Consider the following 48,379-nt stretch of genomic DNA (forward strand, 5'->3'; position numbering starts at 1 on the left):
TCACACCCAAAAACAGGGGTGAATAGCATGATAAAACATTTTTACACTTTAGAATCATGCTATTATAAAGAAATTTGGTAGTCTTTAATTAGCCTTTAACTTAACCTCAAACTTAAGGGAGATGTATAGATGAACATTGGTAGACAAATACAATATTTTCGTAAACGGGATAATATGTCCCAAGAGAAGTTAGCAGAAAAAATTCATGTTTCCAGACAATCTATTTCTAACTGGGAAAATGAAAGAAACTATCCAGATATTCATAATTTATTAATGATGAGTATTCTCTTTAACGTCTCCCTGGATGATTTAGTTAAAGGAGATGTAAAGATCATGAAAGAAGAACTTCAAAAATCAACTTTCTTTAAGTGGAGTTATATCATGTTAGCATCAATGATTATACTTCCTATTTCTATTGCACCTGTATTTTACTTTTTTGGTTATTATGGTCTTATAATACCTTTGGTACTTACGATTTTGCTTATGTTTTCATCACAGCAAGTTGAAAACATAAAAAAAGAGCATAATTTAAAAACTTATCGTCAAATAGTTGATTTTATAGAGGGAAAACCTATAAGTGAAGTAAAGCCGAATATAAAAGACAAATTAATAAAAATAGGTTTGATGCTTGCAAGTGCTTTAATTAGTTATAGTTTGATTTATTTAGGATTGAGTGTATTTGGAAGATAACTTAGAAAACTATTAAAAGTCCTCCGGGTTGTTTAACTGGAGGACTTTTATGTTTACATAATTCTCGTTATTGGAAGTTATTTTAAACTTCTCCTGATTGGAGAGATTCAATTCTCCTCTAAAAAGGCATCCACTTATTCGTTATGTGTTTTATACTTGTTTTGTTTTCTTTGCTCTTGTAAACTTCCAAAAAGCTAAAAGTAGTATGAGGAGCGGTATTCCCTGAATGAAGAGAAATCCTCCTAAAAAATAAAGCACATGACTAACTAAAGGAGGAGCTGTTGCCGAATCACCCGCAACATAAGCTCCATAATTAGCCACCACACCTGCATAATCAGCTATCCCGCCTATAAAAAAAGCCACTGGACTTATGAGTAGGTTTATCCCTAAACAGACGATTATCAATGATAGGTTTTTAGCCTTAATTTTTGATGAACTAGACAAGAAAAATAAGAATATTGCAGTGCCGAATATAAGAAACAGTAATACATAATAAATTCCCATAATATCCCTCCGAGACTTTAATTGTACCATTAATAAGGGCAATTTTGGATGAATATGATATTCGTATATAGTTAACATAACGTCCTACTATCGGTAGCAAGGACAAGGAGGAATACCTACTTTCACAAGGGAACCTCCTTTTATTGTTCTATGGGTCTGTTTATTTATATATATATTCCTATCCTGGCACAGTTTTAGAGTTCTCGTTTGTTACTGTGTTCGTCGAAAAACTGTATAAAACCTTGCATACTCTTAGCTTGTTTTTTCTATGTAATGCTGTCGATACCTTTTTAATGCATAAAGAAAAGACACCCTAAGGTGCCTTCTTGCGATTTGAACCATCGTAATATGGTATCGGATGCCAATCCAATTATTATTTTACCACGTTAAGTAATGTCGGTTATTGAGAAATAAGAAAAGCACTCGAAAGAGTGCTTCTAACTATTGATAAAATGTAAGATTTCTCATCCAAGCATAACAAATCCAGTTACAACTCTTTTGTTGTATCATGTCGACGAAAATAAAAAAAGAGAGCAATAGCTCTCACTCTCAATTAATAGCAACCAAAGATGCTTCAATGATGTATCGCTCAGGTGCATCCCCAATATAGTTAAATGGATAACATGTAGTTAGTGTTAATGTTGGTTTATCTTTTTCGATAATTACATTACGATCATTTGCATCTGTAATCCAGTGTTTTTGAATTTGATAAATGTATACTCTTTTATCATACTCAACTAATATATAATCATTTTCTTGTAAATCTCCTAATTTAGTAAATACCGTATCACGATGTCCACTTAAAACAGTATGTCCATTTCCAGAAGGAGTGGTTGTAATATCACTAACAAACATTCCTACCCCTTTTTTTAAAGTTTTAGCATCAGCACCCCAGTAAACTTGATATTTCTGCTTAGTTTTCGGTATAACCATGTAAGCGATTTGTTCTCCCATTTTATGTTGAACTTGAGAAGCTGGGATCTGTTTTGGTGATTCTGTTAATGGTTCACTAGTATTTTTAAGATTAGGTTCTTGATTTGGTAGAATATGTTGGGATTGTTCTTTGTTTGATTCATTTTTGACATCTTTTTTATCATTAGTGACAGGTTGTATACTTTTATATTGTTGAATTTCAGTACTTGTTAAGGCTTCAACAGTTTTTCTTGCGTCATACCAATCTATAAAGTAATAAACAAAAGCAAAGGAGCCTATAGTAATTAATAAAACTCCCAACCAATCAAGTTTCTTCAAACTTATCACTCCACATTAAAAACGACAGGAATATTCCTGCCGTTTTTAGGTATTAGTTTAGGCATTCGTTTTTTTACGACGGAATACAAGAACTGAACCTGCTAATACTAAAGCAGCGCTTGCAAGCATCATTGTAACACCGTTTGATGCTGTATTAGGTAATTTTTCACCTTGTTTTTTTGTTTCAGCCTTTACAGCTGTTTGCTCTTGTTTATTGTTTGTTGCTTGGTTGTTTTGTTGTGTATTTTCTTGTTTTACAGGCTCTTGTTTCGTATTTTCCTGCTTAGTTTGTTCTTGAGGCTTAATAGTCTCTTTATTGTCTATTGTAGTATTTGTGCTTGTTGGATACTTATAATCTTCACATGGAATACCATCTTTATCATTGTCTAAGCGATGTGGATCATTTCCGACACCATATCCATTTTGATCCCAGAATGCTTGAGCCTCTTGTTGACTTTTAAAGTGTTCGCAGTTTTTTGTGTCATTAGGACTCTTGGCTGCAAATGCAGCAGAGCTGTACCCAACTGTTAATAGTGTGAATGCTGTTGCTGAAGCTAATAATTTTTTCATAACTTTCTTCATCTCCCTAAATGGTATGTATTTACATTGAAAAATTTTACATTCTAAAAAGTGAAAATACAATAATAATTTGTTGATAAATGTAAGATTTCCACACAATGATAGCAAATTATTAATTTTTATATTGTTATATTTTGTCGAAAATAAATAAAAATAGAGAGTTGAATCTCTCTTTTTATCTATTAATTCCAAATACCATCATTGGCTGAAGTTTTAGCGTTATGAATTAAAAATAATATATTATTAGAAAAATATTTAAATAATACATATCTTTAAGAACGTACGTTCTTATTCGTGGTATAATATGGACATAAAAATAGGTGGCGTTGGTGTTTGTGCTTTCTGAGGAAACTCGCTTTTTCTTAATTTAAGTGAAAATTGATATATCGTGAAAAATTCATAAACTACAAAGAAGATACAGGGAGAATTTATGATGACGAAAGAACAATTAGCTAGGGAAACAGTAAAATTAAGTTTGAAATTGGGGACTTCAGTAAAAGCAGAGGAAATTTTAAAGGTATGCCTTGATGAGTCATATAAAGAAAAAGCAAGTACATAAAAAGAAGACTGCCATTGTGGGGCTGTCTTCTTTGATTAATCATTCTTTTTATTTTGCATATAAGTAACATACATCTCTAATTGTTCCCAAGCTTTCTTTCGTTCCTCTTCTGGAAGACTTTCGATTAAAGACATTATATTCTTACCTTCTTCAGTAACAATCTTATTTTCTTCTTCCTTCAGTTCAGGATCATCAGAAAGTCCTAATAAGAAATCAGTAGTACAATTTAAAACTGTAGCAATTTTTGTAATAGCTTTTCTGCCAGCATCTTTCTTATTGTTCTCTATCTCTGATATTGTTGATTTTTTTAAATCAACACGATTACCTAATTCTTCTTGTGTCCACTTCATTTCTTTCCTTAATTGTTTTACCCTATCCCCACGCATAATTAATCCACCTTTTTTTATTAAATTCAAACTTATATCTGATTAGTTAATAAATAACTTCATTAGTACCGCAGTAATACTATAGTAGTGTTACAGTAATTAAGTTCATTTTATTATAAAAGTTCGCTCAGAGCAAACTATAGTAGTGTTAATATTCTGGAAATTAAGATTAATGCATTTTAAGAAAATGAAAAGTTTTTTTAGAAAATAGTTCCCTTTTTTCGAACTTTTTGATATAGTATTACTTGTAAGCGAGGTGAACAGGAAAATGATTTTTGACAACAAAAAATTGTCGAGTTTGCTTGATGAAAATGAAATGAGGCAAATACAGCTAGCTAAAGAGATAAAACGCTCTAAAATTACGGTTTGTGAATATATTAAGGGTACTAAATCACCAGGTAAAGAGGCAGCTTTCGCTATTTCTAGAGTATTTTCAATACCTGTGGAAGACCTTTTTAAAAGGGTTGAATAAATAGAACTGGATAACTTTAAAATCAATATTTTTTTAAATATCAAGTTCGATTTTTTCGAACTATAAATAAGGAGTGAAAATATGAATCAATTAACAAAATTTAAAAATGAAATTTTTGAGGTATCAGCAAAATTCGAAAATGGCGAAGTGTTGTTTGATCTAGAACAAGTTGCTAAGAGCTTAGGGATAGTTGATATCAAAAATGGAAGGAAGTATGTGAGATGGAACAGAGTTAATTCTTATCTTCCTAAGAATTCGCCACAAGTGGCGAAAGGAGATTTAATTCCAGAGCCTTTAGTGTACAAGTTAGCCTTCAAAGCAAGTAACGAAGTAGCAGAAGCTTTTCAAGATTGGTTAGCGATTGAAGTGCTTCCTTCTATTAGAAAACACGGAGCATACATGACAGATCAAGTCCTGGAACAAGCGGTAACTAACCCAGACTTTGCAATCGGCCTTCTCACTAAATTAAAAGAAGAGAAAGAAAAGCTTGCAGCAACACAACAACAAATCGTGCAGCAACAACCACTCGTAACATTCGCTGAAGCGTGTATGCAGTCAGATCAAACATTAAAAGTCGGAGAAGTTGCAAAGTTAGCAATGAAGCAAGGTATCAAAATTGGTCAGAAACGATTATTCGATAAATTGCGTGAGTGGGGCCTAATGTTTAAGAACTCAACAGAGCCTACGCAAAAAGGTTGCGAAAGAGAATTATTTGAGGTTTCACAAGGCGTCAAGAAAAAGCCAAATGGGGAAGCATTCACATGGACAACAACATACGTAACACCAAAGGGACAAGCTTACATCATAGACCGACTGAAGAAAGAAAACGAACAGAAGGCGGTGTAAACAATGGAAGAAAGCACATTCTCACATTTAATGATATTGGTGGCAGTTATCGGGCTTGCAGGATTCATCTATCTGATGGAACGCATAGACAAACGGATTATGAAGGATGAAAAGTGATGGATAAACAGCAACGAGATGAATACGAACAAAAGAAAATCTTGTGGATCATAAAGGATTTAAGAGCTAGAGGGGTACATAACAGCGCAGATAAGGTTGAGGAAACATACAAGTATATCACTCTAGCTAAATAAGAAAAAACCCTACAGGGGATGCAGGGTAATAACTAAGGGTATTGAGTTGTCGACTCCATAAGGACTTCTTGGAATGTACAAAGTGTAACACATAATTTATAAGAACTTTATATATAGATGTTACGAAATCATGAACATAGACAAGCCTTCGCTTGTCGGAATATTCAGTAATCTAACGGTATCCCCCACCTAGCAAATGGGTTCCTGGATATTCCGATGCGTGAAAGCATCATAAAAAGCCCGTACAGAAGTACAGGCCGGTTGTTACACATATCGGTAATTAAATATTAACAGAATCATTCGTTAATTAATATTGAGAAAATAAAAAAACGCCCTACGCCTAGGACGGTTTGGAGAAACTATAAGACATAACGCACCTCTATTATACCAAATGGTTTCTCCTCAAAACAAGGAGGAAAAATAATGAAAATCAACTTTAAAGAATTACGTATTACTAATTTTAAAAATCATGACAGCCTTAATGTGGCATTTGGTGAAATAACAACGATTAGTGGCCCGAATGGCGCGGGTAAATCATCAATAGGTGAAGCAATTACATGGGTTTTATACGGTATTGATCCATACGGAACTAAAAACGAACCGAAACCAATCGGTAATGAAGATGCAGAAACGAAAGTTGAACTTTTTATCCAAGTAGACGACAAAGATATTTTAATCGGTAAAGCTCAAAAGAAAACAGCGAAATATTTTATTAATGAGGTTCCAAAGAAAGCTAAGGAGTTCGAATCATTTGTAGACGAGTTGTTTGATAAGCAAGCATTCCTATCACTATTCAATCCTGGTTACTTCAGCTCACAACACTGGCAAACGCAACGTGAACAACTACTTACATATGTGAGTGAGCCATTAAAGAAAGAAGTATTCGTTGAGTTACCAAAAATACAAGTTGAGTTATTAGAAGAAAACTTAAAGAAACTTTCAATAGAAGACTTACAGAAAGTTCATATAGAGCGCAAGAAAACACATGAGAAATCATATGAGCGTGCAAGCGAACGAGTTATCACATTAAAAGAACAGTATGAGAAGCAAAAAGTGGAAAGTACAGATGTTAATAAAGAAGAAATTGAATCACAACTATCTGAATTACAAATAAAACGTTCAGAAATCGATAAAACAATTAAGGACTCACAGAAAAAACAACAACAGTACAACCAAGCGCAGTATCAAATTGATGGCATAAAGCAGCAAGTATTAAAGCAAAGAGAATTGGTTCTTGGTATACGTGACGAGGAATTACAAGACACCTGCCACACATGTGGACAAGCCTTGCAAGATGAAGCAGTTGAACAGGTTAAACAGAACAAAATTAACCGCTTTGAAGAAGCGAAACAGATCGGTTCAAACATGGTTAAGAAACTAAAGGAACTAGAAGCTTCTATAGAAGAGATGTCACTTGAAGAAGTTGATCTCACTCAAACAGGAGAAATCGATAAAAAGATTTACGAGTTAAACGGATTACTTAGACAGTCACAACAGTTACAGCTACTACAAAAAGAAATTGATGAAGCAGCAAGTACACAAGAGAAGATTCGCAAAGAAAAGAATGAATCATTAGCAATCATTGATGCGATTAAAGATTTCCGTACGAAGCGTTCTGAGTTGATGGTAAGCAAGATTCAAAGTTTATTTACAAACATTGATGTACAGCTCTATGAAACTCTTAAAAACGGCGAAGAAAGAGCTGCATTTGAAATTTTAATGGATGGTAAGCCATACAGCAGACTTTCTACAGCAGAAAAGATTAAAGCGGGGTTAGAACTTGTTGAAGTGTTAAGCAAGCAATCTCAATTAGTAGTCCCTACTTTCGTTGACAACGCTGAAAGTATACTACATTTCACGAAGCCAGCAGGACAGCTAATCATAGCGAAGGTTGAAGATACAGAGTTCACGATAAAAGCAGAAGGAATTCAAAAGGAGGAAAAAAACAATGCATAAATACAGAGTTACTTTTTACACAGATATCGTTGTAGGTGATGATCAGCCACACTATGAAGTCGAAATGGAAGCGAAAGATGTAAATGTTATAAAGAAGATTATCAAATCGATGTTAGAAAAAGAATTCTTTGAAATCGAAAGTAAACATGCGGAATTAATTCTATTAGCAAAGAAAAACATTTCAGAAGTAATTGTGAAAATCAAGGAGGAAAAATAGATGACTAATCAAGTAACAGCAGCACCTAATACAGATAAGGTAATCGGTAACTTTACAAAATTGGAGTTAGACACAATAAAAAACACAATTGCAACTGGAACAACAAATGAACAATTTTCTTTATTCGTACAAACTTGCGTTAACTCAGAGCTTAATCCTTTCTAAAATCACATTTATTGCATCGTATACGGCGGGAAAATGAGCATTCAAGTCTCAGTAGAAGGCGTGCTACACCTTGCACGACAAAAGAATGGATATAAAGGTATTGATGTTCAAACAGTTCATGAAAATGACGAATTTGAAGCTGATCGTTCTCAAGAAGGTGAATGGATTATTAGAAAGCATCAAGTCAAATTCCCTCGTGGGAAAGTAATTGGTTGTTATGCAGTAGCTCAACGTGACGGCTTTAAAGATGTTGTGGTCATGATGGAAACAGATGAAGTAATTCACATGAAGAACGGCACAAACAAACATATGTGGAACAACTGGTTCAACGATATGTTCAAGAAACATGCAATAAAACGTGCAGCGAAATTACAGTACGGAATTGAAATTAATGAGGATGAAGCAGTTTCATCTAGTCCAGTAGATAGTGTTCCATCTTATGAACGTGAGAAACGTGTAGATATCACGCCTAACAAGCCAAGTCAGATTCAAGTAGAAGAAGGCGAGACAGTAGATCCAGAAGCTGAGTTAAAGAAAAAGCAAAGCGAAGTAATGAACAAACTTCAAGAGTACAACATGACAAATGATGACTTGCAAGAAATCGCGGTTAAACATTTCAAAGTACCAGCAGCAGAGTTGAATCTTCAACAGCTTACGGGACTTGTTAAGTTCTTGGATTTAGAGCACAAGAAACGTGTGAAAGAACAAGAGAAAAAAGAAGAAGAACCACAAACAGAAATTGACTTTGAAAACATGGAACTTAAATTCGCATGATTAACACACAAACAAGAGTTGTTCTTCCTGGCTGGTGCTTTAAAGGCACTGACCGGGAAGAAATCAAACAAAACGTACTGAAATATATAAATCCAAAACGCTACCCAGGTTATAGGGTCCTGAAAGTATCGAAAGGATTTGCGATATGCGAGAGGGCGATGTAAATGGAAACGGTATACAGAGCAAAACGATATAAGTTTTTAATTCCAAGTAAGAAGAAAGAAAATAAGTATTTATGTAATCCGAATAAAACAGCAATCGGAAAAAGAATATATCAAATGGCTAAAGATGGATATGAGTGCGTGTATCCGGTTCGTAGGGTTATTAATACAGACAGTGTTTATAGAACTGGTGAAATCGATGAATCAGATTGCTTCTATGAAACGGAAATGAAGAAGGTGAACTAAGTGAATTTTATTGATAAAAGACGCGGGTTTTTCATGATAGAGAATGACGCAATAGACAACTGTGATTTGGATGTTTACGAGTTTAAAGCTTACGCGGTAATTGTAAGGCATGCAAATCGAGATACACAATCAGCGTTCCCTTCACTAACAACATTAACTGAAAAAGTTGGATGTGGAAGAAAGAAAATTGTCCAATGTATCAAGTCGTTAGAAGAAAAAGGGTACATTCAAAAAGTTAACAGGAAAGATGAACAAGGGAATAACTTATCAAATATCTATTATGTTCTCCCTACCCCTAGTGTCTCACAGAAACTAGTAGTGTCTGACGGAAACCAGGGTAGTGTCCCAGAGAAACTGGGGGTAGTGTCTGAGGGAAACACTAACAATACTAATCTTAACAATACTAATTTAACAACAAGTAATAGTAGTAAGAATCCCTTCTCATTCTATGAAAGTAACATCGGAATATTAAATCCATACATGGCAGAGAATGTAGACCAGTGGATTAAAGATACAAGCGAAGAATTGGTTATAGCAGCTATGGAACACGCATTAAAAAAGCAAGCTAAATGGAACTATGCTGAGGGAATCTTGAAACAGTGGGCTAACAATAACATTCGTACTTTAGCAGATGTTGAAGCATCAGAAACAGAGTTTAAAAACAAAGGGGCGAAAGGTAATGGAAAAACTGGGGGATATAATGAAGGATTTAATGAAGCGGGCGGAAGTTATGCACAAAAAGGCACTGGCAGAGGAATCCAACCGACCAGTGGGAGAGGATTCGCTCAAACCATCGGTTGATTGTGAGATATGTGGTGATAAAGGGTACACATTCATTAAAGAACCATCTGAATTTCTAAAAGGAAAATATGTTGATGTTGCTATCGAATGCGAATGCTTAGAACGAAAAAGCCTAAAATCTCGTTTTAAGTACGCAATGATCGAGTATTTGAAAGTCTTTAACGAAATTAGAGATTCGAAGATGAATAGTATCGGTTTTATCGCGTCAGTGGGTGAAACGAGATTAAAAAGTTTACCTCCAGGAGAACGGAATAAAATGCGCCAGGAAAACAATTCGTACGGATTAGGGAAGACTCATTTGCAAATAGCAGCAGCTAAATATGCATTGAATAAATTTAAGGTCGTAGATGAGCGCACAGGGCGTTTACGTGGAGCTAGAGTACTATGTGTGCAGGATGTAAATATCATGGCTGAAATACAAAATGCAGCGTTCCTAAACGATAATAAAAAACGGTTGAAAGAATTACTTCATGATTTATGTACTTGCGACATTCTTGTATGGGATGACATAGCAAAATCAAAGTACAGCGAGTTCAAAGAGGACATGTATTACAAGATTATTAATGAACGTTACTTACGGAATTTACCGATTTGGTACACAAGTAATGAAGATTTAGACACATTGGAAGACAAAATCGGATTCGCGGCAGCTGATCGTTTGTACGGAATGAGCAAAAAATACTTGTACCAAGTTAAGGGAGTTAGTTATAGAACGGCATAAAAGCTGAAGCGATTGTATTTAAGGAAACATCAGATAAACGTATTGAACATTTAGGATTCTAAGGGGGAAATAAGATGTGTGCATGTAACGGAACGGGAGTAATTAGAAACGATATGGGAACGGGTATGTATCAATTCGCACCATGTATTTGCGCGGCAGGGAATCAAACACCTGAAGAAGTGGATAGAAAGCGTCATGTCGTTATGGCGAGGTTAATGGAAATTCATCGTATGCAGCAGGAAGAGAAACAAGGCGTTGTGGCATGAGAAGCGGTCAACTCTCTTTTGAGGATGTTATAGGAAGATTTGACTATACAGCAACCAGTACTTCCGAACAATTTCTGCGTAGTAATAGCCATAACGCTATAACGCCTACATTTGAAGTTCATTTTTACGATCAAGATGAGAAACAAAAAATAGATTGGTTTGAAGCGGAAAATGAAGAAGCTGCAAAGAGCGATTCCATAGCAAAGCATGGAAGAATCCAAATTATAAAAACGGTGATAAGTACAAGGACGTTAGCGGAGATCATGGATTTGGATTAGGAGGCATAGCGTTATGACGCGTAACACAAGGTTAAGGATCGTTCTTGGAACTGTGGAAAGAGCACACAGTAAATGTGTACTCATACCAATCTAAATTATTTTAAGGACCATGATATATCATCAAGAGCTTTATAAATATAACTATACATGCGGTAAAAGAGATACTTTGGATTGTATTTTTGTTTCCATTTCATAAAAATCACCTCTCATACAAATAGTTTAATTATATTATACAGTTATTAATTTGAATGTTAAGAAAACTAGATGCGAATTAAGGTAAATTTAAACAAAATATCTATAAAAAAAAAGACCTCTTACGGAAAGATAAGGGGTCATCAAAAAATGTTGTATTTGAAACTGTTCATGAAAAAAGAGCATTATCGAAAGTGCCCTTAGAAAATACATTTTATATTCTGTTTTGAGCTACTATTTTAATATTCTCTGGTGGAATGATATCTTGAATTTTTTCTTTTAAATCTACTTGGACCATTTCTTCAAGATGTTCAAGTGAAACTTCAAAGTTTATGCATTCCGCAGTTGCGATGTTTAATAAAGAATAATTTTCATTCTTTTTAACAACAAGATATTGTGATTGATCTGTTATTACTATACATCCTTGTTGAATTCCTAATTTACGATTATCTTCAAAAGTCATAAATAAATCTCCTAACATTTTTCTGATAGGAATTGTACTACATAAAAATGTTAGTGTCTAGTCGGTCTTATGTAAGAACTAAAGTCAAACAAAATCGTTATTTTAAAAACAAGAAGCCCTAGGGTTAGGGCTCTAGGGCTTCCTGTTTTGGTATATCTCACACGGTTTTATAAAAAGAAAAGAACGTACTGAAGATAACATATGAATGTTTCATAAATGTATCGAAAAAGTGAACAAAATTGCTATTGCAGAAGAAGCAGAAATGAAGTTTCTAATACGTAAGTGCGTAAAAGGTATTATTTCCAGTGAATAAAAGGCGCGTGGGGCACCTAATCATTATTTTATGGGAAGAAAAGAATGTGTTATGAACTTGGTTGAATGAAAAAATGAAAATTTTACTTTTAGAGTGAAACTGAACAAAATTCTTATTTCATAACAAGCGAAAAAGAGCACACATATAAGTATGCTCTTTGACAAGAAAGGTAGATTTCTATGATCGGAGAGTCTCCATACGATAACATATGCTTGTCCAGTTAAAAGGTGAAAAATTTTTAACAAAATCGTTATTTTGCTGAATAAAAAATAGAATCTCTCAAAGAGAGATTCCTGGGAATATTTATATTTTTAACTACTCTAAAAATCTTTTTTTGATATCCGGAGTAGGGATAAGACATTGTTTTTGTTTGCCAAACCAGTTGTATCTATTTTCTGCAATTTTTTTGTAATAAAGGTTCCGAATAGGTTTTGGGATTATTAAAAGGATGAAAAATAATTTGCAACTTCCTTTTAAGTGCCTACAAATATTCAGTATGGCATCTGATTCTGTATAAGCCTTATTATTATCAATTAATACCACGCTATCTATTGTTTCGCTAATGTTGTATTGATTTAATAACTGAATACCTATGTTACTTTGGCGTGATGCAAATTTAAAATATCCTTTAGGATCTCTTTTAATAATAAATTGAACACTTTGGTTACATAAGTTGCAGTCTCCATCAAAAAGTATAATTCGTGTCATTTATATTCCTTTCTCAAACGTTTATTTGAATGCTTTTTATTTTAACTGAAAAGAGAATATAAATACACTCATTGTGAATTATTGAATTACGAAGAGTTTTTAATAAAAACGCTATTTTAGATGAGGGAGGAATTACACACTAAAAAATAAATATGCCCTAGTACGTAAGGCTAGGGCAAAAAAGTTAGTCGGTAAATATCTTCATAATAATATTATCACATTTAATGTTTTATATGTTTGGAATTATAGATATTTAGATGGCTTTTTAAAAACTTTATAAAAATTTCATTTTGTAGTAATTTGAAACACCCAAAAGAGCACTAAATAAAGTGCTCTTTAAGGGAAAAGTGAGATATTGAAAAGTAAATTAGGGTTTTTGCCTCGAGATAATATATGAACATTTCATCATAATGTGACGATGAATCACAAAAGAGCAGCTAGCAAAAGCTAACTGCTCATGTAAGGAAAACGGAGAAAGATAACCATGTGTCTACAGTATTTACGGAATATTGAGTTTTATTCAAGGGAGGAAGAGAAAATGGGAGGAAAAATAGAGCCGAAAATGGTTCCGATGGCATCTTATGGGTGGAACAGAGAAAAACAATGTGTAGAGTTCCAACTGTTAATAAACGAAGAGATATATGTAATGCCAATTTATGAGAAGGACGTAAAAGGCATGGAGACTTGGTTTCGGTTGAAGAAACACAACTTAATAAAATAATCCTTTGAATAGAAAGTGAGGTTGGGAGAATGAAAGGTAATGTAAAGCTATTAGGTGCAGATGGAATGTGCGGAATGGAGTTTACAGGGAATAAGGTCAATGTTTATAACGATGGAGGATACGTAATGGAGAGTATGACGACAAGGGAGCATGTTCAGGAAGTTATTGGTTTTCTTGAAGAGTGCAAGAAAGAAATGGAGGAATAAAAATGGGACAAGGTAACCGTGGTATGGCTTTTGAGAAGCTTATTAATCTATCGAATGAAATGTATCAAAGAGAGGGAGTGGCGCTTATAAACAAGCGCCCGACTCCTGTGAAGGTATTAAAAATGGTTTATGGTCGTGTGAAAGATGGATATTACGAATCTAAAAGTACAGTAGACTATGACGGTGTGTATAAAGGACGAGCTATAGCGTTTGAAGCAAAGTCTACAAATGAGATAAATCGATTCGATCTAAAGAACATCGCGCAGCATCAATTGGATTATCTAGATACAGCGGAGAAGATGGGAGCGATTTGTTTCTTCCTTGTTGGGTTTAGTAAAGACCAGTCAGTATTTGCAGTACCACTATCAGTCATTCAATCTTACGTAAGAATGTCGCAACAACCAAAAGGTAAGAAGTCGATACCACGAGCAGACTTTGATATTTATGGGTACTTAGTAGAACAGACAGAACGAGCGCCAGTGGATTATTTGCAATACGTTGATGAAGCAGTAGCACCAGTTATGTTTGATGGCATGATTCAATTTGATCAGGACTATCAAAAGGTAACTAATAATATTGAAGCAGCGAAAGAGAAGATGGCCAGCAAGACACGTAAATTATTAAAGGCTTAATGGATAACGGAATAATGCGCAATAGTGTGGTGGGGGCTATGTTAATGCGCGATATTCCCTTATTCAACAATGAGATGGTAAAATTTCACGTACCTTATGTGATGTTAAAATTACAAATTCGAAATAGGGGGATTCCTTCATGGAACAATTAACTTTATTACCAGCAATCGATGACAAGAAAGTGCAAAAGGAAGTAGTCAGCATCTTAAAGGAATACCGTGCATTAAAGATGAGATTCAATAATGAAGTGGAACAAGAAGGAATCAGTTTGTTTCCAGAGATACGAAATTCAAGAAGAATAAGCGAATTAAAGGTGAAACAGATAGAGAAGACTTTGGACTATATCTTAGATAAGGAAGAAAGAGACATTATTACAATGAAGTTCTTAACGAATGAAAGAGTAAAAGATTCAGATGTTTATCATGATCTACTACTCAAAAAGACTTACTTCTATGAGAAGAAGCAAAGTGCCGTGAAATTGATTGCTACATCGTTAGGGATTATCTAAAAAACGCGAACAAACCGCGAACTTTTTGGGGGACTAAATAAAATGCGGAAAATTATAAGCTATTCCTATAAACAGTTCTTTGAAAAGAGAATACGTTTTGGGGATAGCGTTCCCATTATAATAACGTTACTCGGTGACGCGGAGGCTAGAGGGGATAAGAGCTTCCCGAAATTATTTATATTTTACTTCTCATTGAGTGTATAAACGTACCGCCTTTCGTTTGTAGGCTCATAGGTAGTAAAATCACACCTGTCATGTGAATTCTTGATTTCTATGTTAAAACTGGATCGTTTACCAAGTGGGATGATGGTTCGTTCGATTGAATGGGCCACGTTCCCGGATAGAAGGAATAACTTAATTTATTAGTAATTACTCACAATATTTACTAATGTAACGTAAGCTAGGTTCTTCTTAAACGATTAAACGAGCAGAGAGCTTCCGCTCTTTGTTTGAGCCAATACAGCTGAACCTTCCCCTCAGTCTTGTGTATTGGTTCAAACAAGGCGTAGGAAGAAACATATGCGTCTGGATATAATCACGTTGTGTAAACGTAATTGGCGAAAATGACATTAAGTAGCCGACTCTATGGAGTATAAACGAGAAGATTCTTAGTCTTCTCCCAGTCACCGAATTAACCAAATGTGAAGCGTGTAGCTAATATATAGTGTTGCGGTGACTTGGAGAAGGTTGAGAGTTATCTTGACCTTGGAAGAGGAACTTTTGCCATTTGTTTTTCTATTTCTCTCTATTAAATATGTGAACTATGGGGAGTTTTGTAAAACATAACTTTTGAATTGTGTAATAAAAGTATATATAATTATACTGATATTAATATATTAACTAGTTAAAAATGGGGAAAGAAAAATGAAGATTAAATTTGATGTAGTTAAAGATGAAAATTTTGATTTTACTTTATTAGAAACAAAATTGCTGAAAACTTTTAAAGAAGTAGATAATGTAGCAATAATTGAAAAGGTTGAAGATAAAATTTTTGAAAAAGATGATGTGCAAACCCATTTAGCGGAGATTACTATTAATGTTACAGGAAAGAATATTGGATATAGATCAGCTTCAGCTAGTATATTCATTGTTCTAGAAAGTCTATCAATAGAGCTATTCAATATTAATATTAGTATACATTAAGCATCCAAAACGGGTGCTTTTTTCTTTGTTATATAGAAATTACACATTAAAAAAGTAAAACTTTGAATGAGACAAGCATATACTAATAACTGAACACGACGTATTCATTCTTTATAATCGTATCGGACGAGCACCTTATAGGGCTCTTTTTTTATTGCACATAAGGAATTCCCAAACATACAATATCGAGTCAATGCCAACCAACTTATTCCTTTTCCGAGAGCTATATATATTCCGCTATAAAGCTCTTTTATGTTGCGCCATTAGAACGGGCTGGGCATTGTCGTATATTTAATACTCAGAAGCTTAGGGCACTTTATAGTGTTCTTTTTTTATTGAACAAAATGGATATTTGAATAGATAATGTCTTCCTTAAAATAACCTTAATTAAAACATAGTTTTGATAATATATGGAAAATAAATGGTGCAATTTTCTGGTATAACCTAAATGAAATTTATTTTAGAAAAGGGGTAGAAGGGAAATGTTCCAGAAGTTCAAGTTTTATTTAATGAGCATTTTAATTAGTTCAATGTTAGGCGGAATTATTATAGGTGCTAATTTCTTGGTCCATAACATATATAATTTAGTTGCAGGTAAAGAATATCATTTTAATATGTGGTCTTCTATTATTATATTTAGTGTTGTATTTATTTCGGGTTTCTCGTACGCGTTGAAGAAGGGGCCAGATATATTTGTTAATGATTAAACCAATAGCAATTATCGTAGGCGCTGCCGTGATCTTGGTGGCGTCTTATTTCATTTTAAAGAGGAAGTGATGGCATGACGTGGTTAATCTTCTTTATTGGATACTGTGTAGGAATGACAATTTGTTTGCTCATTATGATTCAGTCTATTAAGGCGAAGGAAGAGAATGAGTTGGATTATGACATCGACGAGTCAGTAGAGAAGGAAATGGAGCAGTTGAAGGCGTTAAGGGATGATAAGGGGTGAGAGGTTTTAGTATTTTTTTGAAAATAAAGACTTTTAACCTTTAAAATGGTATAATTTTCATAATATTGAAATTAAAAAGAAAATATATACAAATAAAGGGATGAGTTGATTTGAATGAGGGGTTCTGATCATAAAGAAACAAAGGCAATATTAAAGATATGGTTCATATATATACCACTTGCGTTTGGGGAACTCATTTTTTCGAATATTATAGGTTACTTCAGAAAAATAAAAATTAAGACGTTGCATAGGAAAAACAATTAATTTAGTTAATTGTTTTTTATTTTTTCCTAACAAAACAAACGAACACAACGAACGAAAATAGAGGAGGAGAATCATGAACTCTAACGTTACGTTTTCTATGCAAATGAATGGTGAAAGTAAGGATGCAACAGCTTATGTTAGCGGTATCGCAAATATTGCTGTTTTTCTGTTGACTAATACAGATAGACATATAGTTGATAAGTTGTTAACTCAGGTTGGTGAAGAAGAGAAGATATTTATTAAAGCTACTTTAGCTGGATTAAAACATAATTCTCAATAAGTGTAATGTCTCAAAAATATTTGATTGTGAGACGCACTTACACTTAACCAAATATCAATGATTGTAACGTATCAAAACTATGTATCAAAAACAATTGAATTTGAGACAGGTAATTGATACAATTAACCTATCAAACATAGAGGATGATGGAGAATGATATTTGGTTATGCGAGGGTATCAACTAAAAAACAAAGTTTGGATATGCAATTAGATGAGTTGAAGCGATACGGTTGTGAGGAAATCATAACTGAAAAAGAAAGTGGTGCGAAGAAGGATAGAAAAGAACTTCAACTGCTTCTTAGTAAACTTCGCAAGGACGATACTTTAGTTGTTTATAAACTTGATCGTCTAGGAAGAACAATGCATCAGCTTGTTAATTTACTTCAAGAGTTCAATGAGAAAGGCATTCACTTTGTTTCTATTAAAGATGGAATTGATACATCTACAACAATGGGAAGATTCCTATTTCATATATTTGGTGCAATGGCTGAAATGGAACGTGAAGTAATTAATGAACGTGTTATCAGTGGTGTAGCTGCTGCTAAGGCAAGAGGAAGAGAAGGCGGGAGAAAGAAAGCTCATACTCCTCAACAAATACAAGGCATGATGGAAATGCTTGCTTCTGGTAAAACAAAAGTAGAAGTATGTGAGATGTTCGATGTAGCTCGTGCAACCCTTTATAGGTATATAAAAGAACATGATTCTAAACAATCAGCTTTAAATGCTGAGGAGAGTAAAAATGAATAGTAGAGAGGAATTCGAACAGAATCGCACATATTACTTAAAGGTTTTACCTAAAGAGTGTGCAAATTGTGGAGAAACAAATAATTTAGATATACACCACATTGTTCCTTTAGCGAAAGGTGGAACAAATCGAATTAGTAATTTGGTAATGTTATGCCTTGAATGCCATGGGAAGATACATGGCGTGAATAGGGTTAAACATAAGGAATTACAAAGAATAGGGATTGAAAAAGCAAAAGAGCGCGGTGTGTATAAAGGGAAGCCTAAAAAATACATTGAGACAAATGAAAGTATGAAACAAGCTTTGGAATTATTTAAAGAGCGTAAGAATAATGGTTATACCGTAAAGAAAATATGCAATGAAACTGGAGTTAGTCGTACTGTTTTGTACGAAATAGCAAAAGAAAAAGGAATAGTTTAATTTACTTTAAAGTAGTGAATCCGCTGCTTTTTTATTTTGTATAGAAAAAGGGAACCCATAAGGATTCCTTTTTTATCATGCTGTTCTATAATCTTTGTTTTTAAGCTTCTTTCTAATATCCATAAATCCTATAATCATTATTACCATGCATATTAACTTGAGCCAACGAAACTCCTGGTAGAACATTAGCTCAGAGAAGAATTCATAAGTGTATAACAAACCGACAAGTGGGAATAGCCAAGTCATAAATTTCAAATCTTTTAGATGAAACTTATAATTATTAATCTTTTTCCACATATGTATCAACTCCTATTGTTCTGAGGTTCTGTAGTTTTTCTTGATGATATCTCGCATGTTTGAGATAAAGAATAGAAGAAAAACCGCGGCTATGATACCGTTAACCCAGTAGTATGTATGTCCCGTTGTGAATCCAGTATAGAAAGAAAGTGAACTCCAAATTAAAAGGATTGCTGAACAGATAGTAGAGATTAATAATGAACCAAAACTTCTCATGATTGTCACCTCAATCCAAAATGTTAGAACTTATTTATAATTTTACATTTAAATAATAGGATTTACAAGAAGAGGAATGAAAAAAGAACCCGCTGGAGTTCGGGTCCTTTCAGAAGTGATGATGTTTTCTCGGCTTAGGAACTGAGAAAAAATATAATACATCGAGATTTAGAGAATTTCAATACTAAATTAGGGATTACCACGAGGTGGTGAATATGGCTAGGAAACGAAGCTTAAATTGTGAAGTGAATAATTTGTTACTACATTTTAAATTTTACAAAAAATAACCATTTTCTTCAGATTTCAAGAAGGTTTTACAAAAAAATACATATAAGTATTAATATATGGTAATGAAATGAGTCGAATTTTCATCATGACTGATATCCATAATATGTTCATTTCAATTAACATGAAATACACATAGAGGAGAGCGATTATGAAAAGAAAAATCGGTACAGCAGTCGTAGGTTTATCTGTTTTAGGATTTGGAATTTTTGGTTTTACTCATGGAAATGGCGGAGGCATTGTTCAAGCGGCTTCAGTAGGGGATGGAGGAGGAGCACCATCTTATACTCATGGAGAGGGCTGGTCTCCGAGTTATGCACATGGAAATCATGGAGGCGCTCCTGCTTATAATGGAGGAGATACACCTGCACCTAAGTTAGAAGCTGATGGAGATCATGGAGGAGCACCATCTTATACTCATGGGCATTTCCCTGCACCGAAGTTAGAATCACATGGAAATACTGGGGGATCTCCAGCATATGGTCATGAACACTTCCCTGCTCCAAAGCTAGAAGCACATGGGCACACTGGAGGAGGAATTTAACTAATACTAATATGAAAGTTATAAGTTTATATATAAGAAAAAAGACTTTGTAAGTTACAAGGTCTTTTTTCTTTGTAAAAAAGTTATTCGAAGGGAGAAATGAACGAGTTACTTCCTATTATATAGAAGGTGGTGGGTGATATGGAGTGAAACAAAAACACGAGTTAGCTCAAGAAGATTACATGCAAGGTATGAAGTACAAGGAGCTGGCTGAGAAATATGAGGTCAGTATTAATACAATTAAGTCCTGGAGAAAAAGGCATGGTTGGAATCGAAAAGAGGGAACCCACTCTCCTGCCTATAATACAAATGGGTGATAACTTCGGGAGGTTATCGATGTGGAGATGAAAGTTTGTAGTAAATGTAAAATAGAGAAACCACTTACAGAAGAATTTTTTCATCGTTCAAAAACAGAAACAAAAGCAGGATTTAAAACTGCATGCAAAGAATGTCGTAATGCAGAAAAAAGAGAATGGCGAAATAAAAACAAAGATAGAGTTAATCAACAGGCTAAAGAATATCACATAAATAATCGTGAGCAAAGGTTGCAAAAAAACCGTGAATATTATTTAGAAAATCGTGATGAAATTAGAAAAAAAGGAGAAAAACATTATAGGGAAAATAAAGATAAAATCTTAAAATATCACAGGGAACATTACAATCAAAATATTGAGTATTATAGAGAAAAGGACAAGAAGTGGAAGGAAGCGAATCCTGAAAAGGTTAAAGAATACGCTAAAAAATCTCGCAAGAAAAACATTGAAGTGATTAAGATAAGAGAGAAAAAGTATAGAGAAGAAAATAGGGATAAAATTTTAGAACGAAATCGTGAAAGAAGGAAGCGACCAGAAGTACAAGCGAAAAATAGGAATTATAAACAATCTGAGCAAGGTAGACAAGTTAATAAGCGCTCTAAACACAAACGGAGAATGTTAGAAAAATCAGCAATTGCCACATTAACATTAGAACAATGGAACGCATGTTTAAATTATTTTGATAACAAATGTGCTTATTGTGGTCAAAAAGATGAAAATGAGTTGACACAAGAACATTTTATTCCGGTTATGAAAGGTGGAGAATATACAGTAAAAAACATGATTCCTGCATGTGGAAGTTGTAACTTCAGTAAATGCGATCGTGATTTTTTTGATTGGTATCCACAACAAAAATCTTATTCGTCGCAACGCAAACAAAAAATACTAAGATATTTAGAGATCGAAGATAACACTCAACAAATGGCTTTGTTCTAAAGAATCCAATTAAGGGTTCTTTTTTATTTTACTGTCATAAACGAGTGGAAGGGTGTGGTAAAATGTAAGAAAACAGTCTAAGGGGATATGGGGATGAAGAAACGACTTTCACTAATTTTAGCAGTTGCTTTAGGAATTGGTAGTCTAACAGCGTGTGGGGATGCTGAGAAAACTACAAAAAATGAAGCTAAACAAGCTAGTACGAATGAAAAGAAAACGACAGAAAACAAAGAAACACCTACAAAAAGAACAGTGGATATAACTCCAGAAAGATATCCTTGGCGGTTTGCTTCTATAGATATCATTAAAGATTGGCAATCAAAAGGCGAAACAGTTTATCTGTGGTATGATGCAAATGCGTTAGAAGAATACATTGCTAATGAAATAACAAGGGATAATAAACATAAACAAGAAGATCTGCCGAAGTCAGCTGAATATGTACAATTGTTTGTTGATGAAGTGAAGAAAACAAACCCAGAACAAAAAGAATACTTTAATAAACTTACAGAAGTGGTAAGTGATATGAAGGCAGTTAATTTAGACGGTGCAAAAACAAAAATTGAAGAAGCAAAAAAACTAAGAGAAGCTAAATAGCTTCTCTTTTTTCTATGGAGGAATGACAATATGAAGACAATTGAAGTGCATACGCAAAGTGGATTGAAGCATACCGTAAAAACTGAAGTGTACGATGCGAAAGTATTAAATGACCAATTAAACAACAACGATCTAATCACGGTACTTATCGGCGATGTGATTTGCCAGCGCATCGATATTAAACGAGTTCTTCCTCAAAATGAACCTGCAGCGGAAGGAACAACGAAAGTCATTGTGCACACGAATGGAGGAAAAACAGTAGAAATCGTAACGAATGATTACGATCCATTATTCCTAAACGAGCAGCTGAATAACAATTCCACAGTAACAGTGGTAATCGGCGACTACATCTTTTCTCGAATCGATGTAAAACAAGTTGTCCCTGTTAAAGAAGAACCGAAAGAACCGGAGGTAAAACCAGAAGAACCAAAAGAACCAGAAAAACCACCTGTAACGGAACCAGAGCAACCGACCGAACCTGTTACTCCACCGACAACTGAGGAACCAGATCCAGGAGAAATGGGTGAAGGTGGTACAACTACTGAACCTCCTACACCACCGACTGATGGAGAAGGAACACCAGAAACGCCAACTGAAAATCCAACAAAACCTACAGAGCAGCAATAAGCTGGTCTTTTTTTATTATCAAAAAGGAGATGATAGTTATGTCAGAAATAACATTAAGCATGACAGTCGGTATTAGTGAATGGGCTAAACCAGTAATTGAAGAGGTCCATAAAGTTATTCAAAAACATGAAGGTAAACACCTTGTGGATGAAGATTACAACCAATTGATGAATGAAATTATTGAAGGTATTGTTCAACACGCTGTATATGTGAAAGGAAATCATTTAGGAATTCAAATACCAAAACATAATAACAATGTCGAACTACCACCAGAAGGGGTAACTATTAAGAAACCAATCGAAGTCGATATACCATCTATGGGTAGTGGTTCAGTAAGTAGTACTCCTGCGTATTCAGGGAAAATATATTCTAGGGCATAAATAATAGATTAATCAAATGGTATTTAACAAAGAGGGACAATCGTCTCTCTTTTTATTTTGAAAGGAGCTGAACCAATGCAAGAAATTCAAGATTTAAAGCAAGAGATCCTCCAAATTAAGTCAGACCAAAAGGATATGCAGCGAGATATCCGCAATTTAGAAACGCGTACTACTGTCAATGAAAAGGACATTGTAAATATAAATAAGCTTCTTGATAAGATTAGTGCCAATACTACATGGATTCTCCGAATCATCATTGGGGCTATTGTAGCTGGATTATTAGGATTACTAATGAAAGGTGGTATGTAACATGTCAAAAGATAATATCAAAAAACGATTCCGCAACTGGAAAACATGGGTTGCGGTTTTTTCATTGCTTGGTTTTTTATTTACAAAGTTTGGTGTGCCTGAAGCGAAGAGTTTCTTAGATGAATTGGCGCCTTATTTATTGTCAGTCGGTATCGCTTTAGGGATTTGGTCAGATCATGAAGGAAATGAAAAAGGAGATGTTGAATAATGGAAATCAAAAAAATGTTAGTACCAGAAAGTCGTTATTCAGTTTTATGCCCGAATGCAATGAACCCAACGGAAATTACCTTCCACAACACTTATAATGATGCTACAGCATTAAACGAACGTAACAACGTTGCTAATAATAGTACAGGCACTTCGTTCCATATCGCTGTAGACGATAAAGAAGCTATTCAATTAATTCCGTTAAATAGAAACGTTTGGCATGCAGGTGATGGGAATAGACAAGGTAATCGTAATAGTATCGGCATAGAGATTTGTTATTCTATGTCAGGTGGGGAAAGATATCGTAAAGCCGAATTGAATGCCGTTCAAGTAATTCGTCAGTTAATGGATATGTTCAACATTCCAATTTCTAAAGTCAAAACACACCAAGAGCGAAACGGAAAGTATTGCCCTCATAGAATGATTAATGAAGGACGTGTACAATGGTTTAAACAACAATTAGTTTCTGGTTCTGGTGAAACAATTCAAATTCCAGAAACACCGCAGATTCCACAGCCGCCGATTACAAGCGGTACAGGTATTGCTTATATTACTGGTAAAAAGGTGAATTTACGTAAAGGACCGGGTACTCAATATGATTCAATTAGAAAGTTAAATGCACCTGAAAATTATAAAGTATGGGGACGTTCTGGCGGATGGCTTAATTTAGGTGGCGATCAGTGGGTTTATGAAAACTCAGAGTGGTTACATTTCGAAGCGGATGGACAACCATCAACAACTCCGCAACCTTCAAATGATGGTGTAGGGGTAGTTACTATTACAGCAGATGTATTACGCGTTCGTACTGGCCCAGGAACAAACTACGGTATTGTAAAAAACGTGTACCAAAGTGAAAAGTATCAAACGTGGGGATGTAAAGATGGTTGGTATAATGTTGGTGGCGACCAATGGGTTTCAGGTGAATACGTAAGGTTTGAAAAGTAAAACATATTACAAAATATCATGGTTAAATGCCAATGGATTTAATACAAAAGAATAGTTTGGTTAGCAAAAATAAGAGCCGTCCTGTTGGACGGCTTTTTTCAGTTTATACTCACTAATTCATTAAATCTAAACTCAGTGTTTAATCCAAAAACATTTAAGTGCACGATGGTAAGGATTAAATATGTCACGTAACAGCAAATGAAGCCTAGGTGAGCTTGCATTAATATAAAGAAAAAGAGAACTATTCATTAGAATTAGTCCTCTTTTATATAGTAATATATACTTGATATATGTGACTATCACTTCTTTAAGTTCTTAAATAAAGTTGTTAACATGAGCTTTCCAAAGCATTTGCATGATTTCGCCTCTTGTTGCAAAGTCGTTTCCACGTGTTCCATCGTAAACGCCTGATCCTCTTCCCCAATCAGTGGAATTTTGCCAGCCAGATTGGTATGCACCATTGTATTTAGTTTGAAAGATCATTGCAACAGCTTCATTTCGAGTGATCCAGTTACTTCCACGTAAACCATCAGAAATCCCGTAGCTCATAACATAACGTCGCGCTGAGTTATAGTCATACCCACGACTTTTATTCTTTATGCGAGTAATAATTAACCACATATCTTGTCGAGTGGCTAGACTGTCTCGCATATCAACTGTGATATAGCCTTTAGATAGCCCCCAGTCTATTCCTGGATCAGACCAAGATCTTGCTTGAGCTTCAGTTGGTGCAGCTGTCGCAAACCCTGCAGATAACATAATAGCTGCGGCAGCAACGACGATAAACTTCTTAAGTTTTTTTAACATCTTATCCATTCCTTCCCCTATGTTGTTTTTAACTTCTATTATTTTACATATAATTCCGTAAAGTGTATATATATTAATGCGATAAACAAATATGCAATTATGCATATTTGTTAACATCGTAAAATGGAAAGGGGTAAAACATACTATGTAACAGCAAATGAAGCCTATGTGTATGTGAAATAATAAGAAAAAGGGAGCTACTCATAGAGTAGCCCCCTTTTTAATAATTGAAATGTATTATCCATATTGGAATAGTTTATTAGTGAGTCCACTTTGCTCTAAATAGCATAGATATAACCTCAGCTCTTGTAGCGAAGTCATTTCCGCGAGTGCCATCAAAGAAGCCAAAAAACTTTGCATATCTATCAGTATCATAGAAACCTACTTCAGGGTCCCACTTAATATTTTGATATCGCATATTTAATACCATTGCAGCAGCTTCACTACGAGTGATCCAATTTGTTCCGCGGGATCCATCAGAGATACCTTGATTAATAACATAATTACGTGCGGTGTTATAGCTGTACCCGCTACTTCTTGTATCTACACGGGTAATAATTAACCACATATCTTGTCGAGTAGCTAAACTATCACGTAAATCTGCTGTGATATAACCTCTATTCATAGCCCAATTCATTTCTGGATCTGCCCAATGAGCAGAAGCCTCCTGTGGTGCGACTGTTGCGAAACCTACAGATAACATAACAGCTGCAGCAGCAACAATCATAAACTTTTTGAGTTTCTTTAACATATTTTCCATCCCTTCCCTTATGTAAAATTATTACAACCTTATTTTACAGATAATTCTACAAAATGTAAATATTTAGTTTTATAAAAGTTACATAACAGAAGGGGAATCGTATGTATACGTGAGAGAAAATAAGTTCAGTCTTGTTGGGCGGCTTTTTTCAGTTTATACTCACTAATTCATTAAATCTAAACTCAGCGTTTAATCCAAAAACATTTAAGTGCACGATGGTAAGGATTAAATATGTCACGTAACAGCAAATGAAGCCTAGGTGCGCTTACATTAATATAAAGAAAAAGAGGACTACTCGAAATAAGGAGTCCTCTTTTGTATTATTTAACGATTACCCATTACTCTATGTAGTATAGATATAACTTCAGCTCTTGTCGCAAAATCATTTCCGCGAGAGCCATCATAGTAATCCCAGCGGATTCCCCAGTTTCTTGAGTTTTTAAATCCGTTTGTTGAACTCCAGGAATTTCCATTACCGAGTCCTTGATAAAACATCCCTACTAATTCATCACGAGTTATCCAGTTAGTTCCACGAGAGCCATCGCTATAACCTTTAGAAATAACCCAGTTGCGTGCTTCATTATAGCCTTTTCCTGCTGTACGTCCTTCGTTATTTGCACGGAAAATCATTAGCCATGCATCTTGACGCGTAGCTAAATTATCTCTTAAATCAGCTGTAACAATACCATGATAGAAGGCCCATCTCATTTCTTGATCTGCCCAATGAGCAGCATGCGCTTCTTTTGGTGCAGCTGTTGCAAAGCCAGCAGATAACATAACGGCTGCAGCAGTAATAACCATAAACTTTTTAAGCTTATTTAACATATTATTCATCTCCATACATTTTTTGTTTTTTCACTCTTAGAATCTTACATTATATTCAAATATAAATCAATAATTTTATATATTAATAATTTATTAATTTTTAAATGTATATGTATGCATAAAAAACATGTATATATGGGGTGAAAAAAAACGCCCTTAATTGGACGGTTTTTTTATTTCTATACATCTCCTTTTTTTGTAAAATCACAATATTGTTTTACATATCCCAAAAGTCATCAGCTTTAACTCTTGAATCAAATTCCCTCAATACCTTCAATATCTTCTGCATGGTTTTCCTTGTTGGTGACCTATCAGGATTATTAGCCAAATCACTTACTGTATTTCTTCCGAGACCTGATTTCCTTATTAACCATTCTTGTTCTATTCCGTGTTTATCTAAATACTTCCCAAACTTTGTGCGTTTTTTTCCGAGTCCCCACACAACATTCACTCCTTTAGTTACCTGTTGTCTTCAGTAATGTCCTAGTTTCACTAAAAATAAACCCCTAAAAATGGTGAATATTGTCTAAGCTGTACACCATATGCTGTATCAAGGTCGCTACCAAAGTACCTATCAAACTTATTATCAAAGTAGCTACCAAGGTAAATAGCTTAATTGCTATCAAGGTAACTAGTATTTGTACTATCAAAGTAGTTATCAAGTTAGCTATCAAAGTAACACTACCAAGGTATTGGGCCTATAAATCTATATGTAATCGGCATTTCAAATTCTGTTTATAAAGGGGAGTTTTATATGTTAACTACATTTATTTCATTAGGAGCTTTGGGAGTAACTACAATTGGCGGGGCGATTTTAGAAAAGCATCTTGTAAAAAATGATCATGTTGCAGCAGCTAAATTTGTAAGCGATGGAATGTATCACGGAATGCGAATAGGTGGAGTTTGTTTTATCGGTTATGTATTTATTCGAATTGTAATGATGTTTTAAGGAGGAAAGCACATGGGAATTGTGAAGGATTGGCTTCATAAACAAAGTTTGAAGAATCGACTTATAGAGGTATTTGGAAAAGTAGGTTTATATGTGGACCATCAAACGAGAGGTGGGAAAGTACCAATTTATCCGAAGATACATGACATTTCCTCCACAAAAGAGAATGTTAGATATATATTTACTATTCCAAACGGATTGGATCCAAAGACTATTGAAAAGAAATGGTTTTGCTTTCAACAAATATTAGGACGGAATGTAGCAATTGAGGGCGATATTAAAAAGTTTGTACTTAATGTGTTTCATTCGGATGCAGGACTACAAACATACAAGTACGCCTTTAAACAATGGCAGCCATTATTAAAAAAACATCGTCTTCCTGTTGTGGTAGGTCGTGACCAATTCGGAAATATGATTGTGTACGATATGGTAGATTCAAATACACCACATTTGTTAATTGCAGGAGAAACAGGAAGCGGTAAAAGTAGTATGGTTCGCGTTGTTCTGTCTACACTCATTCAACAAATGTCCCCTGATAAATTACATTTGTACCTGGGCGATCTAAAGAACTCTGAATTTCATTTCTTGAGAAGAGTAAAACACGTAAAAGAGGTTTGCATGGAAGAGGTTGAAATGAAGATAATGCTACAGAAAGTGTGGAAGGAAATACGGGAACGTAGAAAACTGATGGAAGAGTATGAAGTTGATCATATTGATGAATACAACAAATTGAATCCTGATAATCAGAAGCCGTACATTTTATTAGCAATCGATGAAGTAGCCATGTTACAGGATGAAAAGGAATGTATGAAAACACTCGAAAAAATATCAGCGGTCGCTAGGGCACTCGGTGTCTTTCTTATGCTCAGTATGCAACGTCCTGATGCAAAAGTGTTAGATGGTAAGTTAAAGCTCAATATGACAGTAAGAATGGGCTTTAAATGTGATAGTACGATTAATAGTAATATTATGGGTACACCTGGATCAGAACATCTAGAGCGATCGGGCCAAATGATTCTAAAACTAAATGGATTAAAGAAAGTGCAAGCTCCCTATTTAGAATTAAACAAAGCAAAACAAATTGTTGAACCTTACCGTATTCCAAAAGAGGATATGACGCTCCAGAATCCTCCACAAGAAGAGAATCAATTATTTGGGGTGTTAGATTATGATGAATAGAGACAAAACCATTTTGAAGGATTTGAAACGTTTTAGATGTATGTCTAGGGATGATATTATTGATTTGCATTTTCAAGGACTTAAAAACGCGGTTACTTGCTGTAATACAGTTATGAAACGGTTAAGGAGAGATGGTCATGTGGATGCCAATATCTCGCAGCAGCCATTTATATATTTCCCTCAACCTAGCACACTTCGAAAAACTAGCCAAAAGATTCCCCACTTCCTCGGAATTGTTGACGTATATAAACAGCTTATCCATTATGAAAAACCGAAACTATTCAAAGTTGAACCAAAGTATGGAAAAGATTATATGGAGCCCGATGCATTTACAATTTGGCGTAGATCTCCATTCTTCATTGAAGTCCAAAAATCAGTTTACAGTAAAAAGATTATGCAAGATAAAATCAACAGGTATGAATTATACTTTCACAGCCAGGAATGGCACAACGAATCATGGCAACCAAAAGGTTCTAAATTCTTCCCATCAATCCTCATAATTACTGATAAGCAGTATGATATTAACTCTTCTAATTTACGTATCTTTCAATTTTCTTCAATTAGCAATTTCATGGATAGCCTTACTGTGAAAGCGTAATAAGAAGCCCTAAACAGGGCTTTTTTATTTTTAGGAATCTTTTAATAATCAATACAATTGCATCCGTTGTAGCGTTATGCGGTGGGCTATTCATTATGGTAGGTAGCCAAGAACGGGGATTCTCGCTAATAAGTCGTGCAGGGATTGGGTATATCGTAGTCCAAATGATTCCATTGTTTATGAGATTACTTGTGGAGATCGCTAAAGCTATTTAATTCTACACATGTAGGGCTTTTTCTTTGCAGGAAATTTTTAACGATCATCGTATAGGTGATTTAAGATTCTAAATAATATGATTTCCTCTTGATTTTTTTGGAAAAAACAGTAATTATATGAATGTGTAACTCTAATATTATATTAGAAACCATAGAAATAAGAGGGGGATATAAATGGGAGATATTAAAGTTACTCCAGAGGAATTAAGGAATAGGGCAAAAACTTTTAAATATGCTAGTGCCGAAGCAACTGATCGTCATAACAGAATTCTTTCAGAATTGTTTAATCTTCAAATGAGATGGGTAGGAGCTTCTAGTTTATCTTTTTATAATGACTTGCCTCGATTTATTAAGTCTTATGAAGATTATGTTAAAAGTTTGAGCCATATTGAAAGTGAATTGGAACGTATAGCAGAAAAATTTGAACAAGCAGATAATCATTATACATTTAAAGATTCAGGTGCAGTAATTGGCGATCCAATAAAAGATAATAGTCCATTTGCGCAAGTTTTAAATTATAATACAGATATAACACTTCCTAAGAATTTAAGGACTCTACTTAGTGATGTAAATGGATATGATAAGATAGGTGGAGAGGCTAAAGGAGCAGTTATAGATGCTGGGTTTAAAGTTGGAGATTTTACTATACATGAACAACTGCTTAGAGGTGAGGTTAAGGCCCAATTTGGCGGAGGAATAGGTGGAGAAGCTAAGGCTGGGGTAACTTTTAATGATTTTGGGGTAGATCATGAAGATGGAAAAGTCCATGTGAAAGTTGGAAATGCTGAAGCTGGTGTTGAGGCTAAAGATGGTCATGTTGGCATTGGAGCTAAAGCAGATTTAATTAAAGGAGAAGCTGAAGTTAAAATTCCTATTCCTTTTATTGATGATTGGAAGATAGTGGTTGGTGGAGAGGCAGCTTATGGTAGTATAGGCGGGGAAGCCAAACTGGGATTAATGAACGAGCTTGATGTTGGTTTTGGAATAGGATTAGGAGTAAAATTTGGAGTTGAAAAAGACTAAATAGTTTGTTTTTTTATAGGGGGGATAAGATGCTTTCTTTAGATGTATTTAGGAAGATTTTAACGATTTTTTGTGCTATTGCTGTTCCAGCTAGTCTACTAGCTATATGGTTTGGAGCAGATGCTACATTGAAGGAAAAGTTTATTTTATCAGTGGTATTTTGTGTAGTAATGCCATTATTTATTTTCATATTTTATAAAATTGTTTCATTTTTTTTTAAGAAATCTTATTCTTCAAAGAAATATTAATTTTATAATTTAACAGGAGGGGTTTTTAATTATGGAAAATACATATGTACCAAACTTATTAATTGGAGAAGAGTTATTACCAATTGGTTCTGTAGTTCTTGTTGATGGTATTAATCAACCTCTTATGGTTTATGGTAGAAAGCAACAACAAGCAAATGAAGACAAAATGTGGGATTATGTATCTTGTCCATATCCACATGGTAATTTATCTAAAGAATATAATGTATTTTTTAATCATAATCAGATTGCAAGCTTATTTTTTAAGGGTTTTGAAACAGTTGAAGAGTTAGAATTAAGGAATAAGTTATCGGAATTTCAGTGAAAGGACAGACTAATTTTATGTTTTTAGGATTTGAATGGCTTCCAAAGAGATGGGGAAAAAGAAAAATTTCAGAAAAGTTTATGCAAGCAAAATTTGCTGATGAAGGAAAAGGGATGTTAATTATTACTTATGCTATAGACCTATATGTAATATCTATCCCTTTGAAAATAAAGAAACATAATTCACTTTAATTTCTATTGAATATAGAAGTGATTATGCTACGAAAGTCATGTGTATACATGGCTTTTTTTCTTTGCAGGAATTTCTAAACCATCAGTTCAATCGCATCCGTTGTGGCGTTATGCGGCGGCTTGTTTATTATGGTTGGTAGTCAGGAACGGGGATTCTCTCTTATTTCAAGGGCCGGGATCGGCTATATAGTAGTTCAAATGATTCCATTGTTTATGAGATTACTTGTTGAAATTGCAAAGGCTATTTAGTCCTGCTTATTGCGGGGCTTTTTTATTTGCAGGAATTCCCTAACCCTCATGGAATACTGTCAATAGGATATGTAAATATACATATTGTATTTATTTGGTTTTTTTGTGTGTTAAAATCAAATATAGAGATTTATGTATATGATGAACCGAAATCAGGAATATCCAATGAATTTTGAGAGGTGCTACATGTTTACAAATAAGAAATTTATTCGATTTGGTCTAATATTATTTGTATGTTTATCTTTAATTAATTTTACAATCAGTTATTTTCAAACGTATCTTGAAAGAGCAGCAGATATTATATGGGTAATACCGGAAATTTGGCAAACTATTTTGATAGATGTTCCTCAAGGTATACTTGTTCTTTTAGGTGCAATTGCTTTATATGATTTCACAAAAGAAACATCGCAAAAAGACGCATCAATCTAGATGCGTCTTTTTTAGTTTTCTTCAATTAACAATTTCATAGATAGTCCTGTAAGAATCCCTAATCGGAGCTTTTTTACTTGCAGGAATTTCTAAACCATCATTGAATACTCTCACTAGGAGGTGTCGTGACGTTATGACGGACGAAATTGTTTATTCTGCTAGTGAAGTATATAAACGACTAGGAATAAGTGATAGTACCCTTAGAAAGTACATGGAAGTATTGCAGCGAGAAGGATTCGCAGTAAAGAAGGATAAGCGCGGCAGACGGGAATACTCAGAAGGCGACATTATAGTTATTGAGAGATTAATTGAACTGAGTAAGCATGACGGCATGACGCTAGAGAAGGCAGCGAAGATGATTGCGCAGCAAATAGAAAAAGTTAATCCGGATTTGATTAGAGAAGAACAAAAAGAAACAGACCTAATTCCATTCCACATTCAAGAACAACTCCAGCAACAGTACAGCGTTATGGCGCAAGAAATGAATCAGAGTATAGCATCAATGGAAAAGCGATTAAGTGAGCAGACAAAGCAAAGTAACGAAGAAATTAAAGCAAGCGTAGAAGCACATAATGAACGAGTGGAAAAACGATTAGAAGCGCGGGATGAGACGCTTATGAAAACACTACGGGAGATGCAGGAAACGAAGAGAATGATGCAGGAGTTTCGGGATGAGGTTGCTGCATCGAAAGAGAAGAAAAAGCCGTGGTGGCAGTTTTGGTGAGAACAAGGAGAGGAACGTATAAAAATAGAATTGTAGAAATAGAAAGGGTGGATTCCTTATGAGAGTTGGGATCCGCTTTTTTATTACAACTGATAAAGAGACACTATATCTGACTTATATAAATATCCCATTTGTTCAAATTTGTCCTAGCTGATGGTACAATTAAAGTCTTGGAGGGATATTATGGGAATTTTTTATGTAATACCACTTTTTCTTATATTTGGCACTGCAACATTTTTATTTATCCAGTCTGGTTCACCAAAAATTAAAGATAAAAACCTATCATTGATAATGGTCTTTCTAGGGATAAATCTAATCACAATTCCAATGGCTTATTTGGTAGGTTCGTTTGTTTCTTATACACATGAGGCGTCAACAGAATTTACATATAATAATCCACTTTATTTTTGGAAAGGATTTTTCTTCATTCAGGCAATACCGCTTTTCATACTATTTGTAGCTTTGATATGGTGGTTTCTCCGCAAGAGCAAAGAAAAAATTGACACATAGAATTTTAAAATGACTTCCGCTAACAATAATTATGTAAATGAGCTAGTGGTGGAAGTTCTGGTGAGGACCTAATTACTTAAAACGATAAGCCCTACAGAAAGCAGGGCTTATTTTCGTATAGACATTATGTCGTTTAGGTTATCTTGATCATTTGAATTCAACTTATTAGCGATATAGTAATCTAACATTTCATCAATAAGTTCATAATTTTTCATGTCTTTCATTGTGCAAATGGCCTTTATTTTATTAAGCGTTTCAGGTGATACTTTTATATTTTTCCTGTCTGTTGCTGACAATGAATTCTTGTTCTTTATTGCAGGATTATCTTGAACAGGTGTCACAGTCACCAGGTATTTTTTATCCAAATTAAACACTCCTAGTTATAAATGCGTATATGTAGAAAGGTATAAAAAAATATACCTATTCTCGACTCTTCTTCACTTCAAGCACTTGTTTTACAGCGTTTTTCACTAACTGTTGTTTTGGCGCAGGTAATGAAGCAACTTTTTCTTCAATTAACATATTTATAACTTCATAAATTTTCATATCTTCAATTGTAGCTAGTGTTGAAATTGCTGTATGTGTTTCTAATGAGACACGGAAAGATTTCGGCAACTCTTTCGTAGTAAGTTTTCTCTTAGGCTTTTCAAAGAGCTTGTCCTCCTCTTGGAAAGTTCGGTCTTGCTTTTCCTTTTCCATGTCAGTATGATCGCTTTGAATAGTTAAATCTGAACTTTCGGTAATAGGCGTCAAAGTCACTACAAAAGAATTACTCTTATTTTCCACAGGTACCACTCCTATTTAGTTTTTTATCTTAAACTGATAAAACTATTTTGCTTGTTATATAGAGGGGAAGACGGAAATATAGAAATATCCCTATTTCCAAATAGGGATATTTCTATATTTTTTAAATCTCAGTTAAGAGCTTGAATTTCCTTTTCTGGTCAGGTGTCAGCTCGTTTTCTACATAACGATCTATAAGTAGGTCGATGATTTCATAATTGAATTTTGTGTTTGTAAGTTTCATTAATACTTCAAGTTCCTCTTTTGATTGATTAGAAATTTTAATACTGCCTTGCTGATTTTTAAATTTCTTTTGCGGTTCAGTTTTCTCGATTCTTTTTTCTTTTCGACTCACTTGTTTTTCTTCTGTCTTAGGTTGAGAAGGAATAGCTGCTACCTCATTAGTATCAACTGTAGCTTGTCCTTGTTCTGGTACATAAGGTTCAGTAGGTTCAAAGTTACTTTTCTTTCTACCTAATAAACCAGGAGTTTTCGCCATATTACACACCAACCTTCATTTTTTCAAACATATCAATACGAGATAACAATTCATCACTAATCGTTTCGTATAATTCAATTACATTCATATCATGTCTATCTTTTTCAGTAATACCATTCACATCAAATCTTTTAATACGTTCCATTTGAGGGACGATGTTTTTAAATAGGTTTTCTTCCCCGAAAATTTCACGAGCATTTTCCATGATATATTCGTCAACCTTACCGTTGTTTTTTAGTAGGACAGGAAGAACACCAACTACTTCAATATCAAGATCATATAGTTCCTTTAACTTGATAAGTTCATTAATGTAATTCTCTGCACCAGTAAGAGAACGTTCTTGTGTTTGTAGAGCAATAAGAACATAATCAGAAGCTACAACTGCGTTCTTCGTAACTTCTAGTGACATTGGAGGAACGTCGATAAATATGTAGTCATATTTATGTTTTATTTTTTCTAGCAATCCTTTAAAGTAATGATCTTCTTCAGCTTCCGAAGAACAATTTTTATAAAGGAATTTTGCGAAGTCCTGAAAATCAACGTAAGAAGGAAGTAAATGTAAATTTTCCATAATTTCCACTTCTAGGCCGTCCAGGTTCCCCTCTTGTATTCCTTTCATTAATGTTTTTTCAACTGTAACAATCTCATCAGGGTTAAGGATTGATTTTGTTAACATTAAAGACTTTGTTGCGTTACTTTGTGGATCAAGGTCAACAAGTAATGTACGCTTGCCTTTTTTAGCAAATTCATAAGAGTTCAATACAGCATTTGTGGTTTTACCGACTCCACCTTTGTAATTACCCACCGTAATTGTAATAGCCATTTTTAACACTCCAGTTATATTATTTAAAATTTCCCTATATCCCTTTATAGAAATAGGGAAAAATAGAAATAGGGAAATAGGGATATTTCTAACTATAGAAATAGGGATATTTCTATATCTTTAAAGAAATTATAACAATGATGTTTTGGTTATGCAATAGAATCATAGAGTTAGTAATTAATAACCAAAACGTTGGTATCAAAAGATTCTCTTGATGTATGAAGTAGAGAGAGTTAAGAAATAAATATGTAATTTCGTAGAGAAGTTAGTAGAGAAAAAAATAGTGGAAATAGGGATATATAGATATAGGGAAAAAGGGAAATATCCCTATATCTATAAGTGGAAATAGGGAAATAGGGAAATAGGGATATTATTCGAAAAGTGCGTGAATTCGCTGTTTACAAAGGATAAAGCTTGTTGTAACGTAGTACACAACAAGCAACATTCTACAAAACAAAACATATTTTGATATTTTACATAAATGAAGATTCATACAACAATTGAATATGAACAGAAAACAAAAAGCCACTCCCATATGTTAACGGCTACCAACCTTTAACGAGAGTGACTCAGTTCTAGCAAGTGTACCACCACTTGTCTAGATATAAACTGTATTAACCGACAGTGTTAACGTTTAAGTAGTGTACCACCACTAACCTTAAACAACTATGCCTTTTCACGAGGCTTCTTTGATATACCCATTTTATCTATTGTTTGGATAAATATCAACTAGTAAATACTAGTTTTGATTATTTTGTAGTCCAAAAGATATATAACGGGCATCTCTAATCCTAGAAGTCTTGTGAATGTACAGGTCATTTAGGAATTGGAGATGTCCTTTTTGTTTTTTGTTCGCGTGGAATTGCCTGATACCACGTAAATAAAAACTGATAAGCCGTGATTCCGTGCTTCTATATAGAGGGAACGTGTTACGGCGTGGCTAGCTGTTGGTCGTGCAGGGGGTACAGAGTATACGCCTACAAAAACAGCACCCCTCATTGGAATCCTGTTCTTCTGATGAGGGAGGGCGAGAACTTGCCCAGGGACGATTCTCTAAAAGGTTCGGGTGGTTATCGTTAGCATTACGGTGCTAGGGAGTGCATTCAGTTTGTCGTGTAGGGACGATATTACAAGGACAAGCCATAGAAAAAGGATGTATGCGATGAAGATCGCTGAGTGAACAGGGTCTATACATACGGATACCTTATAAGTGACCGCATGGCGAAAACAAAGACGCTTATCCTCTATTTTGACTGATTATTTTTTTATGATCTTTCAAAGTAGGGGATAAATCTGCCTTCCAGCCGTGTTCCATAATCGTCCCCACATGATAAAAACCATCCAGACCTTCAGTCAATACTTAATTCGAAGAAATGATGAAAAATATGAGATTGTATAAGTCCTGGGGGAATGAATCACTAAGATAGAGGAATAAATATAGGATTTACTACTTTCTTGGTTAGAGGAAAAGGGGACAGATGGTAGAATAGGCCTTATTACTGAATTAGGTTTTACACATCTGATATAGTACGTGAAATTTAACTTAAATTTTAATTTATAAAAGGGAGAGAACATTGATGTTTTTTCGTAAAACTAAATTAAATGAGTTACAGAGAGAACTTTCTTTTTATAAAAAAAGAGATGTACAACAAAGAAGAAGTAATATACGTTGTAAAGAATATCCTCATATTTTGTTAAAAGATATTAATAATTATATAATCATTGACTTATTAGATGACATTCATAGTACTGCAATCTATATTTATAAGTTAGATCGCCCTGCTGAGCAATGGATGTTTGATTTAGGATTTGAGCTTCGATTTAAAAGTTTTGCTAAACTTATTGGAGAATTAGAATTCGGAACAATTGCTGAAGGTAAGGCAGAGATAAAAAGGCTTTATGTAAATGAGGAATACAGAAATCAAGGATTTGCTACATATATGATGAAAAAAGTAATAGCTTGGGGGGAATCTCAGGATTTTTTAGAACTATATTTAACTGCTTGTACTTCTGTATACAAATTAGGAAATGCGCTAAATCAAGATGAATTAGTTTCCTTTTATTGCAAATTAGGGTTTGAGAATATTTCTCCTAAATCAAATCGAATGACGTATAAATATTGTGATTCTGGTGTCAAAACTTAATAGGGGAGGTTCAAAACATACTCTAAGAGAGTTATTGATGCTCCCCTATTAAAGTCATAATACAAAAAGAAAAGACACCTACAGGCGCCTTCCTCCGTCTTGGACTATCCTGTATTAATGCCCTATCGATTAATAAATTAAATTATAAAAATAATTTGTTATACTTCCGTGTAACCTAGCTGATATAATGTATAAGGAAATTATTGGTTATTAAAGGTACATATATATTAGGAGGTACATAAACCATGATAGAGTTAGTTACGGCATTTTTCTTACTAATTATCCATTCCATTGTTTATCTCTTTTCAAGTGGAGAAACTAAGCAAATAGCAAAAAAACATATAAAAGAAATTCTTAATAGTCCTGATGGAATAATAATATTAGTCTTTGCTGCAGCACTTTTAATCGGGGGGATATATTTATTATCAGTATGATTTCAGATATCTTAGCTTAAAACGTATAAGGAAATTAATAGTACACATATAGTAGGGGGACATAAGTAATGGTATTTATAATTGTGCTATTTTTCATATTTATCATATCTATTATTTTTTCATTATTCTCAAAAGGTGAAACTCAGCAAGAAGCAAAAGAAGTTGTAAACGATATTGTTACTGGTCCTAATGGGAAAATACTCTTAATTGCTGCTGTGGTATTTGTAATTGGAGGGGTATTTATTGTTGGTAGTATTGTAAATAATGACTATGAACCGCCTAAAAATCCAAGTATGCGAGATGATGGCGATCCTTTAGGATGTGCTCATTATGGTGGCGAATGGGACACAGGTGGTCTTTTTGGAGAAGCCAAATGTGTTTATAATAAAACTGATGAATCGGATAATAAGTAGTATATAAAGGCCTCATCATTTCCATAGGATGGTGAGTTTTTTTATGCATAAAGAAAAGGCACCTTTATGTAGGTGCCTTTTCGAATATTTTTTTAGCAGAAGCAACTGCATCCGATAATGATTAATAGAATAAATAATACAACTAGTAAAGCAAATCCTCCAGCAAAACCGCAACCTTCGCCGCAACTACCACTATATCCCATAACAATAGTGCCTCCTTTAAATCAGAGGGGAAAACTAGGGGGCATTCCATGGGTTTTAATAGGTCCACTTTACCTTATGTATTTAAGTCTTATCGTGTATCACCTAGAAATCATAAATGCTATAGAGAACTTTTTTTGATTAGATAATTTTCAAATTCTGTTGGTCCACTATGCCATTCAAACGTTTGTTTGTAATCTTCTGCGGCAATTAACGCTTCCAAGCTTTCTTTTTCATCGTTTAACCCTACCAAATGAACTATCACAGCTTCGTTACATATACGTAAAGATTCTTTTACGGCAAATTCATGTTTAAAAAGATCATTGTTAAAAAATCCCATAATAGTTTTCGTACTAATGTATTTTTTGTGATCTGCTTCAAAATAATTATCTACACAATCAGCTATAGCATTTACGCCATCTTCGAGCATAAGTATAGTTTTTCTGTATTTTTCATATTCATCTTCATTATATAAACAATAGTCATTACAAAAGAATACCTCGTCATATTGTAGTTTCTTCAGTTGTTCATGAGGTAATTCAAATACGATACTAAAGTTCGAATTATGTTTATATGCTCTACCTAATAAGAAATATATATAATTATCTCTACCAATTTTTTTGTCTTTATCTAACGTACCCCCAAGGGCTGCTTCGTAATCATTATTTAATTCCTTTAATGCCTTCAATGATTTTAAAGTCCCACTAGAAAGGATTTCTTTAAGCCGTTCAATTGATTTTTCCCTATCTGTTCGATCAAGCGCATGAAAGAAAGACATATTCGAAAACTTTTTTCTTAAGATAGGCGCATTTTTGTACTTATAATTTTCGTAATTTTCCTTTGCCTCTTCTATATTCGGCATCTTAAACATTCTAATCACTCTTAAAGAGAATTAAATACTAACTAATTATAACTTTATTAATATAGAAAAGTGAAAAAATTTCATATGGATCCGGTGTAAAAACTTTAAAATGCCTGCGTTTTTAACCATAGCAATCGCCATAATTATAATTTGCTTCCATAAGTAATATCAATAGTTTAGCAAATAATGTATTAATAGGAGTTCCGCTATAAAAACACAACTGACTAAAACACTATAAAAGTCAATTGTTCTAATGAAACCTCCGTTAATATCATACCAATAAATTACATAAAATGATAGAATTGTATTAGAAAATATTTCCATGTAAAGTAGAGATATGGTAATCATGTAAGGGAATTACCAACATAATATTGGGGAGGTTTTTTTTATGAATTTTAAAAAGGTTTCAGTTTTAGCACTATCTGGTGCACTTTTAACAAGTGCTGTATTACCTAGTATTTCACATGCACAAACTCCAAGTAAAACAGAATCTAGTGAATTAAAAACTTCAAATGAATTAACCCAATTTACTGAATTAGATAAAGTATTGAAAGAAGAAAACATTTCACAACAAGAATTAATTGATTATGGTAGATATGTAAATGAAGAATCTTCTAAAAATGGTATGCAAGAAATAAAAATATCTGCTGCTAAAAAAGCTATTAAATTTATGGTTAAAAATGCCGATACTATTCCAAGTAAAACAGTTCGCGATGCTGTAAAAAAATATGGAGGGAAAATTGTTAGTGCCCTTGATACTATTGAAACATATTCATGGTGGGGAATAGCTAATGGTTTAAATAAAGTAGGCGTACCAGATAGATATGCTACTTTAATCGCTGATTTTATTGTTACATTTATACTTTAATAAAAAAAGAGAGCAAATTGCTCTCTTTTTTATTGAAATCTATTGTTTATTTTTTTAAATTCTTCACTGTCGAAGTCTGGTGGTTCTGGTTCGTTATCTCTAAGCAGCATATCAATCAATCCACTTGTAATAGAAAATAATATAATTCCTCTTAAAGGAATATAAATACTTACCATAAAATAATCTAAAAATGAAATTAAAAAGAAAGTTATTCCCATATTTAAGATAAAAGGGATTAGCCCTTTACTAGATTTAATTATTCTTACTGTTTTAAAAGCTTTTATAAAACTGTTTATAATAAGTGAGATAGGCATTTCCAATACTAGAAAAATAAAAAAGAAGAGTAATAAGGAAGCCAATGAATCATATTTCATTCCAAATAAATTTAATAATATAAACTCGAAAAACAATATAAAGAACAAAATAGGAAGTATTAATAATGCACATATCAATACTGTTTTTAATTTTTTCATTATGAATCCCCCTAGCATAAAAACAATCGAATTGTTAAACTACGCTGAAATTTTTCGAAGAATACTTTCGGTTTAATAGTTAAATTTTACCACAAATGTATATATAATTAAAATTCTATTTTTTTTTATGCTTTCCTTCTTGTTTTTTATTTATCTCAAATTTGGCTGGCCAGCCATTTATAAGAAAAAGTAAATAAATCCAGTAAAATCAATGGTTTATAAGAAACAATGTGTTGGAAAGTTTACACTTAATCAATCGAAAATTATACATAAAAAAAACACCCTAAGGTGCCTTTTCCAATAGTTTTTTAGCAGAAGCAGCTAGCTCCAACTATGATTAATAGAATAAATAATACAACTAGTAAAGCAAATCCTCCAGCGAAACCGCCGCCGCCACAACTACCGCAACTACCACCAAATCCCATTTTAATCTCTCCTTTGAATAGGAGGGGAAATTCAAGGTCACTCATGTATTTTAATGGATTCAATTTACTTTATGGTTTTACGCATTAATTGAGCAGGTCCTTTTGAAAATAAAGAAAGGACGTCTTTAAGTGCCTTTTTACTCTGTAATAAATTTAAATACATAGTACATAAAAAATAATAAAGATAGACTAGCTAATCTGCCAGCAATCGATTCTTTCATAAATTTCATAAGTACCACTTTGACAATCAACGCTAAGAATAATGGTATAAATATTATTATAGCAAGTTTGATCGCTATGTCATTTATAGTGGGGTTAAATGGTTCAAAATTAATTATTATATTCACTTACCTTTCTTTTTATCCTTTTATTTTTATAATAAAATTTATATTGTTTTGTCCACTAAAAAATGCCACTTTAAGGTGCCTTCCGCTAACTTAAGCCACCAAAATTGAAATTTTTACATTTTTATAGAAAATATTAGGAGGTTAATTCTCATTTTTATGTTAAAATACTCAATATTCATATTGATATTAGGGAGATGAATAGTATGTCTGGCGATTTCAACATGGATTCTAATTATTATGTAAGTGCTGCTGAAATCTTAGAGTTATTAGGTAGTTTAAGTCGTTTATTAATTGTACGTGAATTGGTTGTAAGTGGGACTTTAACAGTTTCTCAGTTGAGTGCTGCGACGCATATTTCGGAACCTATGATTTTACAACATTTACGCAAACTAACTATAGGTAATATTGTAATTAGCGAACGTAAGGGTACAAGGCTTTATTGTAGGGTAGAAGATAAGAAAATTATTGATATTATCGATTTATTAGGATTATTATATTAAGTTTTATTTGATGTCTTTTTTTGAATTTAAGCACTTTATAATTGAAACAATAACAAATAAAAAAGACACCCAAAGGTGCCTTCCTCGGCTTAATAACCGCATTTTATTTTCCTCGTAGACTCTGTTCATATGCTTTAACTTCATCAGTTGATCCAAATGTTTTCAGGTCAAATATTTTGTTACCATCAACACATACTACTAATAATCCATCTTTAGCTTTAATAACACTTCCGACATTTCCCTTTTTTAGAGAAATACTAAAAGGATGATCTACATTCATAGTTTTTTTCTTCTCTACATATTGATTAAATTCCATTCCAACTGGGAAAGCCTCTTTTAATTGTTGAAGAGTATACTCATTTGTAGTTGTTGATTCACTTTTAGGCTTTTCTTGTTCTGGTTGTTCTTGCGGTTTAGGTGCTTCTTGACTCGGCTGTGTAGTTTTTTGAAGTGACCTAGTTTGCTCTTTTTCATAGGAGGTTACTTTAGATTTCAATTCTTTGATTTGTGTTTTTAATTCTTGCTGTTCATTAAAGTGTTGATCAATAACTTTATCCATATCTTTTTGTGAATACTTAGGTTTCATATCTTCTGATTTGGAATCCTTAAAAATAGCTACGGAAGCAATGATAGCTACTATTACAGCGATAATTCCAATGATTAGTTTTTTGTTCATTTATGTTCCTACTAAAATACAATGTTATTATTATATAACAATTAAACAGTTATAGGTAGAAAAAAAGACACCCTAAGGTGCCTTCTTGCGATTTGAACCATCGTAATATGGTATCGGATGCCAATCCAATTATTATTTTACCACGTTAAGTAGTTTTGGTTATTGAGAAAAAAATACAACTCATTATTTGAATGCAAAAAGTCCTAGGGGGACTAGGACTTTTTGACAGAATGAATATGATTCAAAAAAAGGACTTGTATAATGTAACATATGAATGTTTCATAAATTTCCAATAAATTATAATACAAAATTTAGAAATACAGTTATAATATACTATGTTCTTATATATTTTTGGGGAGGATTTATAGTGAATAAAGTATATGAATTTAAAAGTGCTGGAAAGTCTACGATTACTATCGATGGGAACTTTATCCGTATAAAGAGAAAAGGTTTTGTAAACCTTATGAATCATGGTTTAGATGGCGAAAAGACAATTGATATCAATACGTTAACTGGGGTACAAATGAAACAGGCCGGATTTACTAGTGGATATATCCAATTTATATTTATGGGGAGTAAAGAAAGCAAAGGTGGAGTGTTTGCAGCTACAAAAGATGAAAATACAGTTATGTTTGTAAAAAAAGAGCAAAAGATGGCTGAAGAAATTAAAACATACATAGAAGGAATATTGTCAAATAAGGGGCAAACACAAGTTGCTGCAACAACAAGTGGGGCTGACGAAATATTAAAGTATAAAGAGTTGTTAGATCAAGGAATTATTACTGAAGAAGAGTTCCAAGCGAAGAAAAAGCAATTATTGGGTATATAGAGGGGACGCTCATTTTAGCGTTTTTTATTTTATAATCAGGTGATTTAATTTCATAAGTATCTCTGTAAAAACGTATTCCTTACTTTAAAAAAAAGGACACCCTAAGGTGCCTTCCTCCGACTTGAACCATCTTAATTTTATTGTGTTGTTATCATATAAGAAGGTATTGTATTGCTTAAAAAACATAAGAAAATATAACAATCATCGAGTAAGCTTATTATAGCATCGATAAATAGGATTTCCAATATGTAATATTGCATATATATAGATTTATTTATGTTTTATCTATATAGTTTAATTGTCTGTTATTTGTTTTAATTCATTTACTTATATTATTTTTTGAGCGCTCCAGCAATGGGGCCTTTTTTTATGCAATAAAACATTTTCTTTACATTATTTAGTCGATCTATATTAGCTTTTCCTTCTTAAAATACACCTATATTTTACCAAATCATTGTATAGACGACCAGTCTTTTTATGAGAATTTAGTGAGTTAATAGTATTAAATTTGAAAATAGTTTTTATATCAAAAGTAGTGGATGGATTATTCTGTATGTCAATCGATATGTTAAATTGCATATCGAAAAAAGTATAATTTGTTAACATTTTCAAAATAAGGAATATTATTATAAATTTCTGTTAATATCAAACTTGTACTTATTATAAAACAAGGGGATGTTTATATGTTTAAAAAAGTTACATTAGGGATATCATCATTAGCGGTGGCAGCGGTAGTTGGGTTAGGAATGGCATCGGAGGCATCAGCAGGACCAGCAGCACCTCTAACTTCTTTAAGTGTAGTAAAAGTGGAATCACAATTGGGTGGAGTTGAATACATTAATCCTAATAGTTTTAGTACCACTAAAGATCATGGGGGAAGTTACTTATATGTTTACACAAAAGAAATAGGATATGGCCAGTTTCCTTTTGCCAAAATGAATGGATTTGATGTAAAAAGTATTGGTTCACAAATAATTGGTGGTAATCCTATTGTAGGTTGGGAATATAAATGGGACGCATCAAATCATCAAGAAGGGACTTTTGAATATCAAAAGACTTCAATAAATTATCCAAGAGATACGTGGCGCACTTCGTTATATATTAAATAATCAGTTTTATATATTTGTAGCATGAAAATCCCTGCACTTTGTGTAGGGATTTTTCCATAAAGAAAAGACACCCTAAGGTGCCTTCCTCCGACTTGAACCACTTTAATTTTAATAATATGTATTGGACTCCCATCCAAATATTATTTTACCATGTTAAGTAATGTTGGTCATTGAGAAAAAAGAACAAGCCCTATATAGGGGGACCGCCACATGCCCATCAAGCTAAGATTTTAAAGTACCCCCTAAATGGAAATTTTGTGTTTTTATAGCACCGAAGTTTATTTTTATCGTTTTGGAGAACAATAGATTTTTTTAACTTGATAGCGATGTGATCATGCCCTTTTTTAGAGTCATACTATTAGTATATCCAAGATTAGGAGATTACTTGCAAGAGTCTTGGAAGTATTGCAACCGTGCTGTGTTATACTTCTAAAGTACTAACATTTCATGTAGGACTTATAGATGTCGGTATGACATATGAAATGTAAAATCAATCTGTTATTTTGAAGGTTCAGGCTATCGTTATTTAAACTAACATTCACACTAAAAGAAGTACAAGGAGGAAGGTATATCTATTAAAATAGTGAGGTATACCAAATTAGAAATGAACATTAGATTTAATAAAAAAGTAGTAGCATTCACGGCAGGATTAACGGTATTATCTTCACCATTGGTATCGTTTGCAGAGGAACAACAATTAGTAAACAATAAGCAACCTACAAACGTTCAGGAACAAAGTAAAACAACATCAGATGAACAGGCTTTAAAAAGTATTGAAGCTAGTTTTGAAGAGGTAGACGGACGTGGTGGAGGTACTGTCGACAATAAGAAAGTAGATAGTCTTCAACGTTCAGAAGGTATTCATGAAGAAACAGGTACACTAACTGTTCCTAACAATTCAAACAGAACAAAACGTAGTCTGTCTCCCATATCACCTAGCACCTCTAGTACAATAAATGGTGTTCCATTCACTGAATGGATTGTTCCAGCAGGTAACGATAATATTCGTCCTCAAAACTATATGAGTCCAAAGTACATTACAATTCATGAGACTGATAATACAAGTGTAGGAGCAGGTGCTAGAAACCACGCCCAATACCTATATAACCAAGCAGTAGGCAACACAGACCGAGCTGCATCGTGGCATTTTACAGTAGACGATAAAGAGATTTATCAACATCTACCATTAAACGAGAACGGATGGCACGCAGGAGACGGTGATGGTCCAGGTAATAGAGAATCTATTGCAATTGAAATCGCAGTTAACAGTGACGGTAATTATAGTAAAGCGGTAGATAATGCTAAGAAACTTGTAGCTTATTTAATGAAAGAAACTGGTGTACCGTTAAATAACATTGTAAAACACCAAAGATGGAGTGGTAAAATATGTCCTGCTAATATGATTAATAATGGACAATGGGATGCATTCGTAAATGGTGTTGGTGGGTATTATAATAATCTTTATCAACCAAAAGATGACATTACTGGAGGTTGGTATGAAGAAGCTATACGAGAGTTAAATAGAAGGGGTATTATGATAGGGGAAGGAAACGGAGTTTTCGCACCTAATAGAGCGATAACAAGAGCCGAATTTGCTCAATTAATCTCTAAATCTCTAAACCTGCCAGCTGGAGATGCTTCATTTAAAGACCTAAACGATGCAAACTCAACTTTACGAGATGGTATTAAACGTGCTGCAAGTGCAGGTATTATTCTAGGTAGAGGTGATGGTTATTTTGACCCAAACACACCTATTACAAGAGAAGAATCAGCAATTATTGTAAACAAGGCTTTACAGTATAAAGGTATATGGGGACCAGTTGTAAACCTACCATTCTCAGACAAAGACCAAATTAGCTATAAAGAAGACGTACAAAGATTGTATGGCCTAGGTATTGTAAGAGGTAAGGGTGACAATCAATACGACCCTAAAGGAACAACAACTCGTGGTGAAACAGCAACATTCATTCTAAATATGCTACAAGTAATTGAAAATGGTAGTGTTGAAAAGGTAATTGGAACGGCTCAAATTAATGGTATTGGGGTAAATGTTCGAAGCGGATCAGGTACAAACTATTCTATTGTTAGAAAGACAAGTAAAGGCGAAAAAGTTACAGTATATGAAGAAAAGAATGGTTGGCTAAGAATTGGAACAGGTCAGTGGATTTATTATGACTCTAGTTATATCGACTATAAAAGATTATAAAAGACTAAATAGTTAAAAGAACAGGTCATATTTGGATATATAACTTAATCTCAGGTTGTGGAGAAAGTCTTCTTCACAATCTGTTTTTGTGTCTGTCCCCCTCTTTACCTACCAATACTGATAAAAAGAGGAAAAGGAGAGATTCATTATGATGGGTGCATCGAAAAATCACCGTGTATACAATTTAAACACCAATGTTTTTCTAATAATTAAGTAGGGATCACCGTACATGCCTATCCAACTCATATTTTGAAATACCTCAAAACGAAAAAATGGGCTTTTTTGTTACAAGTTAGCACAAAATTTCGTTCTGGGGGTACTATAAAATTTTAGCTTGATAGCGATGGGGGACCGCCACATGCCCATCAACCTATATTTGTACCATCTGAGGAACAAGGCACCATACAGGGTAATCCGAAAATCTTGAGAGGTATTGTGTATAGTATATTTACCTCAGGTACAACAAAAGAGCCTTACCTCTGTAGGAAAGGCTCCACTAGTTTAGTTGTATAGTATTTATATAACAACTAAGAAACTGAAAACATATAACACCAAGTAGCAGAACCCTAACATTCCGCCTACAGCTAGTAACTGTTTACCCCAGCTCTTGAGTTTCAGATTATTGTCAATCTCTTGCACTCTTTCCATATATCGTTTCCTCCTATTAAGGAGAACCCTTGAAGACTCTCACCTCGCTATGATACCATTAAGAGATGACTAATAGAGGTCTAAATGTATAAATATGCAATATTTCATATCAAAATGCATTATTATTATATGTATATAAGCGCTTACTGTAATGAGGGTGTAAAGATTCACCACATCTTATAATTGAAGTGTTCTTTAGATAATTTAATATTTTTTGTAGGAACTTTAACTCCAAAAGAAAATTCTTTTATTACATAAACATCTTCTCCCCAAAGAAATCCACCAACTACATCCTCTATTGGTAGTGAAAACACAGAATCTAGTTTTATATATGGACATTCTCTTATAATACCAGCCTCTTCAAACGCTTCCCGTTTTGCTGATTCAATAGGAGTCTCACCATCTTCTCCACCCTCACAATAAAAAAAGTCGGTTCGTTTATCCTCACCTAAAAGGTAATGCTTTTTCTTTTTTTATTGTGCCCTTGCACAACTTTTTTCGGCTCGATATGCTTTTTTCGCTAAGCCGCCAACAAAACGCAAGATAATGGTTATCGACTTGGATTAACAAGTATACGAGCCGAACCGCTTATATCAATCGCTCGAAAATTATTCTTATTCAATATGTTGATACGTTTAATATGTGGGGGGTCGCCCCCACACGACGAGCCAGCACTCACACCCAAAAACAGGGGTGAATAGCATGATAAAACATTTTTACACTTTAGAATCATGCTATTATAAAGAAATTTGGTAGTCTTTAATTAGCCTTTAACTTAACCTCAAA

The 48,379-nt window shown here is 33.8% G+C and carries 71 protein-coding genes and 3 pseudogenes; 51 read left to right on the plus strand and 23 right to left on the minus strand.

From position 1 onward, the window contains the following. The first annotated feature begins 129 nt into the window (after positions 1 to 129). Positions 130 to 690, plus strand: a complete 561-nt coding sequence (locus tag MR066_RS25510) for a helix-turn-helix domain-containing protein (RefSeq protein ID WP_242248894.1) — start codon at positions 130 to 132, stop codon at positions 688 to 690. 150 nt (positions 691 to 840) lie between these two features. Here MR066_RS25510 and MR066_RS25515 read toward each other — a convergent pair whose 3' ends face one another. The 3 genes from MR066_RS25515 to MR066_RS25525 all read right to left on the minus strand — a co-directional run bounded on the left by MR066_RS25515 (position 841) and on the right by MR066_RS25525 (position 3,015). After that, a complete protein-coding gene (locus MR066_RS25515; RefSeq protein ID WP_242248896.1) occupies positions 841 to 1,194 on the minus strand; it encodes a hypothetical protein in 354 nt (117 codons plus the stop codon). A gap of 549 nt (positions 1,195 to 1,743) precedes the next feature. Continuing rightward, the gene (locus tag MR066_RS25520) at positions 1,744 to 2,445 is read right to left on the minus strand and encodes a class D sortase (RefSeq protein WP_242248898.1); all 702 of its coding nucleotides are present in this window, start codon (positions 2,443 to 2,445) and stop codon (positions 1,744 to 1,746) included. 57 nt (positions 2,446 to 2,502) lie between these two features. Then, positions 2,503 to 3,015: an excalibur calcium-binding domain-containing protein gene (locus MR066_RS25525; protein ID WP_242248899.1), complete on the minus strand. Its 513-nt coding sequence runs from the start codon at positions 3,013 to 3,015 to the stop codon at positions 2,503 to 2,505. A 442-nt stretch (positions 3,016 to 3,457) separates the two neighbouring features. On the opposite strand from MR066_RS25525, the gene MR066_RS27250 reads away from it, so the two are divergent. Further along, positions 3,458 to 3,583, plus strand: coding sequence for a hypothetical protein (locus MR066_RS27250; protein WP_257205842.1), 126 nt, complete (start codon positions 3,458 to 3,460; stop codon positions 3,581 to 3,583). Between the two features lie 35 nt (positions 3,584 to 3,618). On the opposite strand, the gene MR066_RS25530 is transcribed toward MR066_RS27250, so the two are convergent. Then, positions 3,619 to 3,969 (minus strand): helix-turn-helix domain-containing protein, encoded by a 351-nt coding sequence (locus MR066_RS25530; RefSeq protein WP_064469461.1) that lies wholly within the window; start codon positions 3,967 to 3,969, stop codon positions 3,619 to 3,621. Positions 3,970 to 4,237: 268 nt separating this feature from the next. On the opposite strand from MR066_RS25530, the gene MR066_RS25535 reads away from it, so the two are divergent. The 12 genes from MR066_RS25535 to MR066_RS25585 all read left to right on the plus strand — a co-directional run bounded on the left by MR066_RS25535 (position 4,238) and on the right by MR066_RS25585 (position 11,123). After that, the gene (locus MR066_RS25535; protein ID WP_242248901.1) at positions 4,238 to 4,441 is read left to right on the plus strand and encodes a helix-turn-helix transcriptional regulator; all 204 of its coding nucleotides are present in this window, start codon (positions 4,238 to 4,240) and stop codon (positions 4,439 to 4,441) included. A gap of 81 nt (positions 4,442 to 4,522) precedes the next feature. Continuing rightward, positions 4,523 to 5,287: a phage antirepressor KilAC domain-containing protein gene (locus tag MR066_RS25540; RefSeq protein WP_242248903.1), complete on the plus strand. Its 765-nt coding sequence runs from the start codon at positions 4,523 to 4,525 to the stop codon at positions 5,285 to 5,287. Between the two features lie 116 nt (positions 5,288 to 5,403). Beyond that, a complete protein-coding gene (locus MR066_RS27255; RefSeq protein WP_277929123.1) occupies positions 5,404 to 5,538 on the plus strand; it encodes a hypothetical protein in 135 nt (44 codons plus the stop codon). A gap of 423 nt (positions 5,539 to 5,961) precedes the next feature. Continuing rightward, positions 5,962 to 7,494 (plus strand): AAA family ATPase, encoded by a 1,533-nt coding sequence (locus MR066_RS25545; protein WP_242248905.1) that lies wholly within the window; start codon positions 5,962 to 5,964, stop codon positions 7,492 to 7,494. Further along, positions 7,487 to 7,711, plus strand: a complete 225-nt coding sequence (locus MR066_RS25550; protein WP_242248907.1) for a hypothetical protein — start codon at positions 7,487 to 7,489, stop codon at positions 7,709 to 7,711. Before MR066_RS25545 ends, MR066_RS25550 begins: the two co-directional genes overlap by 8 nt. Continuing rightward, the gene (locus MR066_RS25555) at positions 7,712 to 7,876 is read left to right on the plus strand and encodes a hypothetical protein (protein ID WP_242248908.1); all 165 of its coding nucleotides are present in this window, start codon (positions 7,712 to 7,714) and stop codon (positions 7,874 to 7,876) included. A gap of 15 nt (positions 7,877 to 7,891) precedes the next feature. After that, on the plus strand, positions 7,892 to 8,650 hold the full coding sequence (locus MR066_RS25560) for a recombinase RecT (RefSeq protein ID WP_313954402.1): 759 nt from the start codon (positions 7,892 to 7,894) through the stop codon (positions 8,648 to 8,650). A 164-nt stretch (positions 8,651 to 8,814) separates the two neighbouring features. Continuing rightward, positions 8,815 to 9,057 (plus strand): hypothetical protein, encoded by a 243-nt coding sequence (locus MR066_RS25565; protein ID WP_242248912.1) that lies wholly within the window; start codon positions 8,815 to 8,817, stop codon positions 9,055 to 9,057. Then, positions 9,058 to 9,858, plus strand: a complete 801-nt coding sequence (locus MR066_RS25570; protein WP_242248914.1) for a DnaD domain protein — start codon at positions 9,058 to 9,060, stop codon at positions 9,856 to 9,858. Then, positions 9,758 to 10,579, plus strand: a complete 822-nt coding sequence (locus tag MR066_RS25575; RefSeq protein WP_242248916.1) for a DNA replication protein — start codon at positions 9,758 to 9,760, stop codon at positions 10,577 to 10,579. Before MR066_RS25570 ends, MR066_RS25575 begins: the two co-directional genes overlap by 101 nt. Before the next feature lie 74 nt (positions 10,580 to 10,653). After that, on the plus strand, positions 10,654 to 10,845 hold the full coding sequence (locus tag MR066_RS25580; protein WP_242248918.1) for a hypothetical protein: 192 nt from the start codon (positions 10,654 to 10,656) through the stop codon (positions 10,843 to 10,845). Beyond that, positions 10,842 to 11,123 carry a hypothetical protein gene (locus tag MR066_RS25585; protein ID WP_242248919.1) on the plus strand — a complete coding sequence of 94 codons (282 nt, stop codon included), beginning with the start codon at positions 10,842 to 10,844 and terminating at the stop codon, positions 11,121 to 11,123. The genes MR066_RS25580 and MR066_RS25585 overlap by 4 nt, the downstream gene beginning before the upstream one ends. A 406-nt stretch (positions 11,124 to 11,529) precedes the next feature. Here MR066_RS25585 and MR066_RS25590 read toward each other — a convergent pair whose 3' ends face one another. Continuing rightward, on the minus strand, positions 11,530 to 11,778 hold the full coding sequence (locus tag MR066_RS25590) for a hypothetical protein (protein ID WP_000141885.1): 249 nt from the start codon (positions 11,776 to 11,778) through the stop codon (positions 11,530 to 11,532). 628 nt (positions 11,779 to 12,406) lie between these two features. Beyond that, positions 12,407 to 12,799: a thiol-disulfide oxidoreductase DCC family protein gene (locus tag MR066_RS25595; protein WP_088037669.1), complete on the minus strand. Its 393-nt coding sequence runs from the start codon at positions 12,797 to 12,799 to the stop codon at positions 12,407 to 12,409. Between the two features lie 538 nt (positions 12,800 to 13,337). On the opposite strand from MR066_RS25595, the gene MR066_RS25600 reads away from it, so the two are divergent. The 10 genes from MR066_RS25600 (at position 13,338) to MR066_RS25645 (ending at position 18,670) form a co-directional block, all read left to right on the plus strand. Further along, complete coding sequence (locus MR066_RS25600; RefSeq protein ID WP_078205948.1) at positions 13,338 to 13,520, plus strand: hypothetical protein; 183 nt, start codon at positions 13,338 to 13,340, stop codon at positions 13,518 to 13,520. 29 nt (positions 13,521 to 13,549) lie between these two features. After that, complete coding sequence (locus tag MR066_RS25605) at positions 13,550 to 13,726, plus strand: hypothetical protein (protein WP_165762371.1); 177 nt, start codon at positions 13,550 to 13,552, stop codon at positions 13,724 to 13,726. Between the two features lie 2 nt (positions 13,727 to 13,728). Next, positions 13,729 to 14,358, plus strand: coding sequence for a Holliday junction resolvase RecU (gene recU / locus MR066_RS25610; protein ID WP_242248920.1), 630 nt, complete (start codon positions 13,729 to 13,731; stop codon positions 14,356 to 14,358). A gap of 139 nt (positions 14,359 to 14,497) precedes the next feature. Further along, a complete protein-coding gene (locus MR066_RS25615; protein WP_088037671.1) occupies positions 14,498 to 14,866 on the plus strand; it encodes an ArpU family phage packaging/lysis transcriptional regulator in 369 nt (122 codons plus the stop codon). Positions 14,867 to 15,730: 864 nt separating this feature from the next. Further along, positions 15,731 to 16,009: a hypothetical protein gene (locus tag MR066_RS25620; protein WP_088037672.1), complete on the plus strand. Its 279-nt coding sequence runs from the start codon at positions 15,731 to 15,733 to the stop codon at positions 16,007 to 16,009. Positions 16,010 to 16,491: 482 nt separating this feature from the next. Next, positions 16,492 to 16,716, plus strand: a complete 225-nt coding sequence (locus MR066_RS25625; RefSeq protein WP_000486589.1) for a hypothetical protein — start codon at positions 16,492 to 16,494, stop codon at positions 16,714 to 16,716. A 74-nt stretch (positions 16,717 to 16,790) separates the two neighbouring features. Further along, complete coding sequence (locus MR066_RS25630) at positions 16,791 to 16,961, plus strand: hypothetical protein (protein WP_012260115.1); 171 nt, start codon at positions 16,791 to 16,793, stop codon at positions 16,959 to 16,961. 337 nt (positions 16,962 to 17,298) lie between these two features. Continuing rightward, a complete protein-coding gene (locus MR066_RS25635) occupies positions 17,299 to 17,505 on the plus strand; it encodes a hypothetical protein (protein ID WP_088037673.1) in 207 nt (68 codons plus the stop codon). 153 nt (positions 17,506 to 17,658) lie between these two features. Further along, positions 17,659 to 18,252 carry a recombinase family protein gene (locus MR066_RS25640; RefSeq protein ID WP_088037674.1) on the plus strand — a complete coding sequence of 198 codons (594 nt, stop codon included), beginning with the start codon at positions 17,659 to 17,661 and terminating at the stop codon, positions 18,250 to 18,252. Beyond that, on the plus strand, positions 18,245 to 18,670 hold the full coding sequence (locus MR066_RS25645) for an HNH endonuclease (RefSeq protein WP_088037675.1): 426 nt from the start codon (positions 18,245 to 18,247) through the stop codon (positions 18,668 to 18,670). Before MR066_RS25640 ends, MR066_RS25645 begins: the two co-directional genes overlap by 8 nt. A gap of 75 nt (positions 18,671 to 18,745) precedes the next feature. On the opposite strand, the gene MR066_RS25650 is transcribed toward MR066_RS25645, so the two are convergent. Both MR066_RS25650 and MR066_RS25655 read right to left on the minus strand, forming a co-directional pair. Then, a complete protein-coding gene (locus tag MR066_RS25650; protein WP_242248921.1) occupies positions 18,746 to 18,967 on the minus strand; it encodes a hypothetical protein in 222 nt (73 codons plus the stop codon). Positions 18,968 to 18,979: 12 nt separating this feature from the next. After that, positions 18,980 to 19,183 carry a hypothetical protein gene (locus MR066_RS25655; protein WP_242248922.1) on the minus strand — a complete coding sequence of 68 codons (204 nt, stop codon included), beginning with the start codon at positions 19,181 to 19,183 and terminating at the stop codon, positions 18,980 to 18,982. A 436-nt stretch (positions 19,184 to 19,619) separates the two neighbouring features. Here MR066_RS25655 and MR066_RS25660 point away from each other — a divergent pair, with 436 nt between their 5' ends. The 9 genes and pseudogenes from MR066_RS25660 to MR066_RS25700 all read left to right on the plus strand — a co-directional run bounded on the left by MR066_RS25660 (position 19,620) and on the right by MR066_RS25700 (position 24,324). Beyond that, the gene (locus tag MR066_RS25660; RefSeq protein WP_242248923.1) at positions 19,620 to 20,012 is read left to right on the plus strand and encodes a hypothetical protein; all 393 of its coding nucleotides are present in this window, start codon (positions 19,620 to 19,622) and stop codon (positions 20,010 to 20,012) included. A gap of 146 nt (positions 20,013 to 20,158) precedes the next feature. After that, positions 20,159 to 20,302 (plus strand): annotated as a pseudogene (locus MR066_RS25665) (terminase gpP N-terminus-related DNA-binding protein); the annotation flags it as partial. A gap of 54 nt (positions 20,303 to 20,356) precedes the next feature. Beyond that, positions 20,357 to 21,262: an HNH endonuclease gene (locus tag MR066_RS25670; RefSeq protein WP_242248951.1), complete on the plus strand. Its 906-nt coding sequence runs from the start codon at positions 20,357 to 20,359 to the stop codon at positions 21,260 to 21,262. A gap of 93 nt (positions 21,263 to 21,355) precedes the next feature. Continuing rightward, entirely contained in the window at positions 21,356 to 21,856 is a 501-nt protein-coding gene (locus tag MR066_RS25675) for a hypothetical protein (protein WP_242248924.1), read from the plus strand. 30 nt (positions 21,857 to 21,886) lie between these two features. Beyond that, positions 21,887 to 22,348, plus strand: a pseudogene (locus MR066_RS25680) (hypothetical protein); the annotation flags it as partial. A gap of 173 nt (positions 22,349 to 22,521) precedes the next feature. Then, positions 22,522 to 22,863 (plus strand): hypothetical protein, encoded by a 342-nt coding sequence (locus MR066_RS25685; protein ID WP_242248927.1) that lies wholly within the window; start codon positions 22,522 to 22,524, stop codon positions 22,861 to 22,863. Between the two features lie 75 nt (positions 22,864 to 22,938). Further along, positions 22,939 to 23,172 (plus strand): hemolysin XhlA family protein, encoded by a 234-nt coding sequence (locus MR066_RS25690; protein WP_001156199.1) that lies wholly within the window; start codon positions 22,939 to 22,941, stop codon positions 23,170 to 23,172. A 1-nt stretch (position 23,173) separates the two neighbouring features. After that, a complete protein-coding gene (locus MR066_RS25695; protein WP_242248928.1) occupies positions 23,174 to 23,380 on the plus strand; it encodes a hypothetical protein in 207 nt (68 codons plus the stop codon). Continuing rightward, positions 23,380 to 24,324: an N-acetylmuramoyl-L-alanine amidase gene (locus MR066_RS25700; RefSeq protein WP_242248929.1), complete on the plus strand. Its 945-nt coding sequence runs from the start codon at positions 23,380 to 23,382 to the stop codon at positions 24,322 to 24,324. The genes MR066_RS25695 and MR066_RS25700 overlap by 1 nt, the downstream gene beginning before the upstream one ends. 315 nt (positions 24,325 to 24,639) lie before the next feature. Here the strand turns inward: MR066_RS25700 and MR066_RS25705 are convergent, their stop codons facing one another. The 4 genes from MR066_RS25705 to MR066_RS25720 form a co-directional block, all read right to left on the minus strand. Further along, the gene (locus MR066_RS25705) at positions 24,640 to 25,236 is read right to left on the minus strand and encodes a protein phosphatase 2C (protein ID WP_313954400.1); all 597 of its coding nucleotides are present in this window, start codon (positions 25,234 to 25,236) and stop codon (positions 24,640 to 24,642) included. 154 nt (positions 25,237 to 25,390) lie between these two features. Then, positions 25,391 to 25,891: a protein phosphatase 2C gene (locus tag MR066_RS25710; RefSeq protein ID WP_242248931.1), complete on the minus strand. Its 501-nt coding sequence runs from the start codon at positions 25,889 to 25,891 to the stop codon at positions 25,391 to 25,393. A gap of 324 nt (positions 25,892 to 26,215) precedes the next feature. Then, a complete protein-coding gene (locus tag MR066_RS25715) occupies positions 26,216 to 26,716 on the minus strand; it encodes a protein phosphatase 2C (protein WP_242248933.1) in 501 nt (166 codons plus the stop codon). Between the two features lie 217 nt (positions 26,717 to 26,933). Next, positions 26,934 to 27,158, minus strand: coding sequence for a helix-turn-helix domain-containing protein (locus MR066_RS25720; RefSeq protein WP_242248935.1), 225 nt, complete (start codon positions 27,156 to 27,158; stop codon positions 26,934 to 26,936). 312 nt (positions 27,159 to 27,470) lie between these two features. On the opposite strand from MR066_RS25720, the gene MR066_RS25725 reads away from it, so the two are divergent. The 10 genes from MR066_RS25725 to MR066_RS25770 all read left to right on the plus strand — a co-directional run bounded on the left by MR066_RS25725 (position 27,471) and on the right by MR066_RS25770 (position 33,353). Beyond that, entirely contained in the window at positions 27,471 to 27,665 is a 195-nt protein-coding gene (locus MR066_RS25725; RefSeq protein ID WP_098078248.1) for a hypothetical protein, read from the plus strand. Between the two features lie 12 nt (positions 27,666 to 27,677). After that, positions 27,678 to 28,844 (plus strand): FtsK/SpoIIIE domain-containing protein, encoded by a 1,167-nt coding sequence (locus MR066_RS25730; RefSeq protein WP_242248936.1) that lies wholly within the window; start codon positions 27,678 to 27,680, stop codon positions 28,842 to 28,844. Next, positions 28,834 to 29,442: a replication-relaxation family protein gene (locus MR066_RS25735; protein WP_242248937.1), complete on the plus strand. Its 609-nt coding sequence runs from the start codon at positions 28,834 to 28,836 to the stop codon at positions 29,440 to 29,442. Before MR066_RS25730 ends, MR066_RS25735 begins: the two co-directional genes overlap by 11 nt. Positions 29,443 to 29,831: 389 nt before the next feature. After that, positions 29,832 to 30,680 (plus strand): WXG100 family type VII secretion target, encoded by an 849-nt coding sequence (locus tag MR066_RS25740; RefSeq protein ID WP_088037703.1) that lies wholly within the window; start codon positions 29,832 to 29,834, stop codon positions 30,678 to 30,680. 29 nt (positions 30,681 to 30,709) lie between these two features. Continuing rightward, entirely contained in the window at positions 30,710 to 30,928 is a 219-nt protein-coding gene (locus tag MR066_RS25745; RefSeq protein WP_242248938.1) for a hypothetical protein, read from the plus strand. A gap of 31 nt (positions 30,929 to 30,959) precedes the next feature. Then, positions 30,960 to 31,250 (plus strand): DUF4176 domain-containing protein, encoded by a 291-nt coding sequence (locus MR066_RS25750; RefSeq protein ID WP_088037705.1) that lies wholly within the window; start codon positions 30,960 to 30,962, stop codon positions 31,248 to 31,250. A gap of 17 nt (positions 31,251 to 31,267) precedes the next feature. Continuing rightward, the gene (locus MR066_RS25755; RefSeq protein WP_242248939.1) at positions 31,268 to 31,441 is read left to right on the plus strand and encodes a hypothetical protein; all 174 of its coding nucleotides are present in this window, start codon (positions 31,268 to 31,270) and stop codon (positions 31,439 to 31,441) included. Positions 31,442 to 31,855: 414 nt separating this feature from the next. Beyond that, positions 31,856 to 32,119 (plus strand): DUF3937 family protein, encoded by a 264-nt coding sequence (locus MR066_RS25760; protein ID WP_242248954.1) that lies wholly within the window; start codon positions 31,856 to 31,858, stop codon positions 32,117 to 32,119. A gap of 133 nt (positions 32,120 to 32,252) precedes the next feature. Further along, positions 32,253 to 32,843: a DUF3967 domain-containing protein gene (locus MR066_RS25765; protein WP_242248940.1), complete on the plus strand. Its 591-nt coding sequence runs from the start codon at positions 32,253 to 32,255 to the stop codon at positions 32,841 to 32,843. Between the two features lie 183 nt (positions 32,844 to 33,026). Further along, positions 33,027 to 33,353: a hypothetical protein gene (locus MR066_RS25770; protein WP_242248941.1), complete on the plus strand. Its 327-nt coding sequence runs from the start codon at positions 33,027 to 33,029 to the stop codon at positions 33,351 to 33,353. 107 nt (positions 33,354 to 33,460) lie between these two features. On the opposite strand, the gene MR066_RS25775 is transcribed toward MR066_RS25770, so the two are convergent. From MR066_RS25775 to MR066_RS25790, 4 genes are all read right to left on the minus strand, one after another. After that, positions 33,461 to 33,718, minus strand: a complete 258-nt coding sequence (locus MR066_RS25775; protein WP_242248942.1) for a BfmA/BtgA family mobilization protein — start codon at positions 33,716 to 33,718, stop codon at positions 33,461 to 33,463. Between the two features lie 55 nt (positions 33,719 to 33,773). After that, the gene (locus tag MR066_RS25780) at positions 33,774 to 34,097 is read right to left on the minus strand and encodes a hypothetical protein (RefSeq protein ID WP_396022289.1); all 324 of its coding nucleotides are present in this window, start codon (positions 34,095 to 34,097) and stop codon (positions 33,774 to 33,776) included. Positions 34,098 to 34,260: 163 nt separating this feature from the next. Beyond that, positions 34,261 to 34,635, minus strand: a complete 375-nt coding sequence (locus MR066_RS25785) for a hypothetical protein (protein WP_242248943.1) — start codon at positions 34,633 to 34,635, stop codon at positions 34,261 to 34,263. Position 34,636: 1 nt separating this feature from the next. Then, positions 34,637 to 35,458 carry a ParA family protein gene (locus MR066_RS25790; protein ID WP_088059830.1) on the minus strand — a complete coding sequence of 274 codons (822 nt, stop codon included), beginning with the start codon at positions 35,456 to 35,458 and terminating at the stop codon, positions 34,637 to 34,639. A gap of 1,577 nt (positions 35,459 to 37,035) precedes the next feature. Here MR066_RS25790 and MR066_RS25795 point away from each other — a divergent pair. The 3 genes from MR066_RS25795 (at position 37,036) to MR066_RS25805 (ending at position 38,449) form a co-directional block, all read left to right on the plus strand. Continuing rightward, positions 37,036 to 37,602 (plus strand): GNAT family N-acetyltransferase, encoded by a 567-nt coding sequence (locus tag MR066_RS25795; protein ID WP_242248944.1) that lies wholly within the window; start codon positions 37,036 to 37,038, stop codon positions 37,600 to 37,602. 245 nt (positions 37,603 to 37,847) lie between these two features. Then, on the plus strand, positions 37,848 to 38,036 hold the full coding sequence (locus tag MR066_RS25800; RefSeq protein WP_242248945.1) for a hypothetical protein: 189 nt from the start codon (positions 37,848 to 37,850) through the stop codon (positions 38,034 to 38,036). Between the two features lie 68 nt (positions 38,037 to 38,104). Beyond that, positions 38,105 to 38,449, plus strand: a complete 345-nt coding sequence (locus MR066_RS25805) for a hypothetical protein (RefSeq protein WP_215553241.1) — start codon at positions 38,105 to 38,107, stop codon at positions 38,447 to 38,449. A gap of 92 nt (positions 38,450 to 38,541) precedes the next feature. Here the strand turns inward: MR066_RS25805 and MR066_RS25810 are convergent, their stop codons facing one another. Together MR066_RS25810 and MR066_RS25815 are read right to left on the minus strand one after the other, a co-directional pair. After that, positions 38,542 to 38,652: a YjcZ family sporulation protein gene (locus MR066_RS25810; protein ID WP_000542355.1), complete on the minus strand. Its 111-nt coding sequence runs from the start codon at positions 38,650 to 38,652 to the stop codon at positions 38,542 to 38,544. A 119-nt stretch (positions 38,653 to 38,771) separates the two neighbouring features. Next, entirely contained in the window at positions 38,772 to 39,521 is a 750-nt protein-coding gene (locus MR066_RS25815; RefSeq protein WP_242248946.1) for a hypothetical protein, read from the minus strand. A 379-nt stretch (positions 39,522 to 39,900) separates the two neighbouring features. Between MR066_RS25815 and MR066_RS25820 the strand changes: the two genes are divergently transcribed. Further along, entirely contained in the window at positions 39,901 to 40,380 is a 480-nt protein-coding gene (locus MR066_RS25820) for a hypothetical protein (protein ID WP_033728834.1), read from the plus strand. 29 nt (positions 40,381 to 40,409) lie between these two features. On the opposite strand, the gene MR066_RS25825 is transcribed toward MR066_RS25820, so the two are convergent. The 3 genes from MR066_RS25825 to MR066_RS25835 all read right to left on the minus strand — a co-directional run bounded on the left by MR066_RS25825 (position 40,410) and on the right by MR066_RS25835 (position 41,625). After that, the gene (locus tag MR066_RS25825) at positions 40,410 to 40,853 is read right to left on the minus strand and encodes a YrvL family regulatory protein (RefSeq protein WP_242248947.1); all 444 of its coding nucleotides are present in this window, start codon (positions 40,851 to 40,853) and stop codon (positions 40,410 to 40,412) included. A gap of 308 nt (positions 40,854 to 41,161) precedes the next feature. Next, positions 41,162 to 41,278 (minus strand): YjcZ family sporulation protein, encoded by a 117-nt coding sequence (locus tag MR066_RS25830; protein ID WP_002069235.1) that lies wholly within the window; start codon positions 41,276 to 41,278, stop codon positions 41,162 to 41,164. Positions 41,279 to 41,415: 137 nt separating this feature from the next. Beyond that, positions 41,416 to 41,625, minus strand: coding sequence for a hypothetical protein (locus tag MR066_RS25835; RefSeq protein ID WP_242248948.1), 210 nt, complete (start codon positions 41,623 to 41,625; stop codon positions 41,416 to 41,418). 203 nt (positions 41,626 to 41,828) lie between these two features. Here MR066_RS25835 and MR066_RS25840 point away from each other — a divergent pair, with 203 nt between their 5' ends. Then, entirely contained in the window at positions 41,829 to 42,125 is a 297-nt protein-coding gene (locus tag MR066_RS25840; protein ID WP_242248949.1) for an ArsR/SmtB family transcription factor, read from the plus strand. 103 nt (positions 42,126 to 42,228) lie between these two features. On the opposite strand, the gene MR066_RS25845 is transcribed toward MR066_RS25840, so the two are convergent. After that, entirely contained in the window at positions 42,229 to 42,801 is a 573-nt protein-coding gene (locus tag MR066_RS25845) for a hypothetical protein (protein WP_098632925.1), read from the minus strand. A gap of 367 nt (positions 42,802 to 43,168) precedes the next feature. Here MR066_RS25845 and MR066_RS25850 point away from each other — a divergent pair, with 367 nt between their 5' ends. The 3 genes from MR066_RS25850 to MR066_RS25860 all read left to right on the plus strand — a co-directional run bounded on the left by MR066_RS25850 (position 43,169) and on the right by MR066_RS25860 (position 46,945). Then, entirely contained in the window at positions 43,169 to 43,630 is a 462-nt protein-coding gene (locus tag MR066_RS25850; RefSeq protein WP_001045577.1) for a DUF4429 domain-containing protein, read from the plus strand. 683 nt (positions 43,631 to 44,313) lie between these two features. After that, entirely contained in the window at positions 44,314 to 44,739 is a 426-nt protein-coding gene (locus MR066_RS25855) for a DUF4879 domain-containing protein (RefSeq protein ID WP_002017095.1), read from the plus strand. Positions 44,740 to 45,343: 604 nt separating this feature from the next. After that, positions 45,344 to 46,945, plus strand: a complete 1,602-nt coding sequence (locus MR066_RS25860; protein WP_242248950.1) for an S-layer homology domain-containing protein — start codon at positions 45,344 to 45,346, stop codon at positions 46,943 to 46,945. 824 nt (positions 46,946 to 47,769) lie between these two features. Here MR066_RS25860 and MR066_RS25865 read toward each other — a convergent pair. Next, a pseudogene (locus tag MR066_RS25865) lies at positions 47,770 to 48,006 on the minus strand (NUDIX hydrolase); the annotation flags it as partial. Between the last annotated feature and the right edge of the window lie 373 nt (positions 48,007 to 48,379).

This window comes from Bacillus cereus group sp. BfR-BA-01523, from assembly GCF_022662615.1.
In the GTDB taxonomy this organism is placed as follows: Bacteria; Bacillota; Bacilli; order Bacillales; family Bacillaceae_G; genus Bacillus_A; species Bacillus_A mycoides.

Excerpts from the sequence above, each read along its gene's own strand:
- MR066_RS25770 (WP_242248941.1), top strand. The coding sequence starts at position 33,027 with ATGGGAATTTTTTATGTAATACCACTTTTTCTTATATTTGGCACTGCA.
- MR066_RS25705 (WP_313954400.1), bottom strand. The coding sequence starts at position 25,236 with ATGCATAATTGCATATTTGTTTATCGCATTAATATATATACACTTTAC.
- MR066_RS25615 (WP_088037671.1), top strand. The coding sequence starts at position 14,498 with ATGGAACAATTAACTTTATTACCAGCAATCGATGACAAGAAAGTGCAA.
- MR066_RS25675 (WP_242248924.1), top strand. The coding sequence starts at position 21,356 with ATGAAGAAACGACTTTCACTAATTTTAGCAGTTGCTTTAGGAATTGGT.
- MR066_RS25750 (WP_088037705.1), top strand. The coding sequence starts at position 30,960 with ATGGAAAATACATATGTACCAAACTTATTAATTGGAGAAGAGTTATTA.
- MR066_RS25535 (WP_242248901.1), top strand. The coding sequence starts at position 4,238 with ATGATTTTTGACAACAAAAAATTGTCGAGTTTGCTTGATGAAAATGAA.
- MR066_RS25580 (WP_242248918.1), top strand. The coding sequence starts at position 10,654 with ATGTGTGCATGTAACGGAACGGGAGTAATTAGAAACGATATGGGAACG.
- MR066_RS25740 (WP_088037703.1), top strand. The coding sequence starts at position 29,832 with ATGGGAGATATTAAAGTTACTCCAGAGGAATTAAGGAATAGGGCAAAA.
- MR066_RS25620 (WP_088037672.1), top strand. The coding sequence starts at position 15,731 with ATGAAGATTAAATTTGATGTAGTTAAAGATGAAAATTTTGATTTTACT.
- MR066_RS25585 (WP_242248919.1), top strand. The coding sequence starts at position 10,842 with ATGAGAAGCGGTCAACTCTCTTTTGAGGATGTTATAGGAAGATTTGAC.
- MR066_RS25805 (WP_215553241.1), top strand. The coding sequence starts at position 38,105 with ATGGTATTTATAATTGTGCTATTTTTCATATTTATCATATCTATTATT.
- MR066_RS25625 (WP_000486589.1), top strand. The coding sequence starts at position 16,492 with ATGTTCCAGAAGTTCAAGTTTTATTTAATGAGCATTTTAATTAGTTCA.
- MR066_RS25630 (WP_012260115.1), top strand. The coding sequence starts at position 16,791 with ATGACGTGGTTAATCTTCTTTATTGGATACTGTGTAGGAATGACAATT.
- MR066_RS25595 (WP_088037669.1), bottom strand. The coding sequence starts at position 12,799 with ATGACACGAATTATACTTTTTGATGGAGACTGCAACTTATGTAACCAA.
- MR066_RS25650 (WP_242248921.1), bottom strand. The coding sequence starts at position 18,967 with ATGTGGAAAAAGATTAATAATTATAAGTTTCATCTAAAAGATTTGAAA.
- MR066_RS25765 (WP_242248940.1), top strand. The coding sequence starts at position 32,253 with ATGACGGACGAAATTGTTTATTCTGCTAGTGAAGTATATAAACGACTA.
- MR066_RS25760 (WP_242248954.1), top strand. The coding sequence starts at position 31,856 with ATGAATTTTGAGAGGTGCTACATGTTTACAAATAAGAAATTTATTCGA.
- MR066_RS25730 (WP_242248936.1), top strand. The coding sequence starts at position 27,678 with ATGGGAATTGTGAAGGATTGGCTTCATAAACAAAGTTTGAAGAATCGA.
- MR066_RS25840 (WP_242248949.1), top strand. The coding sequence starts at position 41,829 with ATGTCTGGCGATTTCAACATGGATTCTAATTATTATGTAAGTGCTGCT.
- MR066_RS25795 (WP_242248944.1), top strand. The coding sequence starts at position 37,036 with ATGTTTTTTCGTAAAACTAAATTAAATGAGTTACAGAGAGAACTTTCT.
- MR066_RS25800 (WP_242248945.1), top strand. The coding sequence starts at position 37,848 with ATGATAGAGTTAGTTACGGCATTTTTCTTACTAATTATCCATTCCATT.
- MR066_RS25530 (WP_064469461.1), bottom strand. The coding sequence starts at position 3,969 with ATGCGTGGGGATAGGGTAAAACAATTAAGGAAAGAAATGAAGTGGACA.
- MR066_RS25515 (WP_242248896.1), bottom strand. The coding sequence starts at position 1,194 with ATGGGAATTTATTATGTATTACTGTTTCTTATATTCGGCACTGCAATA.
- MR066_RS25550 (WP_242248907.1), top strand. The coding sequence starts at position 7,487 with ATGCATAAATACAGAGTTACTTTTTACACAGATATCGTTGTAGGTGAT.
- MR066_RS25815 (WP_242248946.1), bottom strand. The coding sequence starts at position 39,521 with ATGTTTAAGATGCCGAATATAGAAGAGGCAAAGGAAAATTACGAAAAT.
- MR066_RS25655 (WP_242248922.1), bottom strand. The coding sequence starts at position 19,183 with ATGAGAAGTTTTGGTTCATTATTAATCTCTACTATCTGTTCAGCAATC.
- MR066_RS25820 (WP_033728834.1), top strand. The coding sequence starts at position 39,901 with ATGAATTTTAAAAAGGTTTCAGTTTTAGCACTATCTGGTGCACTTTTA.
- MR066_RS25670 (WP_242248951.1), top strand. The coding sequence starts at position 20,357 with ATGAAAGTTTGTAGTAAATGTAAAATAGAGAAACCACTTACAGAAGAA.
- MR066_RS25640 (WP_088037674.1), top strand. The coding sequence starts at position 17,659 with ATGATATTTGGTTATGCGAGGGTATCAACTAAAAAACAAAGTTTGGAT.
- recU (WP_242248920.1), top strand. The coding sequence starts at position 13,729 with ATGGGACAAGGTAACCGTGGTATGGCTTTTGAGAAGCTTATTAATCTA.
- MR066_RS25755 (WP_242248939.1), top strand. The coding sequence starts at position 31,268 with ATGTTTTTAGGATTTGAATGGCTTCCAAAGAGATGGGGAAAAAGAAAA.
- MR066_RS25830 (WP_002069235.1), bottom strand. The coding sequence starts at position 41,278 with ATGGGATTTGGTGGTAGTTGCGGTAGTTGTGGCGGCGGCGGTTTCGCT.
- MR066_RS25525 (WP_242248899.1), bottom strand. The coding sequence starts at position 3,015 with ATGAAAAAATTATTAGCTTCAGCAACAGCATTCACACTATTAACAGTT.
- MR066_RS25590 (WP_000141885.1), bottom strand. The coding sequence starts at position 11,778 with ATGACTTTTGAAGATAATCGTAAATTAGGAATTCAACAAGGATGTATA.
- MR066_RS25715 (WP_242248933.1), bottom strand. The coding sequence starts at position 26,716 with ATGTTAAATAAGCTTAAAAAGTTTATGGTTATTACTGCTGCAGCCGTT.
- MR066_RS25635 (WP_088037673.1), top strand. The coding sequence starts at position 17,299 with ATGAACTCTAACGTTACGTTTTCTATGCAAATGAATGGTGAAAGTAAG.
- MR066_RS25790 (WP_088059830.1), bottom strand. The coding sequence starts at position 35,458 with ATGGCTATTACAATTACGGTGGGTAATTACAAAGGTGGAGTCGGTAAA.
- MR066_RS25555 (WP_242248908.1), top strand. The coding sequence starts at position 7,712 with ATGACTAATCAAGTAACAGCAGCACCTAATACAGATAAGGTAATCGGT.
- MR066_RS25785 (WP_242248943.1), bottom strand. The coding sequence starts at position 34,635 with ATGGCGAAAACTCCTGGTTTATTAGGTAGAAAGAAAAGTAACTTTGAA.
- MR066_RS25600 (WP_078205948.1), top strand. The coding sequence starts at position 13,338 with ATGGGAGGAAAAATAGAGCCGAAAATGGTTCCGATGGCATCTTATGGG.
- MR066_RS25745 (WP_242248938.1), top strand. The coding sequence starts at position 30,710 with ATGCTTTCTTTAGATGTATTTAGGAAGATTTTAACGATTTTTTGTGCT.
- MR066_RS25825 (WP_242248947.1), bottom strand. The coding sequence starts at position 40,853 with ATGAAAAAATTAAAAACAGTATTGATATGTGCATTATTAATACTTCCT.
- MR066_RS27255 (WP_277929123.1), top strand. The coding sequence starts at position 5,404 with ATGGATAAACAGCAACGAGATGAATACGAACAAAAGAAAATCTTGTGG.
- MR066_RS25660 (WP_242248923.1), top strand. The coding sequence starts at position 19,620 with ATGAAAAGAAAAATCGGTACAGCAGTCGTAGGTTTATCTGTTTTAGGA.
- MR066_RS25510 (WP_242248894.1), top strand. The coding sequence starts at position 130 with ATGAACATTGGTAGACAAATACAATATTTTCGTAAACGGGATAATATG.
- MR066_RS25575 (WP_242248916.1), top strand. The coding sequence starts at position 9,758 with ATGAAGGATTTAATGAAGCGGGCGGAAGTTATGCACAAAAAGGCACTG.
- MR066_RS25700 (WP_242248929.1), top strand. The coding sequence starts at position 23,380 with ATGGAAATCAAAAAAATGTTAGTACCAGAAAGTCGTTATTCAGTTTTA.
- MR066_RS25845 (WP_098632925.1), bottom strand. The coding sequence starts at position 42,801 with ATGAACAAAAAACTAATCATTGGAATTATCGCTGTAATAGTAGCTATC.
- MR066_RS25690 (WP_001156199.1), top strand. The coding sequence starts at position 22,939 with ATGCAAGAAATTCAAGATTTAAAGCAAGAGATCCTCCAAATTAAGTCA.
- MR066_RS25695 (WP_242248928.1), top strand. The coding sequence starts at position 23,174 with ATGTCAAAAGATAATATCAAAAAACGATTCCGCAACTGGAAAACATGG.
- MR066_RS25855 (WP_002017095.1), top strand. The coding sequence starts at position 44,314 with ATGTTTAAAAAAGTTACATTAGGGATATCATCATTAGCGGTGGCAGCG.
- MR066_RS25545 (WP_242248905.1), top strand. The coding sequence starts at position 5,962 with ATGAAAATCAACTTTAAAGAATTACGTATTACTAATTTTAAAAATCAT.
- MR066_RS27250 (WP_257205842.1), top strand. The coding sequence starts at position 3,458 with ATGACGAAAGAACAATTAGCTAGGGAAACAGTAAAATTAAGTTTGAAA.
- MR066_RS25605 (WP_165762371.1), top strand. The coding sequence starts at position 13,550 with ATGAAAGGTAATGTAAAGCTATTAGGTGCAGATGGAATGTGCGGAATG.
- MR066_RS25725 (WP_098078248.1), top strand. The coding sequence starts at position 27,471 with ATGTTAACTACATTTATTTCATTAGGAGCTTTGGGAGTAACTACAATT.
- MR066_RS25540 (WP_242248903.1), top strand. The coding sequence starts at position 4,523 with ATGAATCAATTAACAAAATTTAAAAATGAAATTTTTGAGGTATCAGCA.
- MR066_RS25860 (WP_242248950.1), top strand. The coding sequence starts at position 45,344 with ATGAACATTAGATTTAATAAAAAAGTAGTAGCATTCACGGCAGGATTA.
- MR066_RS25645 (WP_088037675.1), top strand. The coding sequence starts at position 18,245 with ATGAATAGTAGAGAGGAATTCGAACAGAATCGCACATATTACTTAAAG.
- MR066_RS25685 (WP_242248927.1), top strand. The coding sequence starts at position 22,522 with ATGTCAGAAATAACATTAAGCATGACAGTCGGTATTAGTGAATGGGCT.
- MR066_RS25565 (WP_242248912.1), top strand. The coding sequence starts at position 8,815 with ATGGAAACGGTATACAGAGCAAAACGATATAAGTTTTTAATTCCAAGT.
- MR066_RS25735 (WP_242248937.1), top strand. The coding sequence starts at position 28,834 with ATGATGAATAGAGACAAAACCATTTTGAAGGATTTGAAACGTTTTAGA.
- MR066_RS25810 (WP_000542355.1), bottom strand. The coding sequence starts at position 38,652 with ATGGGATATAGTGGTAGTTGCGGCGAAGGTTGCGGTTTTGCTGGAGGA.
- MR066_RS25710 (WP_242248931.1), bottom strand. The coding sequence starts at position 25,891 with ATGGAAAATATGTTAAAGAAACTCAAAAAGTTTATGATTGTTGCTGCT.